Source organism: Amycolatopsis sp. NPDC001319, assembly GCF_042896185.1.
Classification (GTDB): Bacteria; Actinomycetota; Actinomycetes; order Mycobacteriales; family Pseudonocardiaceae; genus Amycolatopsis.
Window position 1 is genome coordinate 56,319 of record NZ_JBIAWY010000015.1, and the last position, 56,062, is coordinate 112,380.

The 56,062-nt window shown below is 69.6% G+C and carries 53 protein-coding genes (1 of these 53 running past the window's edge); 26 read left to right on the forward strand and 27 right to left on the reverse strand.

Annotated features, from left to right (window positions below; translation table 11 throughout):
• From ACFY1H_RS40800 to ACFY1H_RS40820, 5 genes are all read left to right on the forward strand, one after another.
• Nucleotides 1–443, forward strand: partial view of an SDR family oxidoreductase gene (locus ACFY1H_RS40800; protein WP_366581780.1) — the 3' portion only. It extends 298 nt beyond the left edge of the window; only the last 443 of its 741 coding nucleotides appear in the window; the start codon falls outside the window, past its left edge; its stop codon occupies nt 441–443.
• Nucleotides 444–515: 72 nt separating this feature from the next.
• Nucleotides 516–1,931, forward strand: coding sequence for a PLP-dependent aminotransferase family protein (locus ACFY1H_RS40805; protein WP_386955569.1), 1,416 nt, complete (start codon nt 516–518; stop codon nt 1,929–1,931).
• 82 nt (nt 1,932–2,013) lie between these two features.
• Nucleotides 2,014–2,424, forward strand: a complete 411-nt coding sequence (locus ACFY1H_RS40810) for a cupin domain-containing protein (protein WP_366581782.1) — start codon at nt 2,014–2,016, stop codon at nt 2,422–2,424.
• 29 nt (nt 2,425–2,453) lie between these two features.
• Entirely contained in the window at nt 2,454–3,368 is a 915-nt protein-coding gene (locus ACFY1H_RS40815) for an NADP-dependent oxidoreductase (protein WP_386955571.1), read from the forward strand.
• A 157-nt stretch (nt 3,369–3,525) separates the two neighbouring features.
• Nucleotides 3,526–4,278 (forward strand): SDR family oxidoreductase, encoded by a 753-nt coding sequence (locus ACFY1H_RS40820; protein ID WP_366581784.1) that lies wholly within the window; start codon nt 3,526–3,528, stop codon nt 4,276–4,278.
• Nucleotides 4,279–4,293: 15 nt separating this feature from the next.
• Here ACFY1H_RS40820 and ACFY1H_RS40825 read toward each other — a convergent pair whose 3' ends face one another.
• The 5 genes from ACFY1H_RS40825 to ACFY1H_RS40845 form a co-directional block, all read right to left on the reverse strand.
• Complete coding sequence (locus ACFY1H_RS40825; RefSeq protein ID WP_386955573.1) at nt 4,294–5,760, reverse strand: MFS transporter; 1,467 nt, start codon at nt 5,758–5,760, stop codon at nt 4,294–4,296.
• A 61-nt stretch (nt 5,761–5,821) separates the two neighbouring features.
• Nucleotides 5,822–6,688: an aldo/keto reductase gene (locus tag ACFY1H_RS40830; protein ID WP_386955575.1), complete on the reverse strand. Its 867-nt coding sequence runs from the start codon at nt 6,686–6,688 to the stop codon at nt 5,822–5,824.
• Nucleotides 6,689–6,775: 87 nt separating this feature from the next.
• The gene (locus tag ACFY1H_RS40835; RefSeq protein WP_386955577.1) at nt 6,776–7,123 is read right to left on the reverse strand and encodes a GNAT family N-acetyltransferase; all 348 of its coding nucleotides are present in this window, start codon (nt 7,121–7,123) and stop codon (nt 6,776–6,778) included.
• Between the two features lie 21 nt (nt 7,124–7,144).
• Nucleotides 7,145–7,660 (reverse strand): hypothetical protein, encoded by a 516-nt coding sequence (locus ACFY1H_RS40840; RefSeq protein WP_386955579.1) that lies wholly within the window; start codon nt 7,658–7,660, stop codon nt 7,145–7,147.
• A gap of 333 nt (nt 7,661–7,993) precedes the next feature.
• A complete protein-coding gene (locus ACFY1H_RS40845; RefSeq protein WP_366581789.1) occupies nt 7,994–8,497 on the reverse strand; it encodes a thioredoxin domain-containing protein in 504 nt (167 codons plus the stop codon).
• A gap of 134 nt (nt 8,498–8,631) precedes the next feature.
• On the opposite strand from ACFY1H_RS40845, the gene nhaA reads away from it, so the two are divergent.
• The 3 genes from nhaA (at nt 8,632) to ACFY1H_RS40860 (ending at nt 11,270) form a co-directional block, all read left to right on the forward strand.
• Nucleotides 8,632–10,044, forward strand: a complete 1,413-nt coding sequence (gene nhaA / locus ACFY1H_RS40850) for a Na+/H+ antiporter NhaA (protein WP_366581790.1) — start codon at nt 8,632–8,634, stop codon at nt 10,042–10,044.
• A gap of 156 nt (nt 10,045–10,200) precedes the next feature.
• On the forward strand, nt 10,201–10,788 hold the full coding sequence (locus tag ACFY1H_RS40855; protein WP_386955582.1) for a uracil-DNA glycosylase family protein: 588 nt from the start codon (nt 10,201–10,203) through the stop codon (nt 10,786–10,788).
• Between the two features lie 68 nt (nt 10,789–10,856).
• A complete protein-coding gene (locus ACFY1H_RS40860; RefSeq protein ID WP_386955584.1) occupies nt 10,857–11,270 on the forward strand; it encodes a nuclear transport factor 2 family protein in 414 nt (137 codons plus the stop codon).
• 31 nt (nt 11,271–11,301) lie between these two features.
• Here ACFY1H_RS40860 and ACFY1H_RS40865 read toward each other — a convergent pair whose 3' ends face one another.
• From ACFY1H_RS40865 to ACFY1H_RS40875, 3 genes are all read right to left on the reverse strand, one after another.
• Entirely contained in the window at nt 11,302–11,682 is a 381-nt protein-coding gene (locus tag ACFY1H_RS40865) for a nuclear transport factor 2 family protein (RefSeq protein WP_386955586.1), read from the reverse strand.
• 279 nt (nt 11,683–11,961) lie between these two features.
• Nucleotides 11,962–12,495 carry a GNAT family N-acetyltransferase gene (locus tag ACFY1H_RS40870; RefSeq protein WP_386955588.1) on the reverse strand — a complete coding sequence of 178 codons (534 nt, stop codon included), beginning with the start codon at nt 12,493–12,495 and terminating at the stop codon, nt 11,962–11,964.
• Nucleotides 12,496–12,534: 39 nt separating this feature from the next.
• Entirely contained in the window at nt 12,535–14,148 is a 1,614-nt protein-coding gene (locus ACFY1H_RS40875) for a cytochrome bc complex cytochrome b subunit (RefSeq protein ID WP_386955715.1), read from the reverse strand.
• Between the two features lie 242 nt (nt 14,149–14,390).
• On the opposite strand from ACFY1H_RS40875, the gene ACFY1H_RS40880 reads away from it, so the two are divergent.
• From ACFY1H_RS40880 to ACFY1H_RS40890, 3 genes are all read left to right on the forward strand, one after another.
• A complete protein-coding gene (locus tag ACFY1H_RS40880; RefSeq protein WP_386955590.1) occupies nt 14,391–14,795 on the forward strand; it encodes a nitroreductase family deazaflavin-dependent oxidoreductase in 405 nt (134 codons plus the stop codon).
• A 63-nt stretch (nt 14,796–14,858) separates the two neighbouring features.
• Nucleotides 14,859–15,224 (forward strand): MmcQ/YjbR family DNA-binding protein, encoded by a 366-nt coding sequence (locus tag ACFY1H_RS40885; RefSeq protein WP_386955592.1) that lies wholly within the window; start codon nt 14,859–14,861, stop codon nt 15,222–15,224.
• A gap of 119 nt (nt 15,225–15,343) precedes the next feature.
• Nucleotides 15,344–15,970, forward strand: coding sequence for a TetR/AcrR family transcriptional regulator (locus ACFY1H_RS40890; protein WP_386955593.1), 627 nt, complete (start codon nt 15,344–15,346; stop codon nt 15,968–15,970).
• Between the two features lie 45 nt (nt 15,971–16,015).
• Here ACFY1H_RS40890 and ctaD read toward each other — a convergent pair whose 3' ends face one another.
• The 3 genes from ctaD to ACFY1H_RS40905 form a co-directional block, all read right to left on the reverse strand.
• Nucleotides 16,016–17,767 (reverse strand): cytochrome c oxidase subunit I, encoded by a 1,752-nt coding sequence (gene ctaD, locus ACFY1H_RS40895; protein WP_366581797.1) that lies wholly within the window; start codon nt 17,765–17,767, stop codon nt 16,016–16,018.
• Nucleotides 17,768–18,084: 317 nt separating this feature from the next.
• Complete coding sequence (locus ACFY1H_RS40900; protein WP_386955594.1) at nt 18,085–19,002, reverse strand: NADP-dependent oxidoreductase; 918 nt, start codon at nt 19,000–19,002, stop codon at nt 18,085–18,087.
• Between the two features lie 168 nt (nt 19,003–19,170).
• Nucleotides 19,171–20,115 (reverse strand): NADP-dependent oxidoreductase, encoded by a 945-nt coding sequence (locus tag ACFY1H_RS40905; RefSeq protein ID WP_386955596.1) that lies wholly within the window; start codon nt 20,113–20,115, stop codon nt 19,171–19,173.
• Nucleotides 20,116–20,421: 306 nt separating this feature from the next.
• Here ACFY1H_RS40905 and ACFY1H_RS40910 point away from each other — a divergent pair, with 306 nt between their 5' ends.
• Nucleotides 20,422–21,774, forward strand: coding sequence for an NAD(P)/FAD-dependent oxidoreductase (locus ACFY1H_RS40910; protein ID WP_386955598.1), 1,353 nt, complete (start codon nt 20,422–20,424; stop codon nt 21,772–21,774).
• Between the two features lie 81 nt (nt 21,775–21,855).
• On the opposite strand, the gene ACFY1H_RS40915 is transcribed toward ACFY1H_RS40910, so the two are convergent.
• Both ACFY1H_RS40915 and ACFY1H_RS40920 read right to left on the reverse strand, forming a co-directional pair.
• Nucleotides 21,856–22,554: an FAD-binding oxidoreductase gene (locus ACFY1H_RS40915; RefSeq protein WP_386955600.1), complete on the reverse strand. Its 699-nt coding sequence runs from the start codon at nt 22,552–22,554 to the stop codon at nt 21,856–21,858.
• The gene (locus tag ACFY1H_RS40920; protein ID WP_366581802.1) at nt 22,554–23,162 is read right to left on the reverse strand and encodes a molybdopterin-dependent oxidoreductase; all 609 of its coding nucleotides are present in this window, start codon (nt 23,160–23,162) and stop codon (nt 22,554–22,556) included. The genes ACFY1H_RS40915 and ACFY1H_RS40920 overlap by 1 nt, the downstream gene beginning before the upstream one ends.
• 237 nt (nt 23,163–23,399) lie before the next feature.
• On the opposite strand from ACFY1H_RS40920, the gene ACFY1H_RS40925 reads away from it, so the two are divergent.
• The 3 genes from ACFY1H_RS40925 to ACFY1H_RS40935 all read left to right on the forward strand — a co-directional run bounded on the left by ACFY1H_RS40925 (nt 23,400) and on the right by ACFY1H_RS40935 (nt 28,399).
• A complete protein-coding gene (locus ACFY1H_RS40925) occupies nt 23,400–24,143 on the forward strand; it encodes an RNA polymerase sigma factor (RefSeq protein ID WP_386955602.1) in 744 nt (247 codons plus the stop codon).
• 232 nt (nt 24,144–24,375) lie between these two features.
• Nucleotides 24,376–25,149, forward strand: a complete 774-nt coding sequence (locus ACFY1H_RS40930) for an SDR family NAD(P)-dependent oxidoreductase (protein WP_386955603.1) — start codon at nt 24,376–24,378, stop codon at nt 25,147–25,149.
• Nucleotides 25,150–25,612: 463 nt separating this feature from the next.
• Entirely contained in the window at nt 25,613–28,399 is a 2,787-nt protein-coding gene (locus ACFY1H_RS40935) for an AAA family ATPase (RefSeq protein WP_386955604.1), read from the forward strand.
• Between the two features lie 54 nt (nt 28,400–28,453).
• On the opposite strand, the gene ACFY1H_RS40940 is transcribed toward ACFY1H_RS40935, so the two are convergent.
• Nucleotides 28,454–28,978: a hypothetical protein gene (locus tag ACFY1H_RS40940; protein ID WP_366581806.1), complete on the reverse strand. Its 525-nt coding sequence runs from the start codon at nt 28,976–28,978 to the stop codon at nt 28,454–28,456.
• 70 nt (nt 28,979–29,048) lie between these two features.
• On the reverse strand, nt 29,049–29,483 hold the full coding sequence (locus ACFY1H_RS40945; protein ID WP_386955606.1) for a DUF5709 domain-containing protein: 435 nt from the start codon (nt 29,481–29,483) through the stop codon (nt 29,049–29,051).
• A gap of 382 nt (nt 29,484–29,865) precedes the next feature.
• Between ACFY1H_RS40945 and ACFY1H_RS40950 the strand changes: the two genes are divergently transcribed.
• Complete coding sequence (locus ACFY1H_RS40950) at nt 29,866–30,384, forward strand: TetR family transcriptional regulator C-terminal domain-containing protein (protein ID WP_366581808.1); 519 nt, start codon at nt 29,866–29,868, stop codon at nt 30,382–30,384.
• Between the two features lie 153 nt (nt 30,385–30,537).
• On the opposite strand, the gene ACFY1H_RS40955 is transcribed toward ACFY1H_RS40950, so the two are convergent.
• Nucleotides 30,538–31,677: a beta-propeller fold lactonase family protein gene (locus ACFY1H_RS40955; protein WP_366581809.1), complete on the reverse strand. Its 1,140-nt coding sequence runs from the start codon at nt 31,675–31,677 to the stop codon at nt 30,538–30,540.
• Between the two features lie 264 nt (nt 31,678–31,941).
• Here ACFY1H_RS40955 and ACFY1H_RS40960 point away from each other — a divergent pair, with 264 nt between their 5' ends.
• The gene (locus ACFY1H_RS40960; protein WP_386955609.1) at nt 31,942–33,678 is read left to right on the forward strand and encodes a thiamine pyrophosphate-dependent enzyme; all 1,737 of its coding nucleotides are present in this window, start codon (nt 31,942–31,944) and stop codon (nt 33,676–33,678) included.
• A gap of 110 nt (nt 33,679–33,788) precedes the next feature.
• Here the strand turns inward: ACFY1H_RS40960 and ACFY1H_RS40965 are convergent, their stop codons facing one another.
• Both ACFY1H_RS40965 and ACFY1H_RS40970 read right to left on the reverse strand, forming a co-directional pair.
• Nucleotides 33,789–34,415: a TetR family transcriptional regulator C-terminal domain-containing protein gene (locus tag ACFY1H_RS40965; RefSeq protein WP_366581811.1), complete on the reverse strand. Its 627-nt coding sequence runs from the start codon at nt 34,413–34,415 to the stop codon at nt 33,789–33,791.
• 106 nt (nt 34,416–34,521) lie between these two features.
• Complete coding sequence (locus ACFY1H_RS40970; protein WP_386955611.1) at nt 34,522–35,379, reverse strand: LLM class flavin-dependent oxidoreductase; 858 nt, start codon at nt 35,377–35,379, stop codon at nt 34,522–34,524.
• A 407-nt stretch (nt 35,380–35,786) separates the two neighbouring features.
• Between ACFY1H_RS40970 and ACFY1H_RS40975 the strand changes: the two genes are divergently transcribed.
• Entirely contained in the window at nt 35,787–37,670 is a 1,884-nt protein-coding gene (locus tag ACFY1H_RS40975; protein WP_386955613.1) for a transketolase, read from the forward strand.
• An 84-nt stretch (nt 37,671–37,754) separates the two neighbouring features.
• Here the strand turns inward: ACFY1H_RS40975 and ACFY1H_RS40980 are convergent, their stop codons facing one another.
• From ACFY1H_RS40980 to ACFY1H_RS40995, 4 genes are all read right to left on the reverse strand, one after another.
• Complete coding sequence (locus tag ACFY1H_RS40980) at nt 37,755–38,402, reverse strand: nitroreductase family protein (RefSeq protein ID WP_386955615.1); 648 nt, start codon at nt 38,400–38,402, stop codon at nt 37,755–37,757.
• A gap of 55 nt (nt 38,403–38,457) precedes the next feature.
• On the reverse strand, nt 38,458–39,282 hold the full coding sequence (locus ACFY1H_RS40985; RefSeq protein WP_386955617.1) for an isocitrate lyase/phosphoenolpyruvate mutase family protein: 825 nt from the start codon (nt 39,280–39,282) through the stop codon (nt 38,458–38,460).
• Nucleotides 39,283–39,328: 46 nt separating this feature from the next.
• Nucleotides 39,329–39,781, reverse strand: a complete 453-nt coding sequence (locus ACFY1H_RS40990) for a carboxymuconolactone decarboxylase family protein (RefSeq protein WP_366581816.1) — start codon at nt 39,779–39,781, stop codon at nt 39,329–39,331.
• A 282-nt stretch (nt 39,782–40,063) separates the two neighbouring features.
• Nucleotides 40,064–41,242 carry an MFS transporter gene (locus ACFY1H_RS40995; protein WP_366581817.1) on the reverse strand — a complete coding sequence of 393 codons (1,179 nt, stop codon included), beginning with the start codon at nt 41,240–41,242 and terminating at the stop codon, nt 40,064–40,066.
• A 417-nt stretch (nt 41,243–41,659) separates the two neighbouring features.
• Between ACFY1H_RS40995 and ACFY1H_RS41000 the strand changes: the two genes are divergently transcribed.
• Complete coding sequence (locus tag ACFY1H_RS41000; protein WP_386955619.1) at nt 41,660–42,523, forward strand: SDR family NAD(P)-dependent oxidoreductase; 864 nt, start codon at nt 41,660–41,662, stop codon at nt 42,521–42,523.
• A gap of 180 nt (nt 42,524–42,703) precedes the next feature.
• On the opposite strand, the gene ACFY1H_RS41005 is transcribed toward ACFY1H_RS41000, so the two are convergent.
• Together ACFY1H_RS41005 and ACFY1H_RS41010 are read right to left on the reverse strand one after the other, a co-directional pair.
• Nucleotides 42,704–43,078 carry a DUF190 domain-containing protein gene (locus ACFY1H_RS41005; protein WP_366581819.1) on the reverse strand — a complete coding sequence of 125 codons (375 nt, stop codon included), beginning with the start codon at nt 43,076–43,078 and terminating at the stop codon, nt 42,704–42,706.
• 35 nt (nt 43,079–43,113) lie between these two features.
• The gene (locus ACFY1H_RS41010) at nt 43,114–43,479 is read right to left on the reverse strand and encodes a DUF190 domain-containing protein (protein ID WP_366581820.1); all 366 of its coding nucleotides are present in this window, start codon (nt 43,477–43,479) and stop codon (nt 43,114–43,116) included.
• 464 nt (nt 43,480–43,943) lie between these two features.
• On the opposite strand from ACFY1H_RS41010, the gene ACFY1H_RS41015 reads away from it, so the two are divergent.
• Nucleotides 43,944–45,671, forward strand: coding sequence for a sulfate permease (locus ACFY1H_RS41015; RefSeq protein WP_366581821.1), 1,728 nt, complete (start codon nt 43,944–43,946; stop codon nt 45,669–45,671).
• 65 nt (nt 45,672–45,736) lie between these two features.
• Here the strand turns inward: ACFY1H_RS41015 and ACFY1H_RS41020 are convergent, their stop codons facing one another.
• Complete coding sequence (locus ACFY1H_RS41020; RefSeq protein WP_366581822.1) at nt 45,737–46,174, reverse strand: SRPBCC family protein; 438 nt, start codon at nt 46,172–46,174, stop codon at nt 45,737–45,739.
• Nucleotides 46,175–46,618: 444 nt separating this feature from the next.
• Here ACFY1H_RS41020 and ACFY1H_RS41025 point away from each other — a divergent pair, with 444 nt between their 5' ends.
• Nucleotides 46,619–47,128 (forward strand): OsmC family protein, encoded by a 510-nt coding sequence (locus ACFY1H_RS41025; RefSeq protein WP_366581823.1) that lies wholly within the window; start codon nt 46,619–46,621, stop codon nt 47,126–47,128.
• Nucleotides 47,129–47,391: 263 nt separating this feature from the next.
• On the opposite strand, the gene ACFY1H_RS41030 is transcribed toward ACFY1H_RS41025, so the two are convergent.
• Entirely contained in the window at nt 47,392–47,814 is a 423-nt protein-coding gene (locus ACFY1H_RS41030; protein ID WP_366581824.1) for a PPOX class F420-dependent oxidoreductase, read from the reverse strand.
• A 271-nt stretch (nt 47,815–48,085) separates the two neighbouring features.
• On the opposite strand from ACFY1H_RS41030, the gene ACFY1H_RS41035 reads away from it, so the two are divergent.
• The 4 genes from ACFY1H_RS41035 to ACFY1H_RS41050 are packed head-to-tail and all read left to right on the forward strand — an operon-like array spanning nt 48,086 to nt 54,620.
• The gene (locus tag ACFY1H_RS41035; protein ID WP_386955622.1) at nt 48,086–50,902 is read left to right on the forward strand and encodes an ATP-binding protein; all 2,817 of its coding nucleotides are present in this window, start codon (nt 48,086–48,088) and stop codon (nt 50,900–50,902) included.
• A 4-nt stretch (nt 50,903–50,906) separates the two neighbouring features.
• Nucleotides 50,907–51,443 (forward strand): (2Fe-2S)-binding protein, encoded by a 537-nt coding sequence (locus ACFY1H_RS41040; protein WP_386955624.1) that lies wholly within the window; start codon nt 50,907–50,909, stop codon nt 51,441–51,443.
• Nucleotides 51,430–52,416, forward strand: coding sequence for a xanthine dehydrogenase family protein subunit M (locus tag ACFY1H_RS41045; protein WP_366581827.1), 987 nt, complete (start codon nt 51,430–51,432; stop codon nt 52,414–52,416). The genes ACFY1H_RS41040 and ACFY1H_RS41045 overlap by 14 nt, the downstream gene beginning before the upstream one ends.
• Nucleotides 52,413–54,620: a xanthine dehydrogenase family protein molybdopterin-binding subunit gene (locus ACFY1H_RS41050; protein WP_366581828.1), complete on the forward strand. Its 2,208-nt coding sequence runs from the start codon at nt 52,413–52,415 to the stop codon at nt 54,618–54,620. Before ACFY1H_RS41045 ends, ACFY1H_RS41050 begins: the two co-directional genes overlap by 4 nt.
• A 74-nt stretch (nt 54,621–54,694) precedes the next feature.
• On the opposite strand, the gene ACFY1H_RS41055 is transcribed toward ACFY1H_RS41050, so the two are convergent.
• The gene (locus ACFY1H_RS41055) at nt 54,695–55,636 is read right to left on the reverse strand and encodes a trypsin-like peptidase domain-containing protein (RefSeq protein ID WP_366581829.1); all 942 of its coding nucleotides are present in this window, start codon (nt 55,634–55,636) and stop codon (nt 54,695–54,697) included.
• A gap of 101 nt (nt 55,637–55,737) precedes the next feature.
• Between ACFY1H_RS41055 and ACFY1H_RS41060 the strand changes: the two genes are divergently transcribed.
• Nucleotides 55,738–55,965: a hypothetical protein gene (locus tag ACFY1H_RS41060; protein ID WP_386955627.1), complete on the forward strand. Its 228-nt coding sequence runs from the start codon at nt 55,738–55,740 to the stop codon at nt 55,963–55,965.
• Nucleotides 55,966–56,062: the final 97 nt, after the last annotated feature.

Consider the following 56,062-nt stretch of genomic DNA (forward strand, 5'->3'; position numbering starts at 1 on the left):
CCTACGACGATGTGTTCGCCGTCAACACCAAAGGCCAGTTCTTCACCTTGGTCAAAGCGCTGCCGCTGCTGTGCGACGGAGCTTCGGTCATTTTCACCGTCGGCATCGGAGCGACGCGCAACCTGCCCGGCAACAGCGTCGCGGCCGGATCGCACGGCGCGATGCTGGCCATGATCCCGACGCTGGCCCTGGAGCTCGCCCCGCGCCGCATCCGGGTCAACGCCGTCAGCCCGGGACTCACCGACACCCCCATGACACGGGCCCACATGGGACCCGACGAGGTCGCCGTGACGCTGGCGGCCATGGCGGAGCAGAACCCGTTCGGTCGCCTCGGCACGCCGGAGGACATCGCCGAGACGGTCGCGTTCCTGGCTTCGGACGGGGCCGCGTACATCACCGGGCAGGAGATCGTCGTGTCCGGCGGCGGTGGATTGTCCATCTGATCGAATGCGCGAGAAGAAACGGGATGTTCTTACGCAGCTCGGATTCCGCGCGGTGTAGTAGCGTTGCCCGGCGTGAGTGATCAGGGGGCCGCCGGCAGTGCACGGGTTTCCGGTTTGGACCTGCACCTGATTCGCGGTGGCGGTGGTGCGCGCGCGGGCCTGATGGATGCTTTCCGGGAAGCGATCCGGTCCGGGCGGTTGCTTCCCGGGACGCGGCTTCCGTCGAGCCGTGCGCTGGCGGCGGATCTCGGGGTGGGGCGCAACACCGTGGTGCGCACCTACTCGGAGCTCGTCAACGAAGGGTGGCTCACCGCCCGCCACGGGTCGGGGACCGAGGTGTCGCAGCGTGGGGTGGAATCGGTGCGTGCGCGGCCCCGGCTGCGGGCGGCGCAGGCGTTGCGGCGGCCGGTGCACGATCTTCGGCCGGGGTGCCCGGATTTGTCGTCGTTTCCACGGGAGGAATGGGTTCGCGCGGTGAAACGGGCCGTCGGGGCCGCGCCGCTCGACGCGTTCGGATATTCCGACACGTCGGGCCGGGTCGAATTGCGTGAGGCTCTCGCCCGATACCTGGCGCGCGCTCGAGGTTTGCGGACGCAGGCGGACAACATCATCGTGTGCAGCGGAGCCGCCGAGGGACTGCGCCTGGTGGCGGCAGCACTGGCGGCCGCCGGCGTGAAGGCGGTGGCGGTCGAGGAGTTCGGGCTGCCCGCACAGCGCCGGACCTTGGAGAAGGCCGGGCTGGCGGCCCCGGCGATCCCGATCGACACCGACGGAGCCGACATCGCGGTGCTCGACGGCCGGCCGAACGTGGGAGCGGTGCTGCTGACACCGTCGCACCAGTTTCCGCTGGGGGTGGCGTTGCACCCGGACCGGCGTGCGGCCGTGGTCGAATGGGCCCGTCGCCGCGGCTCGGTGATCATCGAAGACGATTACGACGGTGAGTTCCGCTACGACCGCGCGCCCGTCGGCGCGTTGCAGGGGCTGGACCCCGAGCACGTGATTTTCCTGGGCACGGCGAGCAAATCGCTGGCGCCGGGCCTGCGCCTCGGCTGGCTCGTGGTGCCGGACCACCTGGTCGACGCCGTGGCCCGGCAGAAGGGGGAAACCGAGGAGACCGTCGGGTTCGTCAACCAGCTGGCGATGGCGGACTTCATCGAGTCCGGCGCGTACGACCGCCACATCCGGGCCATGCGGTCGCAGTACGGGCGGCGCCGGCACCAGCTGGTCGAGGCGGTCAAGCAGCACTCGCCGGCTTCGTCGGTCGGCGGCGTGCCGGCGGGGCTGCACGTGCTGCTGGAGCAGGCCGGCAGGCTGACCAGCGCGGACGGGCGTCAGGCCGCGTGGAGACGGCTCGCCGTCGAACCGCTCGACCTGTTCCGGCACCCGGAATCGAGGTCGGTTCGCGACGGTCTCGTCGCCGGGTTCGCCACGCCGTCGCCCAGCGCGTGGTCGGGAGCGCTCGAGGCGTTGGTACGCCAGTTGCCGTAAGCGTGGCTGGGCGAAGTGGTCCCCGTTCAAGGCCGCCGAGTGGTCCCAGGTTGTGGTCCGAAACGGCGTTAGCGTCGGGACAATGTTGGCCGTTGGAAACGTCAAGGTCTCCGACCTGCTGTCCATCACCCCGCCGCGGATCCCCGAGGGCTCGCACGCCATGACGCAGCTCGTCGAGCTGCCGCCGGCGGACGAGGGACTGCGTCCGCACCGTCACAGCGGACCGGTCTTCGGCTACGTGCTCGAGGGCAAGATCCTCTTCGAGCTCGAAGGCGAAGCCCCTCGGGAGATCACTGCCGGTGAGGCGTTCTGGGAGCCCGGTGGCGACGTGGTGCACTACCAGGTCGCGAACCTGGAACCGGAGAAGTGGAGCCGGTTCGTCGCCGTGTGCATCTGCGCGCCCGGCGTGGAGATGATCACCATGCTCGAACCCGCCGAGATCGCGGCGCGGGACCACCTCCGCCACCCGAGCGCCCGCACCCAGGCCGGCTGAAAACCTTCGCCAGACCACCGAGGACTGATATGAGAGCCATCACCGTCCAGGACCGCGACGCCGGCCCCGGCGGCATGTCCCTGACGGAGCGCCCCTACCCGCACGCGTCGGAGAACGACGTGATCGTGCGGGTCTGTGCGGCCGGATTCACCCCCGGCGAGCTCGAGTGGCCCGGGACCTGGGCCGACCGGGCCGGGCGCGATCGGACGCCGAGCGTGCCCGGGCACGAGCTGTCCGGCGTCGTCGCCGAGCTCGGCTACGGAACCACCGGCCTCACGGTCGGGCAGCGTGTGTTCGGGCTCGCCGATTGGACCCGCGACGGGTCCCTCGCGGAATTCTCCGCCGTGGAGGCCCGCAACCTCGCACCGCTCCCGGCGGGCATCGACCACACCGTCGGCGCGGCATTGCCGATCTCCGGTCTGACCGCGTGGCAGGCGCTGTTCGACCACGCCCGGCTCGAGGCCGGGCAGACCGTGCTGATCCACGGCGCGGCGGGCGGCGTCGGTTCGATCGCGGTGCAGCTCGCCCACCAGGCGGGCGCGACGGTCATCGGCACCGGGCGTGCGGCCGGCCGCGACGTGGTCCTGGACCTCGGCGCCGACTCCTTCCTCGATCTGCAGACCGACCGGCTGGAGGACGCGGGCGAGGTCGACGTGGTCCTGGACGTGCTCGGCGGCGAGATCCTCGACCGCTCGGCGAGCCTCGTCCGCGCCGGCGGCACCTTGGTCACCATCGCGGGCCCTCCGACCGTGAAGCCACGCGACGGCCGGGCCGTGTTCTTCGTTGTCGAAGCCGACCGCGCCCGCCTGGCCGACCTGGCACAGCGCGTCCGCGACGGGCGCCTGCGCGTGCTGGTCGGCTCCGTGCACCCCCTCGCCGACGCACCGGCTGCCTTCGCACCCGGACAGCACAACCGCGGGAAGACGATCATCCGCGTCGACTAGCTCGCTCCGGCCAAGCGCGGACCGCCTCGCCCAGATCACCGGCCGCGCCGGAACCGGTTCGAATCAGGGGGAGGAAGGTAAGAAGTCACGGCGTTGCGGCAGCAGACCTACCGACGAACACCAGTCGGGGGAGACGCTGACGTGGAAGGAACGCCGGATGACACGATCGGCAGGCGGTACGCCGCGACCGAGGACCGCGCTTGTCACCGGTGCGACGGGGGGAATGGGCGGGGTCATCGCCAGGAGGCTCGCGGCGGACGGATTCGACGTCGCTCTCGCGCACGGCCGCGCGGCCGCGCCGAAGGAGACCATGGTGGCGATCGACGGGCTCGGACGCCGCTGTGCCGCGTTCACGGGGGACGTCGCGGACGAAGACGAGATGCGCCGGGTGTTCGACGACGTCGTCTGGCATTTCGGGGGCATCGACGTCGTCGTGCACACGGCGGGGATCAATCGCACCGCGATGCTGACCGACCTCGACTGGGCCGACTTCGACGCGGTCTTCCGCGTCAACGTTCGTGGCACGTTCGTGGTGAACCAGCAGGCGGCGCGCAGGGTCCGAGCGGGCGGAGCCGTCATCAACATCTCGTCGACGGTCGTGCGGCTGGCGCCTCCGGCGCTCAGCGCCTACACGGCCTCCAAGGCCACAGTGGACACGTTGACCCGGATCCTGGCCAAGGAGCTCCGGGGCCGGGACGTGACGGTGAACTCCGTGGCGCCCGGCCCGACCGCGACGGCGAGTTTCCTCGACAGCACCTCGGCCGAGGAGCGGTGGGAGCTGGCCGATCTGCCGCCGTCGGCGCGGCTGGGCGCACCCGACGACGTCGCCGCGGTCGTCTCCTTCCTCGCCGGACCGGATGGCCGGTGGGTCAACGGGCAGGTCGTCCGCGCCAACGGAGGAGTCGTCTGACCGACGGCGATTGCGCTATCGGCACAGCGGGTGCGGCATCGGGTGCGCGAGCAGGACGCGCCGGTCGCACGGAGCGTGGCTGCGGAAAACCGCCGCCGCGATGGTGCCGGAGACGACAAAGGCGACTGCGCAGATGACGCAGATCAGCCGATAACCCGGAAGGAAAGCCTCGGACCGGGTGTACGACGAGCCGGTCAGCCCCACGATCGGCGGAAGCGCCGCGATCCACAACAGGCCACCACCGCGTGCGACCGCGTTGTTCACCGCGGACGCCACGCCGGCGCGCTCGTCCGGCGCCGACGACAGCGCGACGGCCGTCAAGGGCGCCACCATCGCGGCGATCCCCAGACCGAACACACACTCGAGGGGGATCACCACACCCCAGTAACTGGTGTCCGGGTTGATCTGCAGGGCCATCAGCGCCGCCACACCGCACAGTGCGGGACCGACAGCCAGCTGTAATCCCGGCCCGATGCGGGCCGCGAGTTTGCCACTGGACGGGGCCAGAAGCAGGCTGATGAGCGTGATCGGCAAGAGTGCGCTGCCGGCCTTGGTGGGGCTGTACCCGGAGACGGTCTCCAATGCGATCGTGAAGATCAGGGAGAACACACCGAACGCACCGTAGACGATGAAGGTGATCACGTTGATGGTGACGAACGGCCGGCACTTCATCAGCAACGCCGGCAGCATCGGGGACGCGGTGCGCCGTTCCCACCAGACGAAGCCGAGCGCCGCCGCGATGGCGACGCCCACGCTCGTCACCGCCCAGGGGTCTCTCGGGTTCACCGGTAAGTCGGTCAAGGCGTAACTCGCCGCGGCGAGGGCCACGACGGCCAAGGCCGATCCACCCCAGTCCATTCGCGACGCTCGGCCGTCGCGGGTCTCGGGAACGTGCCGCACCGTCACCAGCAGGACGATGACGGCGACGGGCACGTTGATCAGGAAGATCCAGCGCCACGAACCCAGCGCCAACAGCCACCCGCCGACGAACGGCGCGAGAACTCCGGCGATTCCGGCGAACCCGGACCACGTGCCGATCGCCCGCGGCCGGTCGTCCGGGGTGATCGTGGACTGCAGGATGGCCATGCTCGCCGGCGCCATGAAGGCGCCGCCGATCCCTTGCAGGATGCGCGCGCCGACGAGGCTTCCGATGTCGGGCACGATCGCGCACAACACGGAGGCGAGGGTGAACACGGTGACGCCGACGAGAAAGATCCGCCGGCGGCCGTATCGATCGCCGAGCCCGCCCGCGAGGAGGATGAGCGAGGCGAGGCTCAGGGTGTATCCGGTGACGGTCCACTGCAGTGAAGCGAAGCTCGCGCCGAAGTCCCGGCCGATGTCCGGGAGCGTGACGGTCACGACGCTGGTGTCGATGCCGGCGATGCTGGCGCCGAGGACGGTCGCGACCAGGATCCGTCGACCTTGCGGCGAGCGGACCGGAACACCCACCGGTCGTGGCAGGGTGACCTCGGTATCGGCCACCTCGTTCTCCTTCTCGGCGTCATCCGGACAAGCGTGTCGGACGATTGTCCGGAACGCTCGATTACGGCTGGGGCGTCAGTCGATCGAGCTCGTCGAGTTCGGTAGCCGTCAACGGAATGTCCACTGCGGAAACGTTGTCGGCCAGATGCCGGACGCTCAACGTTCCGGGAACGGGGAGCATCGCGGGTGAACGCTTCAACAGCCAGGCAAGAGCGAGCTGCGCGGGGGCGACCCCACGCTGTCGCGCCATTTCGGCCAGCGGGCCCTCCCGGTCAGCCAGCGCCCCGGTGGCCAGCGGAAGCCAGGGGATGAACCCGCTGCCCGCTGCCTCCGCGTAGTCCAGCAACGGCTCCGTGGCCCGGTTGACGAGATTGTATTCGGCTTGAACCGTGGCGATCTCCGCGAACTTTCGCGCTTCCGCCAGTTCCTCGACCGTCACCTCCGCCAAGCCGATCAGCCCGATTTTCCCTTCTCGCTGCAGGTCGGCGAGCATTCCGATCTGATCGGAGATGGGCGCGTTCGGGCTGAACCCGTGCAGCTGGAACAGCGGAATGTGATCGAGCTTGAGGTACCAGAGGCGCATTTCGATCTGCTTGCGAAGGAACGAAGGCCGGATCACCGGCTCCCACTGGCCTTCCGCCGATCGAAGCAGCCCGCCCTTGACCATCAGCAGCAAATCTTCGGGATACGGGCTCAGCGCTCGAACGATGAGTTCTTCGTAGTCGAACGGGCCGGACGATTCGGCGATGTCGATGAGGTTCACCCCGAGATCGACGGCTTCCCGGAGAACCTTCGCCGCTTCGGTGGCGTCTTCCGGATGGCCCCACACACCGGACTCGCTCATCTGGGCCGTGCCGAGTCCGAGTCGCGTGATCTGGTGACCTCCGATCGTGAAAGTGCCGCACCGATCGGGCAGGGTTCCGCGCATGGTCATGTCTCCTCCGGAGTCCTCTGAACTTCTTTACTGGTTTCGAGGGTGCGGCAAGCGCCCCTCCGGTGCGACCCTCGGAGTACGTCAGTTGGTGCGTTCGCGCGGTGCGCGATCGGGTACCGCGGCGCCGCCCGGGTAGCGGGTGTCGACAAGGTCCGTGTATTCGGGGTGGTCGGCGATGTAGTCCGCGACGAACGGGCAGTAGTTGGTGAGCTTCAGGTCGTTCGCGCGAAGGTCGTCCAGAGCGTGCTTGACGAGCCGGGTGGCGATCCCTTGGCCGCGGTACTCGGGTTCGACGATGGTGTGGCTGAGTGTCACGCGCTGATTGCCGTGCGGTGTATGGTAGACGATCATGCCGACGACCCGTCCGTCGACGACGGCCTCGTACGATCCGCCTTGGCTGTTCTTCTGCAGATTCATGTCGTTGTCCATGGGGTTTCTCCTGATCGTGCTTCAGCGGTGGGGTGCGGCGTCGAAGGTCGCCGGGGTCAGGGAGTGGCTGAACGGCACGTTCAGCCGCCACCTGGATTCGTGAAGTGGCGTGGGGGGAACCTCGAAGGTCGTGCTCCAGAACATGCTGGTGGCGCTCCCGTCGGAGAAGGTCATCGTCAGCCGGTACGACTGCGTGGCCGCTTCGTCGAGGTGTGCGCCGTGGTGCCGGCCGGAGACGTGGATGACGCGAGGCAGCGAACTCAGGAAGATCGAGTTGACCTGCAGTTCGAGCTGTTCGGCTGCCCGGCTCGCTTCGGGAAGACCGGAAGTGGCCTGCGGCGCCTCGTGGCTGGTGGCGAGCATGACTTCCAGCTCGCCCAGCACGCGGACGCTGATCGAGAGCTCCCGCGGCCAGCGGCGCTCGATTCCGACGTCGTGAGACCGGCTGCTGTCGTCAGCCGTGATGATCGCTGACGACAATTTCAAGGGAAGGCTGGTAGCCGGCGAAATCGGCTTGAAGCCCGGCTGCTCGCTCACCGTGTGTAGACCCTTCTCGCGTCCTGTGCGACGGAGCGCAGGCGCAGTTTGCCCAGTCAGCGGCTCAGCGCTCTGCTGGTTCAAGTTCGTTTGTCCGGCGCGCCCATCATGCACCACAGAGGACTATTCAGTCCACTAGGGTATCCCGTGGCTGAGGGCAGGTTTTGCCGGCTGATCGTGCAGTGCGCGCGCCGGGCCTTGGGGTTCCGGTGAGAGTGTGGATCGTGCCACAGATCGAAGGTGCGCTTCAAGACCCTGAACGCGGCCGTCCTTGCTCACATGGCGGACTTGGAGGTCCACTTGGTGTGATGAGTGAGGGTTTTCGACTGCCGGTCAGCCGGTCGGGCGCACTGCTGATCGGAGCGCCTGGAAGCTGACCCGGCCCCGATACGCGCGGCCGTTGATGAACAGCGTCGGCGTGCCGCGGACGTCGAGCTCGGCGCCGGAGGTGTAGTCGGCCACGACGGCCGGACGGAACTGCTGAGCGGCTTCGCCGGTGACGTCGCCGGCCCCGATGCGGGTCGCGTACGTCCGCAGGTGGGCGTCCGTCAGCTTGGTCTGGTGGGTGAGCAGCAGGTCGTGCATGGCCCAGAACCGCTCGCCGGACGCCTCGGCCGCGAGGGCGGCCGTGAGCGCGTACGGGTGAATCGTGAAGAGCGGGAAATGGCGGAACACCAGGCGGATCGAGCCGTCCGAGCTGTCGACCAGCTTGCGCAGCTCCGGTGCGGCCGCGGCGCAGTACGGGCACTCGAAGTCCCCGTACTCGACCACCGTGACGCGGGCGGAGGGATCGCCGTAGACGTGCCGGTCCAGGTCGACGTCGCTCCTCGTCGTCACGTGCGATCCCTCCGCGGTCAGGTGATCCACTCCGGACAGCCTCGCCGCGAGGTCGCTGTCGAACCGGCCGGCGTCCCGCCGGTCTGGCCGACGCTACACAATCCGGTCGAGGGCGCGTCGGTCATACTCGGCTCGTGAACGCCGACTCGAGCCGATTCACCGACGGGCTCCTCCCGCGGATGCCCTCGGCGACCCGTCGGGTGAACGTGCCGCTGCCCTATGTTTCCGCCGGGTTCCGCCGGTTCCTGCTCACCGAAGCAGGCAGCGCCGTCCTGCTTCTGGCCGCCACGGTGGCCGCGCTCGTGTGGGCGAACGTGGCGGGCGCGAACTACGACGCGTTCTGGGCGACCCCGGCGGGCGCGGAAGTCGGCGCCGCGCATTTCTCGCTGAACCTCCGCGACTGGGTCAACGACGTTGCCATGGCGGTGTTCTTCGCCGTGGTGGGTCTCGAGATCAGCCGCGAGGTGGCCGTCGGCGAGCTGCGCGAACGGCGTTCGATCGTCGTCCCGGCCTGCGGCGCGCTCGGTGGACTGGTGCTGCCCGCGGTGATCTACTTCCTGTTCAACAGCTCCGGCGTCGCCGCGGTCGGGTGGGGCATCCCGATGTCGAGCGACACCGCGTTCCTGATCGGCGTGCTCGCGCTGTTCGGGCCACGCTGCCCGGACCAGTTGCGGCTCTTCCTGCTCACGCTCGCGATCGGCGACGACATCGGTGCGATCACGGTGATGGCCGTGTTCTACACGCAGCACGTGTCCGTGCCGGCGCTCGCTGTCGCGGTGGTGCTGATCCTGGCTTTGCTCGGGCTGCGGTGGCTGGGGGTGTGGCGGTTGACGCCGTATCTCGTCGTCGGGATCGGGTTGTGGGCGGCTGTCGACGCTTCGGGAGTGCATCCGACGCTGGCCGGCGTCCTCGTCGGACTGATCGTGCCGGCCGGCGAGGTCGACGCGCACAGCGGTGAACGGCTCCGCCTCTACGGCCGCGCGGTGATCGAGCGCGCGGACGCCGTGCGGGTGCGGCTCGCGACCACCGCGATCAAGGCGACGCTTTCCGCCAACGAACGGCTGCAGGCGATTCTCCACCCGATCAGCGCGTTCGTGATCATCCCCGCCTTCGGCCTGGCGAACGCCGGCGTCCAGCTCGACGGCGGCGCGCTGCGGGCTGCGGCTTCCTCCACCGTGACACTGGGTGTGGCGGTCGGGCTGATCGTCGGCAACGCGGCCGGTATCTCGCTCGGGGCGGGAATCGCCCTGCGAACCGGGCTGGGTACCCTGCCGGGCCGCGTCCGCTACGGCCACCTCATCGGTGGCGCGATGCTGGCCGGGATCGGTTTCACGATCGCGCTCTTCATCACCGACCTCGCCTTCACCGATCCCGGCTTGCAGCAGCAGGCCAAGGTCGGAGTTCTCGGCGGTTCGCTCTGCTCGGCGATCGTCGGGTCCGTCCTGCTGCGGTTCCTCGGCGAGCGCCTGCCGCTGTGCTCGTTCGACGAGCGGTTCGCGGTGCCGGAGCTGCCCGAAGGGCCGTGGCTGGATCCGAGCCTGCCCTAGCGCGAACGGCTGCTGAGTGTCAGATTTCTTGGCCGGAGCTGCGCGTCGCGCACGGTGCGCGCCAAGTTGATGGACTTTGTGGTCCAGCTATAGGATGCCGACGGTGCCACCGCGAGGCCACAAAGGACTTTCCCTGCCCACTGACCCGGAGTGCAGTTGAGCGACGTTTTGCGTGCAGTCACGGACGAGCTGACGTCCGACCCGTCGAACGCGTGGGCCCGCGACCTCGGTTACCGCCCCGTGTGGGCCGGGTCCGCGGCCTCCCGGATCGCGATCATCGGCCAGGCGCCGGGCCGGCTCGCCCAGGAGAGCGGCATCCCGTGGGACGACGCCAGCGGCGCGCGCTTGCGCTCGTGGCTCGGCGTGCGCGACGAGCAGTTCTACGACCCGGCGCTGTTCGCCATCGTGCCGATGGATTTCTACTTCCCGGGGAAGGGCAAGACGGGCGACCTGCCGCCGCGCAAGGACTTCGCGCCGCGGTGGCATCCGCGGATTCTCGCCGGGATGCCGGACATCACGCTCCGCGTGCTCATCGGGACATACGCTCAGCGGTTCTACCTCGCCGGCCGGGCCAAGGCCAATCTCACCGAGACCGTGCGGTCCTACGGCGACTACCTCCCGGGCGAGTTCCCGCTGGTGCACCCGTCGCCGCTCAACTACCGCTGGCACGCGAAGAACTCCTGGTTCACGGCCGACGTCGTACCCGAGCTCGCCCGCCGGGTGTCGATCGCGCTGGGCTCCTGATGATCGCCGGCCGCGGCGGGCTACGGAACATCTCGCGCTCGACACTCCCTCCGGTCAAGGAGACATCCATGCCCCACACCAACACCTCCGTGGTGGACAACTTCTTCCGGGCCATTGAGCGCGGTGACATCGACGCGGTGCGCGCCATCTACGCCCCCGACGCGACGGTCTGGCACAACGACGGCGGCGGCGACCAAGGCCTCGAAGCAAATCTCGACATCCTCGGCTTGTTCAGCCGTGCCATTCGCGGCCTGCACTTCGACGTCTCGCGCCGCGTCGACGTCGGAGACGGAGTCTTCCAGCAGCACGTCCTCCGCGGCCGGCTGCCCAACGGTGAGGAGTCCGCTCTCGAGATCGCGATGTATCTCGCTGTCTCCGACGGCAGAATCACGCGAATCGAGGAGTACTTCGACGTCGCGACGGTGACCCACATCATCGCCGTCGCCAACGCATCGGACGCCGGACCATCGGATCGTCCCTGAACCTTGCGGGGCGGGCCGATCCCGCCGATGGTCAGGTGCCCGGAGCGATCGCGCAGGCCGAGACGCACACCCAGGTGCCCTCACGCTTCTGGTACGCGTCCGTGTACAGCGCTTCCTGCTCCGCGCCGTCGGCGACCATGGTGTAGGTGCTGCGGCCGTGGATCAGAGCGACATCGCTGAGGATCCGAATCTTCACGTCGTGCACGGCGAGATCCTTGAAGGGCCGCGGCTTGGCGATGTACTCGAGGAACTCCTCGCGGTTGCGCGTGACACCCGGGGTCTGCACGACGAAATCCTCGGCGAGCAACGTGCTGAAGCGGGTGGCGTCGCTGGCCTGGTCGGCCACGACGTAGTCGAGGTTGAGCTTTTCGAGGATCGCGAGATCCTCGGCCCGCTGCGTGGTGTCGGTCATTTCTCCTCCTTCGGAGTGCGGCGCGCCTGGCGACCGCCGTCATCGTGTGGATGGTTGGTGTCGGCCCGGCGTGCTGTCTTACCGACGGCGTCGCGGTTTCGGCGACGGGTGGGCCGTCCACACAAGGGGGCCGGGCTGCGCGGGATGTCGAACCCGAGGATGCGCAGCCCGGCCGAGGGCCGCGTCGCCGATGTCAGGGCCGGCCACGCGGGGACTTGATGATCGCGACGTGCCTGTGTTCTTCTCGGCCGCGGCGCCAGAAGGCCGCGGCCGCGGTCCTCATCGGATCCGGTCTGCCGGCCTGATCCGGTACACCTGCAGCCGCAGGTTGTAGTACTTCGAGGTTTCGCCGACCCATTCCATCCCGAGGCGCTTCGCCGTGGCGATCGCGCGCACGTTGTGCGGGCGTGCGACGGCGAAGAGCTCCTCGGCGTCTTCGGCGAACGCCCAGTCGATCAGCGCCTGGCTCGCCTCCGTCGCGTACCCCCGGTGCCAGTGGTCGGGATGGATCTGCCAGCTGATCTCCAGATCCTCTTCGTACGGCGGCAGCAGCCGGATGTTGAGGCCGCCGACCACGGCGCCCGTCTCGCGGAGTTCGACGGCCCACCTGCCACGAGGGACGAGCAGGTTGGGCTGCGCTTCGCGCCACGCCTCCAGCACCGCGCGCATCGCGGGCAGGTCGGGTACCTGGTCCATCGCCGGTGTCAGCCAGCGGGTGACGTCGGAGGAGCCGTAGATGGCCAGGGCGGCCTCGGCGTCGTCGGCCGACCAGTCCCGGATCACGAGGCGGTCGGTGAGCAAGGGGGTATCCATCGAATCCTGTACTTGTCGTCGGAGCTGCTTGGTGGACGATCAGCCGTGTTCGGAGCGGGCGGGGTGTTCGGTGACCGCGCGTTCGAGCGCGGCCGTCTCCTCGGGAGGGTCCGGGGTGAGCAGGGAGCCGGGGACCGCGCGGCCGGCGGCGCCGAGCTTGTTCATCTTCTTCGGCACGCTGGCGCCTTGGTAGGACAACGGGATGGCGTGGCCGTGGTCGTCCACGCCGGCCAGCGGCTGGTGGATTTCGATGAACTGGCCGTTCGGCTCGCGCCTGATGATGCCGGTTTCGATGCCGTGTTCGAGCACTTCCCGATCCGCCCGCTGCAAACCGAGGCAGATCCGGTACGTCACGTAGTAGGCGAGGGGAGGCAGTAACAGCACGCCGATACGGCCGGCCCACGTGGTGACATTCAGGGAGATGTTGAACTGGTCGGCGATGATGTCGTTGAACCCGGACAGTTCGATCACCGCGAAGAAGGCGAGGGCCATCATCCCCAGCGAAGTGCGGACCGGCGCGTCGCGCGGGCGTTGCAGCAGGTTGTGGTGCGCGGTGTCCTTCGACAGCTTCCGCTCGATCCACGGATACACGATCAGAATGGTGAACAGCAGCGGCATCCCGACCGCGCCGGGGAAGAACACCGCGGGGATCGTGTAGTTCCCGAGGTAGACCTCCCAGGCAGGCCAGATGCGCAGCATGCCGTCGGCCCAGGCCATGTACCAGTCCGGTTGGGAGCCCGCCGACACCATCGAGGGGTTGTACGGCCCGAAGTTCCACACCGGATTGATCTGGAACAGCCCCGCCATCAGCGCGATCACGCCCGTGACCAGTACGGCGAGCGAGCCCCCGTGCAGAGCGAACTCCGGCATGATGCGGATGCCGACGACGTTCGTTTCCTTGGCCCGATGGCTGGGGAACTGCGTGTGCTTCTGGAACCACACCAGCACGAGGTGCACCCCGACCAGGGCGAACAGCACCCCGGGCAGGATCAGGATGTGGATCGTGTACAGGCGCGGGATGATCTGGTCGCCCGGGAACTCGCCGCCGAACAGCGCCCAATGGATCCAGGTGCCGACGACCGGCACCGACAGGACGATGCCCGACAGGGTCGCGCGGATACCGGTGCCCGACAGCAGGTCGTCCGGCAGCGAGTAGCCGAAGAAGCCTTCGAACATGCTGATCAGGAGCAGCAGTACCCCGATCACCCAGTTCGCCTCGCGCGGACGCCGGAACGCGCCGGTGAAGAAGATCCGGAACGTGTGGAGGAAGGTGGCCGCGATGAAGATCAGCGCGCCCCAGTGGTGCAGCTGGCGCACGAACAGCCCGCCGCGCACGTCGAACGAGAGGTCGAGGGTGCTGGCGAAGGCCTTCGACATCTCGAGGCCCTGCATGTTCTGGAAGCTGCCGTGGTACGTGACCTCCTGCATGGAGGGATCGAAGAACAGGGTGAGGTACACACCCGACGCGATCACCACGAGAAAGCTGTAGAGCGACACCTCGCCGAGCAAGTACGACCAGTGCGTGGGGAAGACCTTGTTGAGGCTGTGGCGCAGCTTCGCGACCTTGAAGCGGTCGTCGATCCAGTTCGCGCCCGCGGCGGCGGTCTTCTCGAGCGCGGAGACGTCTCGGGTGGGCGTGGTCAGCGAGCTCATGCCGCCCTCGACCAAGCCCGTGCGGAACTGCTTGTCCATCCCACTGGAATGACACCCTCTCGATGTGCTGGGTCACGGCCGTCGACACATTATATGGACTATAAGGTCCACTGCAAGATGGTCTGCCGGGCAGGTTTCGGCTGGTGACAGCAGTGCGCTCGGTCACACGAACCGGCCGCGGAGTAAGAACCTCGGGCACCGAGACGCCGTGCTCAAAACCACCGAATCAGAGGGGAACACGAATGCTTGAAGGTGACGAGCACGTCCGCCGGTACGAGGAAACCGACGGCGAAGTCGGCCACGACTGGCAGCCCGGCGTGCCGGCGCTGGTCCTCACGACCAAGGGCCGCAAGAGCGGTGCCGACCGCAAGTTCGCGCTGATCTACCAGGACGTGGCGGGCAACCCGGTTGTCGTCGCGTCCAATGGCGGAGCGCCGAAGCACCCGAGCTGGTACCTCAATCTGCAGGCGAACCCCGAGGTCCGCGTGCAGGTGGGCGCCGACAGGTTCGCCGCGCGCGCCCGCACGGCCGAGGGGGAGAAGCGGGCGCAGCTGTGGGACAAGATGGCCCAGGTGTGGCCGTATTACAACGACTACACGAAGAGGACCGACCGCGAGATCCCCGTGGTGGTGCTCGAGCGGGTGTGAGCGTGGCCGGCCCCGTGACCGCCGGCGGCCGGAGCACTCGAATCGACAGAGGAGTTGATCGTCTTGGACGGACAGCAGCTGCAGAAGATCGCGGGCGACCGCGGCCTGGAACTACCCGGCGCCGACGTGGAGCATCGCGTCGGCCCCGACTGGGACGTCTACAAGGTGCGCGACAAGGTCTTCATGCTCATGACCGACATGCCCGGGCACCCCGTCGTGATCCTGAAAGCCGATCCCGACGACGCCGAGACCCTGCGTGACCAGCACGCGGACATCACCCCCGGCTATCACATGAACAAGAAGCACTGGATCACGGTCGAGGGTGGCGTCACCATCGAGGAGGAGCTGGTGAAGAGGCTCGTCACCGACTCTTACCGTCTCGTGGTCGGCGGGCTCCCGCGGGCGAAGGTGCCGGGAAAGCAGGCGTAGCCGCGCGACCGCCCGAGCGGCCCAGGGTGACGCGTAAACCTGGTCCAGATGGTCCCATTTCGTTACACGTTTCCGCACGAGGCGCGCGCACCCCGGAGGTCCACCGGTAGCCTGGGTCAGTGGTGCAATCGGAACACAGCGTCAAGCCGGCCCGGCTGACCGCGCGAGGAGAAGCGACCAAGGCCAGGATGTTGCAGGTCGCGGCCGAGCTGATGCGCGTGAAGGGCGTGGCGGCGACGACGCTGGACGAGGTCCGGTCGGCGAGTGGCACGAGCAAGTCGCAGCTGTACCACTACTTCGCGGACAAGGACGCGCTGGTCCAGGAGGTCATCGAGCTGCAAGCTCGTGACCTGCTGGATCGCGAAGAGGGATACCTCCGCAGGCTGAACTCCATCAAGGGCCTGGAACGCTGGCGGGACGCGATCGTCCAGCGCAGCGCTCTGCGTGGTGGCGCGCACGGCTGCCAGCTCGGTTCGCTGGCGAGCGAGCTGTCCGATCAGAACGAGCCTGCCCGCGCCGCGCTCGCGGGCCACTTCGGCACGTGGCTGCGCCTGATGTCGGACGCGTTCGAACGGATGCGCGCGGCGGGGAAGCTGCGTCCGGAAGCGGATCCGGAAGGCCTGGCGACGGGATTGATGAGCGCCCTTCAAGGGGCGTTCCTCCTGGCGCAGACGACGCAAGACGTGAAGCCGATGAAAATCGCGCTGGACATGGCCATCGACTACGTCCGCGGCTTCGAGGTGTGATCCGCAGCCGGCGGTATTCGGTGTGACACGCCTCCCCGGCATCGATCAGCCTTCACCGTCCGACACGCTCGCCTCGGTCAGCTTCTGCGAGGGCGTGGCCTGGTGGCGCGGCTTGCCGAAGAAGCCGATCTCGCCTTCGGTGTGCATGCGCTCGACCATGTGCGGGTAGTGCAGCTCGAACGCGGGGCGCTCGGAGCGGATGCGGGGGAGTTCGGTGAAGTTGTGCCGCGGCGGCGGGCACGAGGTGGCCCATTCGAGGGAGTTGCCGTAGCCCCACGGGTCGTCGACCGTGACGATCTCGCCGTAGCGGTAGCTCTTGAACACGTTCCAGATGAACGGAAGCGTGGACGCGCCGAGGATGTACGCGCCGATCGTGGAGATCGTGTTCAACACGGTGAACCCGTCCGATGACAGGTAATCGGCGTAGCGGCGGGGCATGCCCTCGGCGCCGAGCCAGTGCTGCACGAGGAACGTGCCGTGGAAGCCGATGAACGTGGTCCAGAAGTGCCACTTGCCGAGCTTCTCGTCCATCATCCGGCCCGTGATCTTCGGGAACCAGAAGTAGATGCCGGCGAAGGTCGCGAACGCGATCGTGCCGTAGAGGACGTAGTGGAAGTGCGCCACCACGAAGTAGCTGTCCGACACGTGGAAGTCGATGGCCGGCGCGGCCAGGAGAATGCCGGTGAGGCCACCGAACAGGAAGGTGACCAGGAATCCGACGGAGAAGATCATCGGCGTCTCGAAGGACAGCTGGCCTTTCCACATCGTGCCGATCCAGTTGAAGAACTTCACGCCGGTCGGAACCGCGATCAGGAACGTCATGAACGAGAAGAACGGCAGCAGCACGGCACCGGTGGCATAGAGGTGGTGTGCCCACACCGAGAACGAGAGCGCTGCGATGGCGAGCGTCGCGAAGACGAGGCCCTTGTAGCCGAAGATCGGTTTGCGGCTGAAGACCGGGAAGATCTCCGACACGATCCCGAAGAACGGCAGCGCGATGATGTACACCTCGGGATGGCCGAAGAACCAGAACATGTGCTGCCAGAGGATCGCGCCGCCGTTGGCCGGGTCGAAGACGTGAGCGCCCAAGCGCCGGTCGGCCTCCAGCCCGAAGAAGGCGGCCGTCAGGATCGGGAACGCGACGAGGATCAGAATGCTCGTGACCAGGATGTTCCAGGTGAAGATCGGCATCCGGTACATCGTCATGCCCGGCGCACGCAGGCAGACGACGGTGGTGATCATGTTGACGGCACCCAGGATCGTGCCCAGGCCGCCGATGATCAGGCCCATGATCCACATATCCGTGCCGGCCCCGGGGGTGTGCGTGGCCTCCGAGAGCGGGGTATACGCGGTCCAGCCGAACTCCGCCGCCCCTCCGGGCGTCAAAAAGCCCGCGATCACGATCAGCCCACCGAAAAGGTAGAGCCAGTACGAGAACGCGTTGAGCCGCGGGAACGCGACGTCGGGCGCACCGATCTGCAGCGGCAGCACGAAGTTCGCGAATCCGAAGAGGATCGGGGTCGCGTAGAGCAGCAGCATCACCGTGCCGTGCATGGTGAACAGCTGGTTGTACTGCTCCTGCGACAGGAACTGCAGCCCCGGCCGCGCGAGCTCCGTGCGGATCAGCATGGCCATCGCTCCGCCCGCCATGAAGAACGCGAAGGCGGTGACCAGATACATGATGCCGATCTGCTTGTGGTCCGTCGTGCGGAACAACCGCAGCAGGTACGAACCCTTGACCGTTTCCCGCGTGGGAAAAGGACGGGTCGCGACAGGACGGGGTGCTGCTGTCCGCATGATTTCCTCTCGAAGGCTCAGCTTGGAGCACGACGAACGCTACTTGGACGACTTGGTCCAAATCAAGGCGGGCATCGTGTGATGCCCGACCCGTGATGACGAGGACTCCGGCCGCGCGAGCGCGCGCTTCGCCGCGCTCGGAAAATCGACAACCTGGAGCCCGGACGAGCGCCCCGGGCGAGAAGTACATCCGCGACGTCCGCCGCGTGACGAGCCCGGTGTGCGGTGGGGGACGGGGACGGGGACGGCGGTGGTACTACCGGAAGTTCTGACCGCGGCCTGTGCCTGAACACGCCGTGCCCGTCGTCACCGTGACCTCAGGGACGGACGCGGACGATCGTCTTCCCTTTCGCGCGCGTCGTCGGGTTGAGCGCGGTGACGGCGCCGTCAAGGGAAACGACGTTGTCGATGTTGGTGCGCAACCGTCCATCCCGTACTCGTGCGGCCAGCTCACCCAGCTGCGCACGGTCGGCCTCGACCACGAAATCGATCGCTCGGCCGTGGGTGGGCCAGACTTCGGGCGGCCCGGCGATCGTCACGAGGGTGCCGCCAGGCCGGATCAGCGCGGCGGACTGCGCCCCGATGTCGCCACCGATGACATCGAACACGAGGTCGACGCCACCGACGTCGGCCAGCGAGTCGTTCTCCAGATCGACGAACTCCTGCGCGCCGTAACCGAGCGCGGCGTGGCGGTCGGCCGCGCGCCCGGTGCCGATGATGTAGGCGCCCGCCTCCTTGGCCAGCTGGGTGACGATCGACCCGACGCCGCCGGCCGCCCCGTGCACCAGGATGCTCTGGCCGGACTGCACCTGGCCGTGCACGAACAGTCCCTGCCAGGCCGTCAAACCGGAGATCACCAAGCTCGCACCGACCGTGAAATCGACATCGCCGGGCAGCGGCGCGACATTGCGGGCCTCAATGGCCACGTACTCCGCCAGCGTGCCGTCGCGGGTCCAGTCGGCCAGGCCGAACACCCGCTGTCCGACCGCCAACCCGGCGGTTCCGTACCCGAGCGCGGCCACCACGCCGGCCATCTCGTGGCCGGGGACCGAAGGCGTACGGTCCCGCCCCAGCCGGTCGGTCCACGTCCCCTCCCAGGTCAGCTCACCAGGGGTGTAACCCGACGCGTGCACCTCGACCAGCACGTCATTCCCCGCGGGATCCGGGGTCGGACGGTCCGCCAACGTCAACCCGGCCGCCCCCGCGGCCTGGTCGGTCACGACGATCGCCTTCATCCTCTACCTCCATGTTTCACGGTCACTTCGGCGCCCTTTGGCCACCTGCCGTGGCTTCCTGGACGATAGCGTCCAATACAGTTTCGATACAGCAGTGAAACCGATGCCGAGCCGATCTTCGCTCGTTCCGGCGACACAACGGGGATGCTTGTCTCACTTCGCCGCGTCTCAGGGGCGGACGCGGATGATCGTCTTGCCCTTGGGGTGCTCGGCCGGGTTGAAGGCGGCGACGGCGTCGTCGAGGGCCGCGACGGTGCCGATGTTCGTCCGCAGGCGGCCCTCGCGCGTCCGCCGGACGATCTCGTCCAGTTGCACGCGATTGGGCACGACCACGAAGTCGACCGCCAGGCCCTCCGCAGGCCGGGCCTCGGGCGGACCGGCGATGCCCATTAGCGTTCCTCCGGGACGGACCAGGCGCGCTGACCGCCGCCCGATGTCGCCGCCGAACACATCGAAGACCAGATCGACCGCACCGACCTCGTCCAGGCTGTCGCTCTCGAGGTCGACGAACTCCTGCGCGCCGAAGTCGAGTGCCGCCTGGCGGCCGGCCGCGCGTCCGGTGCCGATGACATAGGCTCCTGCCTCCCGTGCGAGCTGCGCCGCCATCGACCCGACCACGCCGGCCGCACCGTGCACGAGAACGCTCTGGCCGGCTCGCAGACGGCCGTGTTCGAACAGCCCCTGCCACGCGGTCAGGCCCGACATGACGAGGCCCGCGCCGGTGGTGAAGTCGACGTCGCCCGGCAGTGGCGCGAGGTTCCGCGCCTCCACGACCACATACTCCGCGAGGGTGCCGTCGCGAGTCCAGTCCGTCAGCCCGAACACGCGCTGTCCCACCGCGAGCCCGGCCGTGCCGTAGCTGAGAGCGGTAACGGTTCCGGCCACCTCGTGGCCGGGAATCGACGGCGTCCGGTCACGGCCGAGCCGGTCGACCCACGTCGACGGCCACGACAGCTCGTCCCAGGTGAACCCCGAAGCGTGAACCTCGACGACGACGTCACCGTAGTTGGCGCCCGCGAGGTCGGCGAGCCGCTCGGCGTCCGGACCGGGCCGCTCGGCCAACGTCATCCCAGCCCGTCCCGCGGCTTGATCTGTCACCACGATCGCCTTCATTCGGCGCCTCCCTGCGTCCGGTCCGGACCCGATCGGGTCGATTCGGTGAACTCTATAGTCCATTGTGGTCTCGGTGACCGGCGTGGGGAGGACCCGTGCCCGGCCCGGGTGAAGGAAACCCGTGGGTGGCACGGGGCCGGAGGGCGGAACCGGGGTGACGAACGCCGCCGGAACGCGGCACCTGGGCTACCGTGTGCGTGCCGGCCGCCCGGCTCCCCGCTCCAGCCAAGGTGTGAGACAAGGTGTCGGGGAATTCCCGAATGTGATTCCGATGGTGCCGGAAATACGCCGCAGAGAGGTTGATCGATGAGTGGGGAACCGACGAGAGTGGTCATTGTCGGCGGCGGCTTTGCCGGTTTCAACGCGGCTCGTGCGTTGCGCCGCGCCCTTCCGCGCAAGGCTGATGTCGAGATCGTCTTGGTGAACCGGACGGACTACTTTCTTTACCTCCCGCTGCTGCCCGAAGTGGCGGCCGCGGTGGTCGATCCGCGGCGGGTGACCGTGCCGATTCCGGGGACGCTTCCCGGAGTGCGGCTCGCGCTCGGTGAGGTGACCGCGATCGCGCCGGACAAGGATTCGCTGTCTTACACGGATCCGGAGGGCCGGGCGCACGAGCTGCGATACGACCGGTTGATCCTTGCCGTGGGCAGCGTCAACAAACTGTTGCCGATTCCGGGCGTCGCCGAGCACGCGCACGGCTTTCGGGGAGTGGCGGAGGCTCTGTACCTGCGAGACCACGTCATTCGCCAGGTGGAGCTGGCGGACGCGACCGACGATCCGGACGAACGAGCGGCGCGGTGCACGTTTGTCGTCGTCGGCGCCGGCTACACCGGAACGGAAGTCGCCGCGCAGGGCCCGCTGTTCACCCAGGCGGTAGCCCGGCGCCACCCTGAGCTCAGCGGTCAGAAGATGCGCTGGCTCCTGCTGGACCTCGCACCGAAAGTGCTGCCCGAGCTCGATCCGCGGCTCTCGCGGGCCGCGGACCGGGTGCTGCGCAAGCGGGGCGTCGAAGTGCTCACCGGCACCTCGGTGAGCGAGGCGACGACCGACGGTGTGCGGCTCACCACGGGCGAGTTCGTCCCGACTCGCACGATCGCGTGGTGTGTCGGGGTCCGGCCCGATCCGCTGGTCCACGGCGCGGGCTTCGAGACGCAGAAGGGCCGGTTGGTCGTCGACACCACGCTGGCCGTCCCGGGACAGTCCCGGGTGTTCGCGTGCGGCGACGCCGCGGCGGTCCCCGACGTCACGCGGCCCGGCGAGGTCACGGCGATGACGGCACAACACGCGAGCCGCCAGGGCACACTCGCGGGACGGAACGTCGCGGCGTCACTCGGATACGGTCAACTGGCCGAGTACAAGCACCACGACCTCGGGTTCGTCGTCGATCTCGGCGGGAAACAAGCGGCCGCGAACCCGCTCCACGTCCCGATGTCGGGGTGGATCGCGAAGATCGTCACGCGTGGCTACCACCTGCTGTCGATGCCGGGAAACCGGATTCGGACGGCGGTCGACTGGCTGCTGAACGCCGTCCTGGGGCACCAGTCCGTCCAGCTCGGGCTCGTCCGATCGGCCGCGGTTCCGCTCGACACGACGGCCCCGGCGGTGGATCCGGCGGCACGGCACGAGCCGCCGAGCACTCGAACCGGAACGGACGGCTAGGAAACGTGGCCCTGCGCAAGGGCCGTCATCCTGTTCACGACGGAACAGCTCGACGATCTTGCGCAGGGCCAGAGCCGCGGCTCAGCCGGTCGGACCGAACCGGCTGACGCGGATCCGCTTGACGTCGACGCCGGCCCCGGCCAGCAATGCGGTCGCCCCGTCGCAGAAGCCCGGTGAACCGCAGACGTAGACCTCGCGATCGGCCTCGACCAGAGGCCGGACGTCGTCGGGTGTGAGGCGTCCCGCCGGCCGTGCACTGCCCGCGGGCGAATCACGGGTGTAGACGACCGTGGTCTCGGGACCGCGAATTTCGTCGGCGTAGTACAGGTCGGCAGGCGATCGGACGGACACGATCAGGCGCATCAGGTCGGTGCGGCCGGTGCTTCGGGCGAGCCGCAGCATCGACATGAGCGGGACGACTCCGGAGCCGCCGGCGACGCCCAGGATCGGTGCGGTGCCGTCCCAGGAGAAGAACCTGCCGACGGGGCCGCGGACCTGCAGGACATCGCCGACTTCGACGGTGCTGTGGAGAAACGTCGACACCTCGCCGTCCGGCAGCAGCTCGACCGTGACCTCGATCTCGTCTCCGCCGGGAGTGCTGGCCACCGAGTAGTCGCGCTGGGCGTGGTAACCGTCGGGAGCGGTCAGCCGGATGACGTAGAACTGGCCGGCGTGATGAGTTCTGGGCTCGGTCAGCCGCAGCCGGAAGGTTTTCGCGTGCGGTGTCTCCGCGACGATCGCGGTCACGACACCGGTTTGCCAGGATGAAGTGACGGTCATCAGTCACCCTGGTAACGCTGCTCGAGCCACGGGTCGCCGTGGTCGTGGTACCCGTTGCGCTCCCAGAAACCGGGCTCGTCCTCGGCCATGAACTTCAGCCCGGAGACCCATTTGGCGCTCTTCCAGAAGTACAGGTGCGGCACCAGCAGGCGGGCCGGCCCGCCGTGGATGTCGTCCAGCGGCGCGCCGTTGACGTCCCACACCACCCAGGCCTGACCGTCGACGACATCCTCGATCGGGAGGTTGGTCGTGTAGCCGGTGTGCGAGCGCGCCATGACGTACGCCGCATCGTCGTGCAGCCCGGTGATGTCGAGCAGCGTGTCGACGGAGACCCCGTCGAAGGCCATGTCGAACTTGGACCACGTCGTGACGCAGTGGATGGCGCCTTCGTAACGGCCGGGCGCGAGAGCGTGGATCTCGTCCCAGGTCCAGCTGGTCGGTGTGTCGACGAGGCCGTCGATGGTGAAAGTCCAGTCCCCGGTGTCGATCGAGGGAGTCGCTTCCGCGTGCAGAACCGGCCAGTCGCCACCCGCGTCGTGCTGGCCTGGTGGCAGCCGCGGGTCTTGACCAGAGCGCCGGCGCCCGACGAAACCTCTGGTAGTAATCATGTTTGCCGTCTTCCTCGGTTGATTGTGGACCGTGCCGATCCTGCCCTTAGTGGACCATAAAGTCCACATGATGGGCCGGCCTCCGGGGTCCTGCGGTCCACCGGTCTTGTTCACCCGGGATCGCCACGGGTCCCGTCCGTGACCCCGGTGGGGCTCACTGGAACCGGAGCAGGATCCCCCGGGTCGTGCACGAGTCGGTTCGAGACGCGATCAAGGATCTGGGAACGTGCGGTGGGGATGTCGACAGTGACGGAGACGGTGAGCGGACAGGGCACCAGGAGCGAACTGTGTGCGGACGGCGGATGTCGCCGGCGCCGGACGGGAACCACCGCCACGACCGTTTCGGGGTTCGCCGGACGGGTCCTGGTCGGCGGGCGGAGTTTCGACCGCGAGTCCGCCGTCTGGGTCGAGGAGCTGAGCCCCGGCAGCTCGAAGTTCGACGATGCCTGCCGCCGGCTCTACGCGATGCTCGTCAAGATCGCCAGGAGTGAGGCTGCGCGCAGGTCTTCGGCCTCGAGGATCGGCGGCCCCGAGCTCGACGACCTCGCCCACCAGGCCGCGGCGGACGCCCTCATGCGGATCACCCGCAAGATCGGTGATTTCCGCGGTGACGCGCAGTTCAAGACCTGGGCCTTCAGGTTCGTCGCCCTCGAGGTCTCGAGCAAGGTCGGGCGGCACTTCTGGCGGGACCACCGGGTGTTCCCGAACCAGGGCGAGGCGGACGGCGTGCGCGCCGCGGCCGGCGACGAACCACCTCAGCGGGTGCAGGCCGTCGAGCTCAGCGCCGCCCTCGGCCACGCCATCGAGAGGGCACTGACCGCGCGTCAGCGGCGCGTCTTCGTCGCCGTGGCGATCGACGGGGTTCCCGTGGACGCCCTCGTCGAGCAACTGGGTACCAACCGGAATGCGATCTACAAAGCGATCTTCGAAGCCCGGCGCAACATTCACGCCTACCTGGTCGAGAACGAGTTCATCGCGTGATCGGCCGTCCACGAACCGGGTTCCGGCGCCTGGGCGGAGCACCGTTGCGGCCTCGAAAGTGGACTTGACCGACCAGTTCTGCCGAGGCTACATTCGGCCGGTCCGCCGGCATTTCTCTGTCGGCGAGGTTCTCGTAAGGCCGGCAGCGCTTCTGCGGATGTCGCCTCGCACCCGGTGATTCCGGGGTCTGCCAGCACAATTCGGGTGTCATTGCGGAAGGAAGAAACGTGTCATGAGTGATAACTTCGAGGGCCGGAAAGTCGTGGTGGCCGGCGGCAGCAGCGGCATGGGTCTGGCCGCGGCGCAGCAGGTGGTCGCCGGAGGCGGCAGTGCGGTGATCACCGGCCGGGACCCGGACAAGCTCCGAGCGGCGGTCGAAGCGTTGTCGCAGCACGGGAAAGCGTGGGGTATCCCGGCGGAGCTGACCGATCGCGGCCAGGTGCCCGAACTGCGGAAGCAGCTCGCGGCCGAGCACGCCGACGCGACCCTGCTCGTCAACGCCGCGGGCTTCTTCGTCCCGAAGCCGTTCATCGAGTACGACGAAGCGTTCTACGACTCGTACAACGAGTTGAACCGGGCACTGTTCTTCATCACGCAGACCGTCGTCTCGGGGATGATCGCCGGCGGCAACGGCGGCGCCATCGTCAACGTCGGCTCGATGTGGGCGCACCAGGGCATCGCGGCGACCCCGCACGCGGGCTACTCGGTGCAGAAGGGCGGGCTCCACTCGCTCACCAAGGCGCTCGCGATCGAGCTGGCGCCGCACCGCATCCGGGTCAACGCGGTCGCGCCTGCGGTCGTGAAGACTCCCTTGTACCTCGGCGTGTTCGGCGCGGACAAGCTCGACGAAAGCGTCGACAGCTTCGCGGGCTTCCACCCGCTGGGGCGCGTCGGCACCGCGGAGGACATCGGGAACGCGGTGTCCTTCCTGCTGTCGGACAAGGCGAGCTGGATGACCGGCGCGATCGTCGACGTCGACGGTGGTGTCATGGCCGGCCGCAACTAGCCCGGGCGCACAACACAAGCACCGCACCGAAAGGACTGCGGGCGTCCCGCCGACGTCCGCAGTCCGGTGCCGCTGTGACAGTGGACGCAAAAGTCCACAAATGGCCGAGGTGAGGTGTACTCCGCGGTGAAGCGCGGTTAGGCTTCGGCTGTGTCAGGTGATCGAACCGAGATCCACCTCGAGGCTTCGCCGGAGCTTCACCGGTTCGCTCTCCGCCGACAGGTGAAGCTTCTTCACTTTCATCCCTCGCTCGTGCGGTCCGGCATCGACCCGCGACGCGCGGTCGGCGCGGCCAAGGCTTCGGGTGGATACGCGAACGCCGGTCCCGAGCGCCCCCGCGGCGGTCGATCGGAAGCGAAATCGGGTGCACGTCGCCGTGCGTTGATATCGAGCCTGACGTGACTCAATGCCCTTTTTTCGCTTTCTGGAGTGTCATGAGACCCGGCTCGGCCGTGGGATTTCGATGATCGGCGGCGGCGATCCGGACCTGCTCGGCCGGCGCGGCGAGGCCGAGCTGCTCGACAAGATGCTGGACGAGGTGCGCCACGGGCGCAGCGCCGTGCTGGTGGTGCGTGGCGAGGCAGGCGTCGGCAAGACCTCGTTGCTGAATCACGCGGTCACGCGGGCTGCCGATCTGCAGGTCATCCACGTGTCGGGTGCGGAGTCGGAGGCGGAGCTGGCCTTCTCCGGTGTGCACCAGGTGTGCGCGCCGCACCTCGACGGGCTCGATCGCCTGCCGGCTCCGCAACGCACCGCGCTGGCCACCGCGTTCGGCCTCGCCGAGGGTAAGCCGCCGGACTTGTTCCTGGTCGGGCTGGCCGTGCTGACCTTGCTGGCGGCCGCGGCCACGGAGCAACCCCTGGTGTGCGTCGTCGACGACGCGCAGTGGCTCGACAGCGCCTCGGTACGGACGTTGTCGATCGTCGCGCGCCGGTTGCGGGCGGATCCGGTGGCGATGGTGTTCGCGGTCCGTGACAGCCGGGAGAACGCGGCTCTGGCGGGCTTGGCGCAGCTGCCCGAGCTGGTTCTGACCGGGCTCTGCGACCGGGATTCACGGACCCTGCTGGCGACGACGATGCCCGGTCCGATGGACGAACGGGTGCGGGAGCGGATTCTCGCCGAGGCGCGGGGCAACCCGTTGGCCCTGCGGGAACTGCCCCGCACGGCGAACCTGCCGGCCCTCGCCGGCGGCTTCGGACTGGTCGGACACGGACGGCCGCTGTCGCGCCGCATCGAACGCAGTTTCGCGACGCATCTGGCCGCGTTGCCGGCGGACACCCGGCTCCTCCTCCTCATCGCCGCGGCCGACCCGGTGGGGGAGGCCGCGGTGCTCTGGCGGGCCGCCGGCCTCCTGGGGCTGCCCGAATCGGCGGCGGAGCCGGCGGAGTCGGCGGAGCTGATCAGCATCGGCCGCCGGGTACGATTCCGTCACCCGTTGATCCGGTCCGCCGTCTACGGATCGGCGGGCGGCGCCGACCGCCGACGCGTGCACGAGGCGCTCGCCGAGGCGATCGATCCCCGCAGTGATGCCGAGCAACGCGCGTGGCAGCGCAGTCAGGCGGCGACCGGTCCGGACGAGGCGACCGCGGCCGAGCTGGAACGGACGGCCGAGCTCGCCCGGGCTCGGGGCGGAGCGGCCGCGGCCTCGGCGTTTCTCGCCGACGCGGCCGAGCTGACTCCGGACCCCGTCGATCGCGCCCGCCGTGCGCTGGGAGCGGCGCGAGCCAAACTCGACGCCGGGGCCCCGGAGGCGGCGCTGGAGCTGGTCGCGCAGGCGGAGGCGGCACCACGGGAACCCCTGCGGCAGGCCCGGATCGAGCTGGTGCGCTCGCAGATCGCGTTCGCCCTCAACCGCGGCCGCGACGCGCCCGGCCTGCTGCTGTCGGCTGCGGAGCGCCTCCGGGACCTGGACCCGCTGCTGTCGCGCGAGACCTACCTCGAGGCGCTGATGGCTTCGGTGTTCGCCGGCCGGCTCGTGTGGGCGCCGGACAACGCGCCGGACGGCATGGCGCGCGCCGCGCGGTCGGCCCCGCCCGCGCCGACTCCGCCCCGCGCCGTCGACGTGCTCCTCGACGGCCTCGTCCTGCGGTTCACCAAGGGGTACACGGACGCGGCCCCGACTCTCATGCGCGCCGTCCGGCAGTTCCGGCGAGACTCCGATGCCGATTGCGCCGGCCTGCGCTGGTACGGCCTCGCCAGCCGGATCGCCCTCGACCTGGGGGACCGGCAGTCGGAGGACGACCTCGCGGCCCGGCAAGTACAGACCCTTCGCGAACGGGGTGTGCTGACGCTGCTGCCGGTCGCGCTGGCCAACCGGGCCGGGGTTTGCGTGCACGCGGGGCGATTCGACGAGGCCGCCACCCTGCTCGAGGAATCCGCTGCCATCAGCCAGGCCACCGGCGCTCTGCCGCCGTTGTGCATCGAGCCGGTCCTCACGGCCTACCGCGGCCAGGATGCCCGGACCCTGGAGCTCGTCCGTACCAGCCTGGACAGCGCGACGGAACGCGGTGAAGGCCGGGTGATCCCGATCGTCCAGTACGCCGCGGCCGTTCTGCACAACAGCCTCGGCAGGTATCGTGAAGCGCTCGCCGCGACCGACTGGGCCGTGGAGCACGACGACATCGGTATGCACGGATACGGCCTCGCCGAACGGGTCGAGGCCGCCGCCCGCTGCGGTGAGGTCGCGATCGCGATCGACGCGGCACGGGAGCTGTCCGATCGCGCCGCCGCGACGGGCACGGAGATGGCGCTCGGCGTCGCCGCCCGCTCACGCGCCCTGGTGGCCCGGGGCGAGGAGGCCGACGAGCTGTACCGCCTGGCCATCGAGCACCTCGGCCGCAGCAAGGTCGACGTCCTCCGAGCCAGGGCTCAGCTGCTCCACGGCGAATGGCTGCGTCGCGAACGCCGCCGCGAAGAAGCGGTCGACCAGCTCAGGCTCGCGTGCGACACCTTCCGGCGCGTGGGCGCCGGCGGGTTCGCCGAACGCGCCCGCCGTGAGCTCCTGGCCGCCGGGGAAGCCGTCGAAGCACCCACAGTGCCGCTGAGGGCGCAGCTGACGGGGCAGGAGACCTACATCGCGCGGCTGGCCGCCGAGGGCCACACCAACTCGCAGATCGCCTCGCAGCTGTTCCTCAGCCCGCGCACGGTCGAGTGGCACCTGGGCAAGATCTTCGGAAAGCTCGGCATCTCTTCGCGACGGGAGCTGAAGGTCACGCTCGCGGACCACGACAGGCACCACGTCCCGCACTGAGCGAGGCCGCTTCCTCCTGATGACAGTGCCGGGGCGCGCGAAGGGCCACGGGACTCACAGGACCGCGGTGCGGGTGCGCCTCGGAAACAGGGTCAGCAGCTTGGCTCGCCTGCGCCACGCGACCGCCGCGATGATCACGCCGACGAGGGCGGTCAAGACCTGAAGGGTCGCCGTTGTTTCATACACTCGGGCCAGGCTTCCGAACCCGTCCACCCGGATCCGGCGCAGGGTGGTACCGGTGTCGAGCACGAAGTGGAACAGCACCCCCAGCACGAACGAACAGGCCAGCGACGCGGTCACGAACCACACACCCAGCCTGCTGGCGTGCCGCAGGTGGCCGGCAACCCCGACCACCGGGACGACGAAACCCGCGGCGACCATCAGCACGCTTTCCGCGAGTCCGATGGGGACCCGGGCGGCGCCGAGCACCGCGAAGTCGGCCAGCACCAGCACCGATTGCGTGCCCACTGCCGCGCCGGTGAAGCGATCGACACTCGAAACCAGCGGCGGAAGGCGGACGACGGCCTTCCCGTTCCTGGGGTGCGCCAAGGTCATTCTCTCAATCTGTGGGGTGAACACGAGACCGTGCCGTCACGAAGACCGTTCGGGGCGGCGATTCGCGGGTCGCCGAGGCATCGACGTCCGCCCGTCATTCGGGGACGACGTGGATCGCGGCTTCCTCCGCGGCGGCAGCGGATCCGTCGACTCCGACGTCCACGGCGAAGAGGTACGGGCGCTGCTCGTCGGCGTCGGGATCTTCGACCAGCCGCCCCGCCCGCGAGACGCCGACCTCGTCGTCGTACAGCTCGCCATCGGTGTCGGATGAGTCGCCCAGTCCGTCGCCTTCGGCCGGATCCACGCTCACGTCGGGAATCTCCCGCGCCAGGCGCCTGCCGAGACTTTCGTGGCCCGCTTCTTCGCGCGCGGTGAGGCCCCAGTCGAACACGGCCTGCGGGCGGTCGGGAGGGCTGTAACCTTCGTCCAGAACGTCGGCGACGCCGAGGTCGTCCAGGGTGTCCTCGGGTTCGAGGAGGCCTGAATCGAGGTCGAATCCGCCGTCGTATTCGTCCGTGTCGTCACTCATGTCGGTCTCCGGATGCAGGGGAAGAGGCTCCGGCCGGCAACGGGCAGCGGAGCCACAAGAGGGGCTTAGTGGACTATATCGTCCTTTGTCCGGTCCACAACGGTGACCATCGCAGGTCACATTCGGAGTCGCCTTCCGGATATGAATCCGAAACCACGCTGGCCGAGCCGCGTCTCCGGCCTTTCAATTGGACGTGTTAGTCCACTATTCAGAGGGGGTCTACGTCTGCTCAGGCGTCGGCGCGGCTACGCTTCACTGCATGCCGTCTGATCCGACCAGGGACTCCTGTTCCCCTCTCGACGCCTCCGAATCGGAGCCACGAGCCCGGATTGTGGCCGCCTCGACAGACCTCCTGTTCCGGCACGGACTCGGTGCGCTCACGATGTCCAGGATCAGCGGGGCGGCGGCGATCGAGCCACGTCGGGTCCGGATGGTCTTCGGGGAATCCGACACCGTCGATGCCATCGTCGAAGCAATTGTCGAAACCCAGCTCGAAACCGTGCTGCGCGGCCAGCGGCCCAGCCTCGCCGCCGTCAGAACTCTCGACGGCCTGTGCGAGTGGCGATCGGAACTGGTCGGCTCGGTGAACGCGATCGAAGGCTGCCCCCTCGGCATGCTCATCCAGCACCTCGCCGGTCACCACCTGCGGGGCAATCTTGCGCTGGTGGCCGCGTTCGGGCAGTGGCAGCAACTGGTCACGGAGGCACTGGAGCGCATCAAGGGGGCGGGTGAGCTCACGCCGGCCGCTGATCCGGCCGCGCTGTCCACGGCGATCATGGCCGCCGTCCAAGGGGGATTCCTGCTGTCGCACACGATGCGGAACGCGAAGTACTTTCACAGCGGGCTCGACCTGGCGATAGAAACGGTGGGCAGCTTCGCCCACCGTCGGTCGGGCTCGTAGCGGCACCGCAGCGCAACCCCCGGCGACACGGATTTTTCAACGGGCCCACACCCTGTTGTCGCACCGTGAAGTCGCGAATTTTGGACGGATGGCCGGCGTTAGGCGCCGGGAAGGCTCAGGAGCCGCCGTACGGCAGGCTCCTGAGCCGACTGATCACAGAGCGACGATTCCTTCGCCGCCGGCAGCACCGTCGAGGACGACGTGCCCGGCGGAGGTCAGGCTGCCGTCGTGGTTGATCCGGAAGGCTGACACGCCACCGTCCGCTCCGGTCTGCGCGTAGAGGTACCGGCCGTCCGGCGTGGTGGCCAGGTCGACCGTGCCGGCGCCCGCGGGCGTCGTGCCCAGGCTCACGGGAGTGCCGTCGGCGCCGATGCGGTAGCCGCTGACCGTGCCGCTGCCGGCGTTGGCCACGTAGGCGAAGTCACCGGCGGCCGCGATCCAGCAGGTCGCCTGCTGCCCGGTCGCCACGGGGGTACCGGTCGAGAGCTTGCCCCGGCCGTCGACCCGGCCGGTCACGATCGCGTTCGGGCCGGCCTCGGTGAGCAGGATCCGGCCGGAGCCGTCGAAGACGAACCCGAACGGGACCGATCCCGCGCCGGTCGAGTCGACGACCGGCTTGGCCGACGGACCGAACACCGGGTTCAGGGGGAAGGTGATCACGCTGTCGCCGGCGGCCTTCGTGCTCACGACCAGAGAGCCGCCGTCCGGGGTGAACGCGACCTGCGCCGCGGTGTGGGTGAACTCGGGCGCGGCGTCGGCGTCGAAGCCCAGCGCGCGGTGCCAGAGCGGGACGGGCACGAGGTGCCCGGCCAGCAGCACGAATCCCTGCAGCGAGCCGCCGGCGCGGGCGTTGAGCACGAACACCCGGTTGTCGTGCACCGCGATGCTGACCGGGAAGGTGCCACCGGACCCGATCGTCTGCAGCTTGGTGAGCCGGTCGCCGGTCACGGCGAAGACGGTGACCGAGTCGCTGCCGGGGTTCACGGCGAACAACAGGTGGTGGCGGCTGTCGTAGGTCAGGGCACCCTGCGAAGCGGTGTGGTCGGCCACCGAGCCGTCGAGCACGCCACCGCGCCCTCCGGTCCGGTACACGGCCTTCTGCCGCAGGGAGCCGTCCGTCATGCGGTCGAACGCGACGACCGCGTTGCCGTCGGGTGAATCCGTCTGAACGAACACCGTGCCGCCGGCGGCACGAGCCGACGTCGCGGACGCAGGTGACGCGGTGAACGTGACGGCTGCGAGGGCGACAGCCGCCGCCACCGTCGTGACGCGCGCCCTCGTGTGTTTGGCCATGATCGTGTGTGATCCTCACTCGTGAGAACTCCGGCCCGGAATCCGGACCGACGGAAGGTGGATCGAAGCGGCAGAAGGCCGTTCGCTGATTTAGTGATCACGACGGAGAGGTTCTTACCTCTTCGATGATCGAGGTGTACGCCACTCACCGCGGAGCGCGCCGGCCAGGCAATGGACGTTATAGTCCACTTATAATGTTCGTTGTCCCGACGAGGACGAGCGATTCGACTTCCTCGACCCGAAATCCGCGGAGAGGCCACAGCCATGACGACTGTCGCGTCCCTGCTCGTGACGAGCTTGGCCGACCACGGAGTCAGGACCGTCTGGGGTGTGGTGGGCGACGCGCTGAACCCGATCACCGACGCTGTGCGCCTCGAAAAGCGGCTCCGCTGGATCGACGTCCGGCACGAGGAGGCCGGCGCGTTCGCCGCCGGCGCGCAGGCGCAGTTGACCGGAACGATCGGCGTCTGCATGGGCACCGTCGGCCCGGGCGCCGTCCACTTGCTCAACGGCCTCTACGACGCGAAGAAGTCCCACGCACCGGTGCTGGCGGTCTGCGGCCAGGTCCCCAGCGCCGAACTCGGCAGCGACCACTTCCAGGAGGTCGACAACGACGCCGTATTCCGCGACGTCGCCGAGTTCTGCCTTACCGTGACCGACCCGGCGCAGCTGCCGTACCTGCTGGAACTGGCGGTGAACACCGCGTACGCGCGCAGCGGCGTGGCGGTACTGACCGTGCCCGGTGACATCGGTGCCCGCCCCTTGTCCGCGGCCGGCCCGCGGTTCATCGCGCAGCGCCCGGAGACCGTTCCCACGTGGCCCCTGCTCGACCAGGCCGCCCACCTGCTCGACGGCGCGGCCAAGGTGACCATGCTCGTCGGCGCCGGAGCGAGGGAAGCTCGGGAAGAGGTCCTCGCGGTGGCCGACGCGCTCTCCGCACCGATGGTCCTCACGTTGCAGGGCAAGGAAGAGATCGAGCAGGACAACCCGTTCCAGGTCGGCCAGCCGGGCCCGCTCGGCAACCCCGCGGCTCAGCACGCACTCGACGACTGCGACGTCCTGCTCATGGTCGGTACGGACTTCCCGTACCGCGACTGGTACCCCCGGGGCAAGACGGTGGTCCAGATCGACGTGGAAGGTGCCCACATCGGCCGACGGGTGCCCGTCGACCTCGGCCTCGTCGGCGACTCGGCGGCCACCCTCGAGGCGCTGCTGCCCAAGCTGACCACCAAGCCGGATCGCGACCACCTGGCCCGGTCCCACCGTCGCTACGAGACTTGGCGCGAGCGTCAGCAACACCTCGCGGACCCCGATTACGAGGCCGGCATGGCAGGGCGGGTCCGCCGGCAGTTCGACAACCGGGCGCGTGCCATCCGTCCGGAGGTGCTCGCCGCGGCGATCGATCGGCACGCCAAGGCCGATGCGGTGTTCACTTCCGACACCGGCATGTCGACGGTCTGGTTCGCTCGGTTCGTCACGCTCGGCGGCAACCGCCGCCTGCTCGGCTCGTACAACCTGGGCTCGACGGCCAACGCCCTTCCTCAAGCGCTCGGCGCGGCACAGCTCGATCGGACCCGCCAGACCATCGCGCTCTGCGGCGACGGCGGCCTGACCCCGGTGATGGGGGAGCTGCTGACGGTGGTCGACCACGACCTGCCGGTCAAGATCGTCGTGTTCAACAACTCTCGGCTGGGCATGATCAAGCAGGAGCAGGAGCAGAGCGGACTCCCGGAGTTCGGCACCAGGCTGAAAAACCGGGACCTGGCTGCCATCGCCCGAGCCTGCGGACTCCACGCGGTACGCGTCGAGCGGGCCGCGGACGTCGACTCCGCCGTGCGCGACGCGCTCGGGCACCACGGTCCGGTCCTGCTCGACGTCGTCACCAACGCCGATGAGATCGCGCTGCCCTCGGCACCCACCGCCGCGCAGGTGTGGGGGTTCGCCAGAGCCAAGGCCAAGGAGCGGATCGCCTCCGCGCACGACGGCGACGCGGCGCGATGAGCGCTCGCGGACGGCAGTCGAACCGGGAGGTGCCGTGCTCGGCGATCGACGGCGTGACGGACGAGCCGCCGTGGCATGGCGGACAGCGGGTGCGGGCTGCGGGCTGGGCGTCAGGCCCGGAAGGTGCGGATGTAGTCGATCGCCATGTCGAGCCCGACTTTCATCAGCCTGACGTCCCGCTCGGTCTGGGCCAGGAGGTACCCGCCCTGGAGCGCGCTCATCAACCCCGTGGCCAGCCGCTCGGGGTCGGCGTCCGGGCGGAGCTTGCCGTCCTTGCGCATCCTCGTGAACGCGTCGGCCAGCAGGCCGAGCCAGGTTTCGAAGTGCTGGGCCAGCGCCGAGCGGGCCCGTTCGTTCGAATCGGACAGCTCGCTCGCCAGTGACCCGAGTGCGCAGCCGTACGCACCGTCGCGCAGGGCGTTGCGCTGGACGATCGCGTCCCGCCAGCGTTCCAGGCCGCGGATCGAGTTCAGCCGGCGGAGCTGTTCGCCTTGGAAGTTCAGCACTTCGTGAGCTTGGAACTCGATGACCGCTTGGACCAGTTCGTTCTTGTCCGCGAAGTGGTGGTACAGCTGCGACTTGCTCGTGCCGCTGGCCGCGCGCACGTCGTCCAGCGTCGTCGCGGCCACGCCCTTCACCGTCATCAAGTCGACCGCGGCCTGCACGATTCGCGCCTTGGTCGCCTCTCCGCGCGCCGTGACCCGGGTCGGCCGCACGTCATCCTGAGGTTCCACCACGGCGCCAGGTTACCGCACTACCACGAGCGATGACCGTTGGCGACCTCCCGGCCACCCTGGTGCCGAAGGGACGAAGGCGTCCGTAAACGGCGTCGCCGCTGCTGCCTCAGGACCCGGTTGCGCGGTGCACCGCGAGCGGCGACAGCTCGCGCCACTCGATTCGAGCCCGGTCCAGTCCGGTGGTCAGCACGTGCAGGCTGACGTGGTCGGCGCCCGCTGCGACGTGGTCCCGGATCCTCGCCTCCACCTGCTCGGCATCCCCGCGGACGATGACGCTGTCGAAGAGTCGTTTGCTCCCTCCTGCGCGCAGGTCGTCCTCGCCGAAGCCCTGTCCGCGCAGCTCCAGCACGCAGGTCCGGCACGAGAGCATTCTCGACAGCTCGGCGCGGCCGAGCTCTTCGGCGGCTTCGGCGTCCCGCATGACGACGACTGCCTGCCGCACCGCCAGGAAAGACCCGTCACCGAGGAACGCTCTCGTCCGGTCCGTGCAGTCCGGTGTCGCAACCCGGCGGAGGACCCCGAGCGCCCGCGGTTTCGCGAGCTCGGCCATCTCCGTCCGATCGCAGATCAGCACCCGCTCTTCCCAGGTGACCGGACCCGGGAGCCGATCGAGGCAGTCGAGGTAGGCCTCCATCCGCGCCACCGGGTCCGTTCGCGTGCCGGTGCCGGTCGCGGCCAGACCCAGTAACGTCCTGTGGCCCCTTGCGTCCCGAAGCCGGCCGTGCCGAGCGGCCACGACGGACGCGTCGCGGGTTCCGATGTCCCGCAGAGCCGGCGCGACCTTGATCCGACGGGTGACGCCGAGAAGAAGTTCACACTGGTCGAACACATCGGCTTCGCGCGACTCCGGTACCCAGACCGCGCCCCAACCGGCGTCTTCGAGCTCGGCCGCCACTTCCGCGGCGAGACGCCGCTCAGCCGCGCCGAGGCCGACGCCCCACACCCCACAACGCCCCAGATCCACGAGCATCTCCCGCCGCCGTACCGGTTCACCGGCCCGTAGGTGTGTGCCGTCCCGGAGCGGCGTCTTACCCATTTCCCGACGACGTAACACAATATTCGCCGGGCGGAAACCCGGTGGTCTGCGGCCGTCGGTCAAGATCATCCGGATGGTCGTGGAACGGGGTCGTCAGGCGGGTATCCTCCACTGAGGACGCATCACGGTCGTGGCCCGCCGACGGGCATCGGCCGACAACCACGAACCCGCGCGTTGCCCGAAACCGGACGGCCGCTCGCGCCCCATCAAGCAGCTTTGCCCGCACGACGAGCGAATGATCCGCCACGACCGGCAACCGTGACCCGCGGCCTGCTCGCGTTCCGGGAGGCCGCGGAAGCCGTACGGCCGCATTCACGCGATGAGGAGAAGCACCGATGAGCACCTCCGGCACCACGCACCAGGCCCGCACGGACCTCGATCTCGCCGGGGCGGCCGAGCTCGCCCGCCAGCTGCGGGTCGACTCGATCCGGTCCAGTACGAGCGCCGGGTCGGGGCACCCGACGTCGAGCATGTCCGCGGCGGACCTGCTCGCCGTGCTGGTCGCGCGTCACCTGCGCTACGACTGGGACCGGCCCGAGGACGACCGCAACGATCACCTGATCTTCTCCAAGGGCCACGCCTCTCCGTTGCTGTACTCGATCTACAAGGCGGTCGGGGTCGTCTCGGACACTGAGCTGATGACGGAGTACCGGCGGTTCGGGCACCGGTTGCAGGGACACCCGACGCCGGTCCTGCCGTGGGTCGACGTGGCCACCGGCTCGCTCGGACAGGGGCTGCCGATCGGGGTCGGCGTCGCCCTCGCCGGTGCGTACCTCGACCGGCTCTCCTACCGCACGTGGGTCCTGTGCGGGGACAGCGAGCTGGCCGAGGGCTCGATCTGGGAAGCCCTCGACAAGGCCTCGTACTACCGGCTCGAGAACCTGATCGTCCTGGCCGACGTGAACCGGCTGGGACAGCGCGGACCCACGGAATGGGGCTGGAACACCGAGACCTACGCGCGGCGCGCCGAGGCATTCGGGGCCCGGGTGCTCACGATCGACGGCCACGACCTGGCCGAAATCGATGCCGCCCTGCGGACCGCGAGCGAAGCCGGCGCCGGCGCGCCGACCGTGATCCTCGCCAAGACCGTCAAGGGCAGCGGATTCTCCGAGATCGAGGACCACGAAGGCTGGCACGGCAAGGCGCTGCCCGAGGACATGGCCGCCCGCGCCGTTGAAGAACTCGGGGGAACCAGCGACCTCCTGGTCCGCGGTCCGCTGCCCACCGGCGACCACGCGGCCGTGCCCACGGCGGAGAACGAGCAGGCGCCGCGGCCGGCCTACGAGCTGGGCGAGAAGGTCGCCACCCGCAAGGCGTACGGCGACGCCCTGGTGTGGCTCGGTGCGACGCACCCCACGGTCGTCGGGCTCGACGGCGAGGTGTCCAATTCCACCCACGCCGACGAGTTCGCCAAGACCTACCCCGACCGCTACTTCGAGATGTTCATCGCCGAGCAGCAGATGCTCGCCTCGGCCGTCGGGTTCAGCGTGCGCCACCGAATCCCGTTCGCCTCGACCTTCGCCGCGTTCCTCACCCGTGCGCACGACTTCATCCGGATGGCCGCGATCTCCCAGGCGAACCTCCGGCTGGTCGGCTCCCACTCGGGTGTCGAGATCGGCGCCGACGGCCCGTCGCAGATGGCGCTGGAGGACCTGGCGATGATGCGGGCGATCCACGGCTCGACGGTTCTCTACCCCAGCGACGCGACCAGCGCCGTCGCCCTCACCAAGGTGATGGCCGAGACACCCGGCATCAGCTACCTGCGCACGACGCGCGGCGCCTACCCCGTGCTCTACGGCCCCGGCGAGACGTTCCCCGTCGGCGGGTCGAAACTCCTGCGCTCCAGCCGCCAGGACTCGGTGACCCTTGTCGGCGCCGGCGTGACCGCGCACCAGTGCCTGGCCGCGGCGGACGTGCTCGCCGGCGAGGGGATCACCGCGAGGGTCGTCGACCTGTACTCGGTGAAACCCGTCGACACCGCCACGCTCGCGGCCGCCGCCTCGGCCACCGAGGGCCGCTTCGTCGTCGCGGAGGACCACCACCGCGAGGGCGGGATCGGCTCCGCCATCCTCGAGGCGCTGATCCCCGGCCTGCGTATGACCCACCTGTGCGTACGCCACCTGCCGGGCTCCGGCACCGCCGCGGAACTTCTCGCCGCGGCGGGCATCGACGCGGCACACATCGCCGTCGCCGCGCGCGAGCTCGTCGCAGCCGACTGACCAAGAGCTCGACGCCCCCGCGGCTCCGTCGAACGGACGAGCCGCGGGGGCGTCGGCGCAGTGGTTCCCGCTACCGAGGACGGCTCAGAGGAAACTGAACAGCCGGTCGGGTTCGAAGCGCGAAATCGGGCCGGTGTAGGCCTTCTCGGGATTGGGATAACCGAGGGCCAGCAGCACCGTGGTGGTGTGCCCGGTTTCGCGGATCTTGAACGCCTTGTCGACGCTGGTCGGATCGAAGCCTTCGAGCGGCGTCGCGTCCACGCCGAGCTCGGCGGCCGCCATCATGGTCATGCCCAGCACCATGTAGGTCTGCTTTTCCATCCAGTGGTTGAGGTCCTTGTACTGGTAGTTGCGCAGATTGAGGAAATCGCGGGTCATGAACTGCCACATCGCGTTCTTCGCCGGGTCGGGGAACCGGCCGTCGGCGGTCTCCTTGGCGAACACCTCGTCGAGGTGGCTGTCCGGTACGTCCGACCGGGTGGTGAGGATGATCGTGTGCGACGCTTTCAGGATCTTTTCGCCGTTGTCCTGAAACCGTTCGCCCAGATTGGCGACGAGGTGCTCTTTGCTTTCGGCGGTGGCGAGCACGTAGAAGTGATTGGGCTGGATGTTCGTCGACGTCGGCGCGGATCGCAGAAACTTGAGCAGTTGCTCGAGGGTCTCTTCCGGAATGGTCTTGCCGGGATCGAAAGCCCTGGTGAGGTGCTTGCTCATGAGCTTGTCGAGATCCATGGTCCTCTGCTTTCTTCGGGTGATCAATCAGGTGAGGGCAGTGCCCGGGTCCGGGCTAGTTCTTGCCGCGCGCGAGGAGTTCACCGATGCGGTCGACGCCGAGACCGGTGGCCGCCGCCGCGAGGTCACCCGCGACGAGCGCTTTGGTGGCCTGATCGAGTGCCGCCATCGCGTGGGTGTAGAGCCATGGGCCGAGGCTGATGCGTTTGACGCCGGCCTTCTGCAGCTCGGCGACGGTCAGCACCTTGTCCGCGGGTGACACCAGCACGTTGACCGGCGTCGGCGCGACCGCGGCGACGATCGCCTCGAGCGCGGCGAGGTCGGGCGGGTACGGGGCATAGACCACGTCCGCGCCGACCTCGGCGAAGGCCGTCAGCCGCCGGATGGTGTCGTCGAGATCGGGCCGTCCCTGGATGAAGTTGTCCGTGCGGCCGGTGACGACGATGCGTCGCTTGGCCGCGTCGACGGCGCTGCGCACGCGGGCGACCGCCTCGTCGAAGTCGCGGATCGGGCACTCGGGGATGCCCGAGGTGTCCTCGACTCCGATGCCGGCCAGGCCGTGGCCGACGGCGGCTTCGACGGTCGCTGCCACGTCTTCGGGCGTGTCGCCGTAACCGTCCTCGAAGTCTCCGTTGACGGGGAGCCCGGTGAGCCGGCCGAGGAGCCGGGCATGGCCGAGATGCTCGTCGCGCGTGACTTCGTGCCGCCCGTCGGAACGGCCGAGCGTGCCGGCGAGCGCCGCCGACGACGTCGCGATCGCCTCGAAGCCGGCGTCGGCCAGCATCAGCGCCGAGAGGCCGTCCCAGGCGTTCGGCATGACGAGGCCACCGTCTCGGGTGTGCAGCGCCATGAAGTTCTCATAGAGCTCGGAGCCCTGCATATCGCATCTTTCCTGAATCAACTTGCGGCGAGTGGAGGTAGCGCGGTCAGCGAGGCGCGGTGGCCGAGTCCACGGCGGGGATGTCGATGTCGGTCTGGTTGACGTTGTTGATGAAGTTGGTGAGAAGGGCCTGCACCGCCACCGTGACGATCGCCAAGACCTGGGAGTCGGTGTATCCGGCGTCTCGCACGGCCGCGAGGTCGGCGTCGCTGACCTGCCCCCGGCTGTCGACGACCCGTTTCGCGAAGCGGGCGGCCGCGGCGCGCTTCGGGTCGACCGAACTCCCGCCGCGGCTCAGCTCGATGTCCTCATGGGACATACCGCCGAACTCGGACGACACGTACGTGTGCATGGCCAGGCAGTAACTGCATTCGTTGGCGTGCGAAACGGCCAGCGCGATGCTGTGCCGGGTCCGCGCGTCCAGGACCCGGCTCAAGGTTCCTTGCAGCGTCGTGACGACCTCGAGAACGGTCGGGTTGGACGCGATGGTCCTGAACATGTTCGGAACGAAACCGAGCTGCGTGCCGACGTTGTCCAGGATCCGCTGAGCACCTTCAGGGACCTCGTCGGGGGCGGGAGTGTTCAGTCGTGACACAGTGAATCGACCTCCGGTGTGAGTAGCCGTCGTCGAGCCCGAGCCCGGGCTCCTGGTGCTGCAGAGTCCCGAACCTCGTCGTCGCGGACGCACCGATTATGGACTATACAGACCAAAGTCTGCGACTCAACTTCTCCTGGGGTCGTGGTGGAGCCGGCTCGGCAGTGGGTGATCGATCGCTGTCGATCACTGCCCGGACGGGCCTTTCGGGCCGGTGTGCGGGTTGCGTGCGGCGAGAACGGTGAACACGGTCGCGACCAGAGCGAGCCCGCCGTAGCCGAAGGCGATCTGCTGCAGGGAAAAGGTGCCGGAGAGCTGGCCGGCGATGAGGGCGGGGATCGTCGAACCGCTGTAGGAGAGCAGGTAGATCACGCTGAACGTCGGTGCGCGGTCGGCGAGGGTGCTGCCGGACAGCAGGCCGCGGGTCGCGGCGCTGATCGCGATGCCTTGGCTCGCTCCCGCGACGATGGTCGCGGCGATGAACAGCACGAGGGTGCCGGTGACGATCGCCGTGATGACGCCGGCCATTCCCGCCAGAAAGCCGATCATGCCAACGCGTTGGGCGCCGGCCGGGGTGAACCTGCCGCCGAGGGGAGCGCCGAGGACGCTCGGACCCATGTAGGCGGCGAACACCAGCCCGAGGACGAGGGGGCTGCGGGTGTGGAGCTGATCTTCCACCAGCGCGGGCACGAACGCTTGGTAGAAGGCGCCGGCCGCCCACGTGGCCAGAAGCACCGCTGCCGCGACGGGGAGCAGCCCACGGACCTGTGCCGGCACGAGGACCCTCGGGCGCAGCGATCGCCAGGCTCCCGGCGTCGGGGTGGCGGTCTCCGGGCTGACGGCGATGAGTGCGACCGACAAGAGAAGCAGGCCGATGACGATCAGGTATCCGAGGTCGCGCGGCCAAGGTCCGAACTGGACGAGGGCACCCGAGGCGATGGCGCCGAGGGCGAGCCCGAGCATGACTGTCTGGCTGGAGGCCACCGAAGCCAGCCAGGCCGGCCTCTTCGGGGCGGCGTCGACGATGTAGGAGGTGAGACTGCTGCTGGCCAGGCCGGCCCCGAGACCCATCAGGAGCCGGCCGGCGACCAGGACGACGATGTCGTGGACGTTCAACAGCACCACGCAGCCCAGGATGAGCAGCGCGAGGCTGGCGATCGAGATGGGCCGCCGGCCGAGGTGGTTGGACAGCCTCCCCAGTACCAGGAGCGTGGTCAGGGTGGCGACGGAGTAGGCGACGACGGTTACCGAGATGCCGGCGTTGGTGAACCCGTCTTCGGCCCGGTAGATGTTGAACAGGGGGATCGTCGAGCCCACCGCGGCGAACACGGCCACGAGGGAGATCACCGCGGAGACGAACGCCACCTGCGGCGTCCTCGTCGGGCGACCCTCGTCGAGCGCTGGTGCCGCGTTTCGCATCGGGGCGTGCCTTTCGCTTGTTCCGGACGGCGGCGCACCTGCTGGACGGCGGTGCGGAGGTGCCGGGATGCTGCCCATCCGCGGAAGCAAGACGCGGGGATCGACTGAGTCGACTTCGTTCACCGGCGCGACCATCATGCACCAGGGCGGACCATCTGGTCCACTCGGTGGGTGGTGGGTGGGCCACTCGCTGCGCAGATCGGACCGTGATCCGGCGGTGCGGGTGTGCCTCGCGTCCCCAGGGCTGGGGCGACCGGTACCGGCGGGCCGGGACCTACGGGTGTGGTCGGCCCGGGATCGCCACGGGTGCGCTCGCGTCGCGCGGGGGAGTTGACTTGATCTTGCTGCGGTGGGAGGTGTCCGATGGGTGTAGGGGGCTCATCGGGCGGTGGCTGGTTCTCTTCCCATTTGTTGCGGATGCGTGATTGTTGCCGATTCGGGAAGGAACGGTCCATGGGTGGGATTTTCGAGGGACGCAAGGTCGTCATCGTCGGCGGCAGCAGTGGTATGGGGCTGGCGACGGCGCAACAGGTGCTCGCCGGTGGTGGCAGTGCGGTGATCACGGGCCGAAACGCCGAGAAGCTCGGGACGGCGGTGGAAACGCTGTCGCAGCAGGGCAAGGCGTGGGGCATCGTGGCCGAGCTGACTGATCGCAGCCAGGTTCCGGCGGTCCGGGAGCAGCTCGCGGCCGAGCACGCCGATGCGAGCCTGCTGGTGAACGCGGCGGGCATTTTCGTGCCGAAGGCGTTCACGGAGTACGACGAGGCGTTCTACGACTCGTTCGCCGAGTTGAACCGGGCGATGTTCTTCATCACTCAGACGGTCGTCGCGGGGATGATCGCCAGGGGCGAGGGTGGCGCGATCGTGAACATCGGCTCGATGTGGGCGCATCAGGGCGTGGCGGCGAAGCCGCACACCGGCCACTCGTTGCAGAAGGGCGGCTTGCACTCGCTGACGAAGGCCCTGGCGATCGAGTTGGCGCCGCACGCCATCCGGGTCAACGCGGTCGCGCCGGCGTCGGTGAAGACGCCGCCGTATTTCCTTCTGGTTCCCGAAGACCAGCGCGACGACCCGGAGACGAACTTCTCCACGATGCATCCGCTGGGACGCGTCGGCACGCCGGAAGACGTCGCGAACATGGTGTCGTTTCTGCTCTCGGACAAGGCGAGCTGGATGACCGGCGCGATCGTCGACGTCGACGGTGGCGTCATGGCCGGCCGCAACTGACCACAGGACCGGCCGGCCTCGGCACGGTGGCCGAGCACCGGTTCTGAGTCACCTCGCGACGACGGGGGGCGGGGGTGGCCGGCCCGTGTGGGAGGACTGGGGCAGGCCACCCCCGCGGTGCAGCGCACGGCCGTGGGGGCTCGCGGTGCGCTGCGGTCGTGAGCTCGCCGGTGAAGCGGGTCAGTTTTCCGTGCGAGATCCGGCCGCCGGGCCGAGCGTGGACCACCCCATGGTCATCACGTCGACGTTGTCGAGGATGACCGTGCCGTTGCTGATCACCTCCTGCAGCTGGGGCAGGAATGCCCGGATCTTGTCCGGCCGGTCGATGATCAGGACGAGGATGGGCATGTGGTCGGCCATGCTCAGCATCCGCGTCGTGTGGATCATGCGGTGCAGGCCGTACCCCTCGCAGCCCCGCACGACCGTCGCGCCGGCGAGGCCGGCCTTGCGTGCGCGGTCGAGGATCTCGCGGTGCAGCGGTGTGTGCTGCCAGACGTCGTCTTCGCCGATGAGGATCGTCATGCGTAGCGCGGTTCCCGTGAGCTGCATCGTCATGCACTCCTCTCGAGTGGGATGGCCGCCACCGGCTCCTAGGTCGCCCACGACCAGCGTGACCGGGCCGGAGCCGATTCGGTGAAGTGAAGGGACTCGAGCTCGTCGATCACCACGGGCGCGGTGAGCTCGAGGTCGTCCAGCTGCGTGAGGAACTCCCGGATCTTCGCGGGGGAGTCGACGATGACGATCAGCAACGGCAGGTCCGCGCCGAGCGGCACCCGGTGTGGCGTGTGGATGCGCAAGGTCGCGCCGTAGCCGGCGATCCCGCGGAACACGCTCGCCCCGGCCAGGCCCGCCCGGCGCGCGCGGGCCACGATCTCGGCATCCAGCGGCCGGTGCCGCCAGATGTCGCCTTCGCCGAGGAAGATGGACAATCGCAGAGAGTGGCTGGTTGTCGTCACGACGTCCTCCCGGTCCGCTGCAGCACTGCATCGTCCAGGAAGCCATCAGCCGTTGCGTCCGGCGGTTCGGGCCGTGGGGCCCAGGCGGGATCCATCGCCACTACCAGTACATCCCCGCCGCGGCGATGGGTCAAGTCCGCGCGCACGCCCGTGAGCAGGGGTTCGCCCGGCCGGCGCGTGTGCCCGCCGGATGCCGCCGGCAGGTCAGCACCTCGGCCGGACCCGAGCTGCGCTCACCCGCCGCCCGCGGGACCGGTTCCGGGCTCGCAAGGCGCTCGCGATGCACCTCTTCGCGCACGCCCCGTCACCCGCGCGCCCTCGCCCGCCAGACCGAGTTCTGCCGCGCCGGGTCGAGCGTCATAGAGCGGTGCTGTGGATTGGTTCGTCCTTCGGAGGCGAGGACCGGCGGCCGCGGCCCGATTAGCATCGCGTCGAACCGCCCGCCGGCAGAAGGGATCGGCGCCATGGCCCAGTGGATCCCCGGCCTGCAGCAAGTACGTACCTACCAGCGGCGCTGGCTGGCGAAGGACCTCGTGGCGGGCGTCGTCCTCACGACCCTGCTGGTTCCACAGGGCATGGCCTACGCCGAACTCGCGGGGCTGCCGGCGATCACCGGGCTGTACACGTCGATCCTGTGCCTGCTGGCCTACGCGGTCTTCGGACCCTCGCGGATTCTCGTGCTGGGGCCGGATTCCTCGCTGGGACCGATGATCGCCGCGACCGTTCTGCCCCTCGTCGCGGCGAACGGGGACCCGGCCCGCGCCGTCGCGCTCGCGTCGATGCTGGCGATCATGGTCGCGGTGATCATGCTCGTCGCCGCAGTCGCGAAGCTCGGGTTCATCGCCGACCTGATCTCGAAGCCCACGATGATCGGGTACCTCAACGGGCTGGCCTTGACCATCGTGGTGGGTCAGCTGCCCAAACTGTGCGGGTTCAGCGTCGACGCGGAAGGGCTCCTCGCCGAGATCGGCGCCGTGGCGCGGGGAATCGCCGGCGGCGAGGTGGTCGGCGCGGCCGCCGCGGTCGGGCTCTGCGGTGTCGCGGCGATCCTGGTGCTGCAACGCTGGGTGCGCAAGGTGCCCGCGGTTCTGGTCGTCGTGGTGCTCGCGATCGCCGCGGTTCCGCTGTTCGATCTGGGCGCCCGCGGGGTGCAGCTGGTCGGTGTCCTGCCGGCCGGCTTCCCTCCGCTGACGCTGCCGCATGTGGGCTTGGCCGATCTCGCACCGCTGTTCGCCGGAGCGGTGGGTATCGCGGTGGTGTCGCTGGCGGACACGATCTCCACGGCCTCGGCCTTCGCCGCCCGCACCGGGCAAGAGGTCCAGGGCAACCGGGAGATGACCGGAATCGGCGTGGCGAACCTGGCGGCCGGGCTGTTCCAGGGTTTTCCGGTCAGCACCAGTGGTTCGCGGACCGCGGTGGCGCAGCAGGCGGGGGCCCGGACCCAGCTGACCGGGGTCGTCGGCGCCGTGCTGATCACGGTGATGATCGTGCTGGTGCCCGGCTTGTTCCGGAACCTGCCCCAGCCCGTGCTGGCGGCGATCGTGATCACCGCCGCAGTGTCACTGGCCGACGTGCGCGGCACAGTGCGGCTGTGGAAACAGCGCAAGACCGAGTTCCTGCTGTCGATCGCCGCCCTGGCCGGAGTCGCGCTGCTCGGAGTGCTGCCCGGGATCGCCATCGCGGTGGTCCTGTCGATCCTGAACGTGTTCCGGCGGTCGTGGCTGCCCTACCACACGATCCTCGGGAAAGTCCCCGACCTGCCCGGCTTCCACGACGTCCGGTCCTACCCGCGGGCGCTGCGCCTGCCGGGACTGGTGCTCTTCCGCTTCGACGCGCCACTGATGTTCGCCAACGCCAGAACTTTCCGCGACGAGGTCCGCCGCCTGGCGGCGGCCACGCCGGCTCCGCGCTGGATCGTCGTGGCCGCCGAGCCGGTGACCGATGTGGACACCACCGCCGCCGACATGCTGCGGGAACTCGACGACGAGCTCAACGCGCGCGACACCCACCTGGTGCTGGCCGAGCTGAAGGACCCGGTGCGGCGCAAGATCGACCGCTACGAGCTCACCCGCAGCCTCGACCCGGCTCATTTCTATCCCACCGTCGGCGCGGCCGTGGCCGCGTTCAGGAAGGAGACGAGCGCCGAGTGGGTTCCCTTCCGCACGGACGAACGTCCTTCAGGAAAACGGTGACCGCGCCGCCGACCCGCACGCCGTGATCACCTCGACCACGGCGTTCTCCCTACCCGAGCCGGTCCCTACCCGAGCACCTTCCGCAGCCCGGCGATGCCGCTGCCGTACACGTCCTCGGCGAAGGTGCGGTTGAGCTCTTCCTCCTGGCCCGCGTCGGCGTCGTACTCGGCCCACCACTCGACGAAGGACTCGCCGGTGTCGCTGACCGGGCAGACGCGGACCGTCGAGACGTAGCGGCGCACGCCGAACGGGTTCGCGCCGACGAACGCGTAGGTGAGGGTGCGACCGGGGTCGTCCAGGGAGACCAGCCGTTCGTCGAAGGGGTCGCCGCCCGTGGCGAGGGTGAGCCGCCGGACGGCCCCGGCCTGCGCGTCGACGCCCTCGACGATCTCGCTGTGCCCGATCGCGGGCAGGAAGGCGGACAAGTCTCCGAAGGCACGGACCTGGGCCCAGACCTTCTCGACGGGCGCGGCGACGACTCCACTGGCGTACGGGCGCGGCATGGTCACTCCAAGCTGTCGATCGAACATTCTCGGTGCCGGCGAATCGTAGCGAAAATGCGGCGGATGATCGAACGCTCGGAACCCGCCCGACCTGGCCGCGGTGCCCAGTCGGCCCGGCCGGCGTGGGCGACCGCCACGAGCCGCCTTCGCTCATCGAGAAGGAGCTGACCTGCGTTTTTCCCGGCGCGGTGGGTGCATCGGGTCACCCACTCGGCCGCGCGCTCCGCAGGCGGCGGCGCCTGCCGCCACAGCACCCCATAACGAACATTCATGACCACCGATCTCCGCGCCGGCCGGCGGCCGCCTCCGTACGACGAGGCCGCCCCCGGGCCGTGCTTTCGCTGGTCGTCGGCTGGTCCAGTCCTCCGTGGCTGCGGGCGCAACCACCTCCCTCGCGGGTCCTCACCTTTTTGATTTCCGGGAAAGATGGGCACAATCGAGCGCATGGACACCGAAGAGCTGCGCGCGACCCAGGCCCCGTTGAAGGACAAGTACCGCGACGAACCGGAGAGCGCGCTCGTCACGCTGCACGCCGACGCCCAGCTCGACGGCCTCGGCATCTCCTGCAAGGTCGAGACCGGCCGCGCGATCGTCGAGGCCGGACTGCACCCCGCGACCGGCGGCGACGGCACCCTCGCCTGCTCCGGCGACATGCTGCTCGAAGCGCTCGTCGCCTGCGCCGGGGTCACGCTGCGCGCGGTGGCGACGTCCCTGGGCCTCGACGTCCGCGGCGGCCGCGTCCGCGCCGAAGGCGACCTCGACTTCCGCGGCACCCTCGCCGTCGCCAAGGACGCCCCCGTCGGCTTCCGCGCGATCCGCCTGTCGTTCGACCTCGACACCGACGCCGACCCCGACCAGCTCGCGACGCTGAAGAAGCTCACCGAGCGCTACTGCGTCGTGTTCCAGTCGCTGCGCACACCGCCGGAATTCGCCGTGACGCTCGCGGCGAACTGAACCGTCGCGGACCGACGGCGCCCGAGGTCAGTCGACGAGGATCGGTCCGTGTCCCTCGGCCGCTCGCCAGTCGCCTTCGACCAAGTGCAGGTTCGCGCGGCCGACGCTGGCTCCGACCCGTGTGCGCAGCTGGCTAGGGAGCGGCGACTTCCTTCCACTGCAACGGCTTCTCGGCCGACGGGGCGGGAGTGTCTCAAGCGATTGCGCGCATGGATCCATGTTTCGGCGGGTCGGCCGGTAGTCCGGCGGCGGTCACGCTCGAGTCAGGCGATGGCCGCGTAGGCGCTGACGTGCTCGATGCGCATCCGCACGAGCAGCATGCCGGGCACGCTGTTGCGTTCGCCGAACTCGCGGGCGCGGTCCTCGCCCATGTAGCGGGCCGCGATGCTCGTTGCCCAGGTGCGCAACTGTCGGGGGTCTTCGGAGATGTCCGCGTGTCCCCAGAGGACAGCGTGGGAGTAGGGAGCCACCTGATCGTCGATGCAGACCGCGGCCCGGCCGTCGCGGATCAGGTCGTGGGCTTTCACGGTCACGTTCTCCGTGGTGAACACGAGGTCGTCGCCGTCGAGGAGGAACCACACGGGTGCGATGTGCGGGCCACCGTCCGCCCGGACGGTGGCCACCTTGCCCGTGCGGGTTCCCTTTCCGATGAAGGCTTTCCACTCGTTCTCGTCCATTTCGGTCATGCCGGCCAGCATCCGCCCGCGCTGGGGCAGGCGCAACGCTGCCGGCTGGTTCCAGCGGCCTTGACCTGCGAAAACGTGTGATGTGGAGCGCCGTGGCGAGCGCGCCGTTCACGAGGACAGCCGGGATCAGGCGGACCTTCTGCGTCCACAACGGACGATCACCACGCGGTACGGGAATGGGTCGCGGAACGTCCCACGACGCCCGAAGCGCCATAAACTGGTCGTCCGCGGCAGCGCCCCGGCGACGTCGGGCAGCCGTGGCCTGGAGCTGGTGGACGGAGGCGATCAGGTGCTGCTGGGCCGGCACCGAGAGTGCGCAACGCTCGACACGCTCGTCGGAGCCGTGCGGGCGGGGCAGGGTCGCGCGCTGCTGCTGGTCGGCGAACCCGGTGCCGGAAAGACCTCGCTGCTGCGTTATGTCGCCGCGCACGCCGCGGGGTGCCGGGTGGTGCGCACGGCCGGCGTCGAGGCCGAGCGGGAGCTGCCCTTCGCCGGCCTGCACCAGCTGTGTGTACCCCTGCTGGACCGGCTGGGCCGGCTGCCGGCCCCGCAGCGCCAGGCGCTGAGCACCGCCTTCGGCCTGACCGCGGGTCCGGCGCCGGACCGGCTGCTCGTCGGGCTGGCCGTGCTGGGCCTGCTGGCCGACGCCGGGGCCGAGCGTCCGCTGGTGTGCCTGGTCGACGACCTGCAGTGGCTCGATCACGCTTCGACTCAGGCGTTGGCGATCGCGGCGCGCAGGCTGTTCGCCGAATCCGTGGGCTTGGTCTTCGCCACGCGAGAGCAGGTGCCCGCGGCCGTGTTGATCGGCGTCAGCGAGCTACCGGTCCGGGGACTGCCTGCCGGGGACGCCCGGGCCCTGTTGCGGACGGCGCTGCCGGGCCCGGTGGACGAGCGCGTGGCGGAGCAGATCGTCGCGGACGCCGGGGGAAATCCGCTGGCGCTGCTGGAGTTGCCGCGGAGCATGCCGCCCTCGGAACTCGCCGGTGGCTTCGGCCTGCCGGCTGCCCGGGATTCACCCGGCCGGATCGAGGCGAGTTTCCAGGAACGAGTCACCCGGCTACCGGAAGCGTCCCGCCGGCTGCTGCTGGTCGCGGCGGCCGACCCGCTCGGCGACGCGGTGCTCGTGTGGAGTGCCGCCGAGCTGCTGGGCGTGGGGGTCGACGCGGCAGCCCCCGCCGTGTCGGCGGGCCTCGTCGAATTCGGCGCACGGGTGGGATTCCGGCACCCGCTCGTGCGCTCGGCGGTGTACGACGGCGCCACGGAGCAGCAACGGCAGCATGCGCACCGGGCGCTGGCGGAGTGCACGAACCCCGAGTCCGATCCGGACCGCAGGGCGTGGCACCGGGCCCGGGCCGTCGCCGGGCCGGACGAGGAGGTCGCGGCCGAACTGGCCCGGTCGGCGACCCGCGCGCAGGCCCGAGGCGGTCTTCCCGCCGCGGCGGCGTTCCTGGCTCGTGCGGTGGAGCTGACCCGCGATCCGGTGAGCCGGGCGGAGCGAGCGCTCGCCGCCGCGCGGGCGGCGTTCGACGCGGGCGCGCCCGAAATGGCGCTCGGCCTGTTGTCGGTGGCTCAGGCGGGCCGCTTCGACGACCTGCGCCACGCAAAGGCCAACTTGCTCCGGGCCGAGGTGGCGTTCGCGGTCAGCCGGGGTGCGGAGGCGCCCATGCTGCTGCTCAAAACCGCTCAGCAGCTGGAGCCGTTCGACACGCGCCTGGCCAGGGACACCTATTTGCAGGCCCTGTCGGCGGCGCGGTTCGCGCTCCACCTCGCGGTCGGCGGCGACGTGGTCGAGGTGGCGGAAGCGGCCCGGCGCGCCCCCGTCCCGCCGGGCCCGCCCACCCCCGCGGACCTGCTCCTCGACGGCCTGGCCGCGCGCGACACCGGTCAGCTCGCCGCCGGCAGCCACCTGCTGAAACGGGCCTTGTGTGCGTTCTGCGACGAGACCGGCGGCGGCGTGGACGAGCTGCGCTGGCTCTGGCTCGCCGGCACCACCGCACCCGACCTGTGGGACTACCGGAGCTGGGAACGGCTCGCGACCCGGCACGTCGAGCAGGCCCGCGCGGCCGGGGCGCTCACCACACTGCCACTCGCCGTGACCTCGCGGGTGGCAGTGCACGTGGTCCTGGGCGAGCTGGCCGAGGCGGCCGCGCTGGTCGGCGAAATCGATGTCCTGGCCGAAACGATCGGCGTCGGCCTCGCGCCCTACGGAGCGGTCATGCTCGCCGCCTGGCAGGGCCGCGAGGAAGAGACTTCGGCGATGGTCGCCGCCACCCGCGGCGAGGTGCTGGCTCGCGGTGAGGGCTCCGGGGCGCAGATCTACGCGTGGGCGGAGGCGCTGCTGGGCAACAGCCTGGGCCGCTACGCCGACGCGGTGGCCGCGACCGACCTCGTGGAGCAGGAACAGCTGCTGGTCGGTGCGGGGCTCTGGATGATGGCCGAACGCGTCGAAGCGACGGCCCGGAACGGGCAACCTGACGAGGCCGCGCAGGCGTTGCGGCGGCTTTCCGCGCACACCAGGGTCAGCGGCACGGAATGGGCGCTCGGCATCGAGGCCCGCTGCCGGGCGCTGGTCACCGAGGGGTCGGTCGCCGAGGACAACTACGTGGAGTCCGTCGAACGGCTCGGCCGGACACGCGTGCGCGGCGAACTGGCGAGAGCCCACCTGCTGTACGGCGAGTGGCTGCGCCGCAACCGGCGACGGCGGGCGGCGCGCGAGCAGCTTCGGACCGCGCACGACTTGTTCACGGAGATGGGGATGACCGCGTTCGCGCGCCGGGCGGAGCGGGAGCTGCGTCCGGGCGGGGAAGTGCCGCGCCGGCGTGCCGCCGAAGGAAATTCGGAGCTCACCGCGCAGGAGGTCCAGATTGCGTGGCTGGTCCGGGAAGGCCTGTCCAACGCCGAGATCGGAACGCGGCTGTTCCTCAGCCCGCGCACGGTGGAATGGCACCTGGGCAAGGTGTTCGGCAAGCTCGGCGTCACGTCGCGCAAGCAGCTGCGCAGCCTGCCGAGGCCGGCTCACCCCGGGCCCGTCCGCGGGCCGACCGGGGTGACTCCCGGGTCCGGAGACGGCGGCGGGGGACCACGCTGAGGGGATGACCTCCACGCCCAGGCTACGCACGGCGTCGCGGACCCTCGCCCCGGACGCCACCGAGATCACCACGGCATTCGTCGTGAACGGAGAACCGCGGGTGGTGGTCGCGGACTCGCGCGTCACGTTGCTCGACGCCCTGCGCGACCGGCTGGACCTCACCGGCACCAAGAAGGGCTGCGACCAGGGCGCGTGCGGCGCGTGCACAGTTCTCGTCGACAAGCACCGGTTCCTTTCGTGCTTGACGCTGCTCGCGTCGTGCGAAGGCCGTGAGGTGACCACCATCGAGGGGCTCACCCGCGACGGACGCCCGCACCCGATGCAGGAGGCGTTCGTCCGGCACGACGCATTTCAGTGCGGGTACTGCACACCCGGCCAGATCATGTCGGCCGTGGCGCTGCTGGCCGAGGGCCGCGCGAGAACCGACGAGGACATCCGCGAGTTCATGAGCGGGAACCTCTGCCGCTGCGCGGCGTACCCGAACATCGTGGCCGCGATTCGTGAAGTGGCGGACGCGGGAGGTACCGATGCGCTCGTTTGAGTACGTCCGGACGTCCGAGGTGGCCGACGCGCTGGCGGCGTCGGAGGGCATCGGCGCCGCTTACCTCGCCGGCGGCACCACCCAGGTCGACCTGATGAAGGACGGTGTCCTCGCACCCGAGCGGCTGGTCGACATCACCCGGTTGCCACTGCGCGGCGTCCTCGGCGCCGGGAGCTCGCTGCACGTCGGCGCGCTGACCACGATGGAGGAGCTGGCCGCGGATCCGCTTGTCACGCACCGGCTGCCCGTGGTGCGAGAGGCGCTCCTGCTGGGGGCCTCCGTGCAGTTGCGGAACATGGCCACGATCGGCGGCAACCTCCTGCAGCGCACGCGTTGCCGGTACTTCCGCGACCCGGCCGTCGCGACCTGCAACAAGCGTGCGCCGGGGTCCGGCTGCGCCGCCGTGACCGGACCGGCCCGGATGCACGCCATCCTCGGCGTCGGCGAGCGGTGCATCGCGCTGCACGCGTCCGACCTCGCCGTGGCCCTCGTGGCGCTGGACGCGCTGGTGCACATCGAGGGCGCCGGGGGGAAGCGGACCGTGCCGCTCACGGAGTTCTACCTCGAGCCGGGCACGACGCCGGACGTCGAAACCGTGCTGGCACACGGTGAGCTGATCACGGAGGTCGAGATCCCGCTGCTGCCGGAGACCACGCGCTCGGGCTATCTCAAGGTCCGAGACCGGGTGTCGTACGAGTTCGCTCTGGTCTCGGTGGCGGCGGCGCTCGAGATCGACGACGGGGTGGTCCGCACGGCGCGGATCGGTCTCGGCGGGGTCGGGTCGAAACCCTGGCGGGCCCCGGCGGCCGAGGAGGTGCTCAGGGGGGCACCGGCGACCGTGACGAGCTACCGCGCGGCCGCGGCGGCCGCGCTCACGGGAGCGTGGACTGTGCCGGGCACCGAGTTCAAGGTCGAGCTGGCCCAACGGGCACTGGTCCGGCAGCTCCAGACCGTATCGGAGATCTCCCGATGACCACCTTCCAGGCACTGCCGTTGATCGGCGCCGGGCTGAACCGGGTCGACGGGCCCCGGAAGGTCAGCGGCCAGGCGCGCTACTCGTCGGACTTCAGCGCTCCCGGCCAGGCGCACGCCGCCCTCGTGCGGAGCACCGTCGCGGCCGGGCGGATCACCGCGATCGACTCGGCCGCCGCCGAATCGGCGCCCGGGGTGGTCCGGGTGTTCAGCCACCTGAACGTGCCCCCGCTGGTGCGGGGACCGATGACCGCGCTGGGCTCGTCGCCGCCCGCTCCGATGCAGGACGACCGCGTGCTGCACCACGGGCAGCACGTCGCGCTCGTCGTCGCGCAGACCCGCGAACAGGCCGACGCGGCCGCGGCGCTGGTGCGCGTCGAGTACGCGGCTGCCGAACCGGTCCTCGACGCCGACGATCCTCGTGCGGCCACCGTCGACAACCCGTGGGGCCTGGATCAGGAGCGCGGGGACCTCGCGGCGGGTCTGGCCGCGGCGCACGTGACAGTCGAGGCCGAGTACTCCACGTCGGACAACACCAACAACCCACTGGGCCTGTTCGCGACCCTCGCCGAGTGGGAGGGTGATCGGCTCACGGTGCACGACTCGACGCAATGGCCGTCGATGGTGCAGGAGACGCTCGCCGTGGTGTTCGGCCTGCCCGAGGAGTCGGTGCGGGTGCTCAGCCCGTTCGTCGGCGGAGGATTCGGTGCCGGTCTGCGGGCGTGGCCGCACGTGATCCTCGCGGCGATGGCAGCGCGGGAACTGGGCCGGCCGGTGAAGCTCGTGCTGACGCGGCCGCAGATGTTCACCTCGGTCGGTCACCGGCCCAAGGGTGTGCAGCGGGTGCGGCTCGGTGCGAGCGCCGACGGCCGGCTGCTGGCGCTGGAACACCGGAGCCGTTCGCTGCTGGCCGTCGAGGACGACGACTACGAGCCCTTCGCGGCGGGCTCCGCCGTGGCCTACAGCTGCCCGAACATCCGCACGTGGGACCAGCAGGTGCGGGTGAACATCCCGGCCCCGGTCTCGATGCGGGCACCGGCCGAGGCACAGGGAAGCTTCGCGCTCGAATCGGCGATGGACGAACTGGCGCTGGCACTGCGGATGGATCCGCTGGACCTGCGGCTGCGCAACTACGCCGACACCCATCCCGGGCTGGGCCTGCCGTGGTCGGGCAAGGCGCTGCGGGAGTGCTACACCGTGGGTGCCGAGCGGTTCGGGTGGTCCCGGCGCCCGGCCGAGCCGCGCAGTCTTCGCGACGGGCACTGGCTCGTCGGCCAGGGCATGGCGGGCGTGAGCTACCCGTGGTACCAGGCACCGTGCTCGGCGCGGGCGACGGTAGCGGCCGACGGGCGGGCCACCGTCAGCAGCGCGGCGATCGACATCGGCACCGGGACCTACACGGTGATGACCCAGCTGTCGGCGGAGCTGCTCGGCTTGCCACTGGAGCAGGTGCACTTCGACCTCGGCGACTCGGACCTGCCGAAGGCACCGCAGGCGGGCGGGTCCGGGCTCACCGGCGCGCTCGGCTCGGCCGTCCACGACGCGTGTGCGCGGCTGATCGGCGCCGTGCTCGACCTCGTGCGGGACGACCCCGGATCACCGTTGCGCGGCAGCGATCCCGCCGACGTGATCGCCACCGGCGGACGGATCCGACGGCGCGATGACCCGGAGCGCAGCGAGACCTACACCGCCATCCTGGCCCGCCACGGACTGCCGGACCTGTCCGCCGAAGGGAGCAGCACCCCTGCGGATCCCCACCGCCTGGGGATGGCGCCCGCGGGGGCGTTCGGCGCGCACTTCGTCGAGGTCCGGGTCGACGAGGACCTCGGCCTGGTCCGGGTGACGCGCGTGGTGTCCGTGATCGACGGTGGCCGCATCCTCAACGAGAAGACGTCCACCAGCCAGATCATCGGCGGCGTCATCGGCGGGATCGGCATGGCCCTGTTCGAGGACACGGTCACCGACCCGGCCACCGGCCGCATCACGAACGCGACCTTCGGCGACTACCTGGTCCCCGTGCACGCGGACATCCCCGACATCGACGTCACCTTCGTCGGCGAGCCCGACCGCATGAACCCGATCGGGACCAAGGGAGTCGGCGAGGTCGGCCTGGTGGGCGTGGCCGCGGCGGTCGCCAACGCGGTGCACCACGCGACCGGCGTGCGCGTGCGGTCACTGCCGATCACTCTGGACGCATTGTTGTGATCCGCCGGCGGCACCTCGCGAAGCAGGGGTCTGACGTGCTCTCGGGGCCGATTCGGCTCGGGTGAGCGTCGGGCTCAGTCGGTGAGTTCGGCGGGGACGGCGATCACGTCGACGAGGGCGCTGTTGCGCAGGACGGTGACTTCCATCTGGCGGCCGATGGCTTCGGAGAACAGGCGTTTCTGGAGTGACTGGGCGTCGGGGAGCTGGGTGCCGTCGACGGCGAGGACCAGGTCGGCCGGCTTCAGTCCGCTGCGGGCGGCGGGGCTGTCGCCCACCACCTCGACGATGCGCAGCGCGGTGCGTTGCCCGAATCGTTCGGCTTGGACTGGTGTCAGGGGTGCCGGTGTGGTGACCAGGCCGAGGTAGGCACGGCGGACTCGGCCGTCGTGCATCAGTGCGTGGACGATGCGGTGGGTGGTGGCGTTGATGGGGACGGCGAGCCCGAGGCCGAAGCCGGCGACGGCGGTGCTGATGCCGATGATCCGGGCGTGGCTGTCGGCCAACGCGCCGCCGGAGTTGCCGGGGTTGAGCGCGGCGTCGGTCTGGATGACGTTCTCGATCAGCCGTGCGGCGGTGCGGGTGCGGGCCGGGATGCTGCGGCCGAGCGCGCTGACCACACCGGCGGTGACGGTGCCGGCCAGGCCGAGCGGGTTGCCGACGGCGACGACGAGGGAGCCGACGAGAAGGGTGTCGGCGTCGCCGAATTCGGGCGGGGCGGGCAGTTCCCGGTCGGCGCGGATCACGGCGATGTCGGAAAGGGGATCGCTGCCGACGACGTCGAAGCGCGCGACGGTGCCGTCGGCGAATTCCGCGGTGCCGTGGTCGCCGCCGGAAATGACGTGCGAGTTGGTGATCAGGTGGGATTCGGCGGTCAGGACGACGGCCGACCCGGCGGACTCCCCGTTGCGGGAGCGGACGGTCAACGCCGCGACGCGGGGCGTGAGCTGCGCGGCGACGGAGGTGACGATGGCCGAGTAGGCGTCGAGTGCGTCCGGCTCCGCCTTGTCGTTGTTCATATCGTGCAAACGCGTGGTGGCGGGTGCGCGATTCCGTGGTTCACCGTCGGCGAACGGACCCGCGTCTTGAAGACCGGGCCGGGGTGGGTGACGATCGATGCATGATCGGTGACCGCTGGGGTGTCAGCGACAGCGAAATCACGCGCTCCTACCCGTGCGACGACTTCGTCGCCTCACCCGCGCTCGAAGCGTGGCGGGGCGTGGGTGTGCAGGCGCCGTCCGAAGCGGTGTGGCCCTGGGTCGGGCAGGTGCGGCTCGCGCCCTACTCCTACGACTGGATCGACAACCTGGGCCGCCGCTCACCTCGCGAGCTGCTGGACCTTCCCTAGCCGCACGTCGGTGAAAAGTTCACGACCGCCGGCGGGCGCAGGCTGGGCCGGATCGTCTCGGTCGACCGGGGCAACCAGCTGACCGGGACCATCATGG

Bases quoted from the DNA above. Each gene is read 5' to 3' on its own strand.
- ACFY1H_RS40810 (WP_366581782.1), top strand. From the start codon at position 2,014: ATGTTGGCCGTTGGAAACGTCAAGGTCTCCGACCTGCTGTCCATCACC.
- ACFY1H_RS40815 (WP_386955571.1), top strand. From the start codon at position 2,454: ATGAGAGCCATCACCGTCCAGGACCGCGACGCCGGCCCCGGCGGCATG.
- ACFY1H_RS40820 (WP_366581784.1), top strand. From the start codon at position 3,526: ATGACACGATCGGCAGGCGGTACGCCGCGACCGAGGACCGCGCTTGTC.
- ACFY1H_RS40830 (WP_386955575.1), bottom strand. From the start codon at position 6,688: ATGCGCGGAACCCTGCCCGATCGGTGCGGCACTTTCACGATCGGAGGT.
- ACFY1H_RS40835 (WP_386955577.1), bottom strand. From the start codon at position 7,123: ATGGACAACGACATGAATCTGCAGAAGAACAGCCAAGGCGGATCGTAC.
- ACFY1H_RS40860 (WP_386955584.1), top strand. From the start codon at position 10,857: ATGCCCCACACCAACACCTCCGTGGTGGACAACTTCTTCCGGGCCATT.
- ACFY1H_RS40865 (WP_386955586.1), bottom strand. From the start codon at position 11,682: ATGACCGACACCACGCAGCGGGCCGAGGATCTCGCGATCCTCGAAAAG.
- ACFY1H_RS40870 (WP_386955588.1), bottom strand. From the start codon at position 12,495: ATGGATACCCCCTTGCTCACCGACCGCCTCGTGATCCGGGACTGGTCG.
- ACFY1H_RS40875 (WP_386955715.1), bottom strand. From the start codon at position 14,148: ATGAGCTCGCTGACCACGCCCACCCGAGACGTCTCCGCGCTCGAGAAG.
- ACFY1H_RS40880 (WP_386955590.1), top strand. From the start codon at position 14,391: ATGCTTGAAGGTGACGAGCACGTCCGCCGGTACGAGGAAACCGACGGC.
- ctaD (WP_366581797.1), bottom strand. From the start codon at position 17,767: ATGCGGACAGCAGCACCCCGTCCTGTCGCGACCCGTCCTTTTCCCACG.
- ACFY1H_RS40900 (WP_386955594.1), bottom strand. From the start codon at position 19,002: ATGAAGGCGATCGTCGTGACCGACCAGGCCGCGGGGGCGGCCGGGTTG.
- ACFY1H_RS40905 (WP_386955596.1), bottom strand. From the start codon at position 20,115: ATGAAGGCGATCGTGGTGACAGATCAAGCCGCGGGACGGGCTGGGATG.
- ACFY1H_RS40910 (WP_386955598.1), top strand. From the start codon at position 20,422: ATGAGTGGGGAACCGACGAGAGTGGTCATTGTCGGCGGCGGCTTTGCC.
- ACFY1H_RS40915 (WP_386955600.1), bottom strand. From the start codon at position 22,554: ATGACCGTCACTTCATCCTGGCAAACCGGTGTCGTGACCGCGATCGTC.
- ACFY1H_RS40920 (WP_366581802.1), bottom strand. From the start codon at position 23,162: ATGATTACTACCAGAGGTTTCGTCGGGCGCCGGCGCTCTGGTCAAGAC.
- ACFY1H_RS40925 (WP_386955602.1), top strand. From the start codon at position 23,400: ATGTCGACAGTGACGGAGACGGTGAGCGGACAGGGCACCAGGAGCGAA.
- ACFY1H_RS40930 (WP_386955603.1), top strand. From the start codon at position 24,376: ATGAGTGATAACTTCGAGGGCCGGAAAGTCGTGGTGGCCGGCGGCAGC.
- ACFY1H_RS40935 (WP_386955604.1), top strand. From the start codon at position 25,613: ATGATCGGCGGCGGCGATCCGGACCTGCTCGGCCGGCGCGGCGAGGCC.
- ACFY1H_RS40945 (WP_386955606.1), bottom strand. From the start codon at position 29,483: ATGAGTGACGACACGGACGAATACGACGGCGGATTCGACCTCGATTCA.
- ACFY1H_RS40950 (WP_366581808.1), top strand. From the start codon at position 29,866: ATGTCCAGGATCAGCGGGGCGGCGGCGATCGAGCCACGTCGGGTCCGG.
- ACFY1H_RS40955 (WP_366581809.1), bottom strand. From the start codon at position 31,677: ATGGCCAAACACACGAGGGCGCGCGTCACGACGGTGGCGGCGGCTGTC.
- ACFY1H_RS40960 (WP_386955609.1), top strand. From the start codon at position 31,942: ATGACGACTGTCGCGTCCCTGCTCGTGACGAGCTTGGCCGACCACGGA.
- ACFY1H_RS40975 (WP_386955613.1), top strand. From the start codon at position 35,787: ATGAGCACCTCCGGCACCACGCACCAGGCCCGCACGGACCTCGATCTC.
- ACFY1H_RS40980 (WP_386955615.1), bottom strand. From the start codon at position 38,402: ATGGATCTCGACAAGCTCATGAGCAAGCACCTCACCAGGGCTTTCGAT.
- ACFY1H_RS40985 (WP_386955617.1), bottom strand. From the start codon at position 39,282: ATGCAGGGCTCCGAGCTCTATGAGAACTTCATGGCGCTGCACACCCGA.
- ACFY1H_RS40990 (WP_366581816.1), bottom strand. From the start codon at position 39,781: ATGTTCAGGACCATCGCGTCCAACCCGACCGTTCTCGAGGTCGTCACG.
- ACFY1H_RS41000 (WP_386955619.1), top strand. From the start codon at position 41,660: ATGGGTGTAGGGGGCTCATCGGGCGGTGGCTGGTTCTCTTCCCATTTG.
- ACFY1H_RS41005 (WP_366581819.1), bottom strand. From the start codon at position 43,078: ATGACGATGCAGCTCACGGGAACCGCGCTACGCATGACGATCCTCATC.
- ACFY1H_RS41015 (WP_366581821.1), top strand. From the start codon at position 43,944: ATGGCCCAGTGGATCCCCGGCCTGCAGCAAGTACGTACCTACCAGCGG.
- ACFY1H_RS41020 (WP_366581822.1), bottom strand. From the start codon at position 46,174: ATGCCGCGCCCGTACGCCAGTGGAGTCGTCGCCGCGCCCGTCGAGAAG.
- ACFY1H_RS41025 (WP_366581823.1), top strand. From the start codon at position 46,619: ATGGACACCGAAGAGCTGCGCGCGACCCAGGCCCCGTTGAAGGACAAG.
- ACFY1H_RS41030 (WP_366581824.1), bottom strand. From the start codon at position 47,814: ATGACCGAAATGGACGAGAACGAGTGGAAAGCCTTCATCGGAAAGGGA.
- ACFY1H_RS41040 (WP_386955624.1), top strand. From the start codon at position 50,907: ATGACCTCCACGCCCAGGCTACGCACGGCGTCGCGGACCCTCGCCCCG.
- ACFY1H_RS41045 (WP_366581827.1), top strand. From the start codon at position 51,430: ATGCGCTCGTTTGAGTACGTCCGGACGTCCGAGGTGGCCGACGCGCTG.
- ACFY1H_RS41050 (WP_366581828.1), top strand. From the start codon at position 52,413: ATGACCACCTTCCAGGCACTGCCGTTGATCGGCGCCGGGCTGAACCGG.
- ACFY1H_RS41055 (WP_366581829.1), bottom strand. From the start codon at position 55,636: ATGAACAACGACAAGGCGGAGCCGGACGCACTCGACGCCTACTCGGCC.
- ACFY1H_RS41060 (WP_386955627.1), top strand. From the start codon at position 55,738: ATGATCGGTGACCGCTGGGGTGTCAGCGACAGCGAAATCACGCGCTCC.